Origin of the sequence: Streptomyces minutiscleroticus (assembly GCF_014650875.1) — a bacterium.
Lineage (GTDB): Bacteria > Actinomycetota > Actinomycetes > Streptomycetales > Streptomycetaceae > Streptomyces > Streptomyces minutiscleroticus.
Genome location: NZ_BMVU01000049.1, coordinates 1 through 48316, shown reverse-complemented (window position 1 = coordinate 48316; position 48316 = coordinate 1). Strand labels below are relative to the sequence as shown.

Below are 48316 nucleotides of genomic sequence, written 5' to 3'. Positions count from 1 at the left end.
ATGGCCCGGCTCGCCGGCTGCCGCCGCCTGCACCGCCGCTACGAACGCAAGGCGGAACACTTCCTGGCCTTCACCAGCATCGCCTGCACCCTCATCTACTATCGCCGACTCACCAATTGAGATGACCTCTTAGGACTGGGAACAGAACGAGGTGCTTCCTGCTCGGCAATGAGGGGATGTCAGTTCTCGTTGCCGGGCTGAGGGCGGCTGCGGCCGAAACGCATGGTGGGGGCTACGGGACAGGCGGCTTACTGGGCGGTTCCCAGCCGCGTGTGAGGATGTCGAAGATTGCCTCGACGGCGGCTCGACGGTCTTGCCGACCACGAGCGAGGGCCGGGATGTCGAGTACGAATCGAGCAAGAGCCATACAGGCGAGGTCGTCGTGGTCCACGCCGACCTCGTCGGCGATGGCTGCGCCGAGGCTGTCGGTGTACCGGGTCCACATGCGTTCGGCGTACGCGCGCAGCACCGGCGTGGACTCCACCAGGTTGGTGAACGCGGCCGCCTGAGGATGCGCCTCGATTGAGGGCCAGGTGTCGAGGACGTGCTGTCGGAGGGCGTCGAGGATGCTCTGACCGCAGGGTCGCTCCCGCACCGCGGCGATCAGTTCTGACTCACGGTCCTGGTCCTGGTCGAATACCAGCGCTTCCTTACCGCTGAAGTGCTTGAACACCGTAGCGGTCGACACGTCGGCGGCGTCGGCGATGTCACGGATGCCTACTTGATCGTAGCCATGCTCCAGAAAGAGCTGCAGTGCGGCGTCGGCGATTGCCTGCCGGGTGGCTGCCTTTTTGCGGTCTCGGCGACTGACGGGGGGCACGGTCATGGCTAGAGCCTATCCGATAGTCAAACACACCTCCAAGTAGAATCGTTGCACTTTTAGGCTCGTTCTGATTTTATGAGGTTGTGAGCACCTGAGCGGCACGTCCTTGCCAGCACGGCCATCGCCTGCACCGCACCGCCCGTCAAGAGGATGCGCGGGGCACCTCCATGACCGAGGCGACCTCTGAGTGCCGCCGCCCGCTCTGTTCGCCCGATGACCCCTCTTCGCCGACCGAATGGAACAACCATGAAGTCCCCAGAACCCGCCAACGCCAGCATCAGCATCATCGGCGCCGGACCCGGCGGACTGACCTGCGCACGCATCCTCCAGCAGCGCGGCATCCCGGTCACCGTCTACGACCGCGACCCGGGCCCCGACTCCCGCAACCAGGGCGGCACCCTCGACCTGCACGCTGACAACGGCCAGGTCGCCCTGCGCGAAGCCGGCCTGCTCGACGAGTTCTTCGCCCTCGCCCGTCCCGAAGGGCAGGAAATGCGCCAGATGGACCCGACCGGCGCGATCACGTTCCACCAAGTCCCGGCGGCCGACGAACTCTTCAAGCCGGAAATCGACCGCGGCCAGTTGCGCAACTTGTTGCTCGACTCCCTGGAGACGGGAACTGTGCACTGGGGCCGCTCCCTCGACACGATCAGCGGACCCGCCGATGGGCCGCGGCAATTGCACTTCGCCGACGGTACGAGCATCGAGACCGATCTGGTCATCGGCGCCGACGGCGCCTTCTCCCGGGTACGCCCGGCCGTGTCCCCCGCCGTCCCCGAGTACACCGGGATCAGCTTCCTGGAAGCACGGTTCTCCGACGTCGACGACCGACACACCGAGATTGCCGAGCTGGTCGGTTCGGGCAGCGCGCACGCAGCTGATGGCGAACGCAGCCTGTTCGCCCAGCGCAACAGCGGAAACCACATCCGCGTCTACATCATCCAACGCGTTCCGGTCGACTGGATCAGCGCCAATGGGCTGACCGCCGAGGACACCCATGGCATCCGCGCCGTGCTACGCGACGAGTACGCCCACTGGTCGCCCCGCATGCGCCAGATGATCACTGAAAACGACGGCCCCTACATCCACCGCCCGATCCTCGCCCTCCCTGTCCCGCACACCTGGGACCACAACCCGACAGTGACCCTGCTCGGCGACGCCGCCCACCTCATGCCCCCGCTCGGCGTCGGCGTCAACCTCGCCATGCTCGACGCCAGCGAACTCGCCCTCGCCCTCGCGAACGCGGCCACTGTGGACGACGCCATCCGCGCCTACGAGAAGACCATGCTCCCCCGCTCCACCGAGACGGCCAAGGCCCTCGAACATGGCACCGAACACCTGCTGTCCGCCGGAGTACCCGACTTCGGCCGCGACAACGACGCCCAGCCTTAGAAGTGGAACGGGGTCTTCAGCCGGCGCCAGCAGATGACGGCGCAGCCCAAGGTAACGAAGGCTCGGTGGATGTCGTCGCGGATCTCACAGCGAATGCGCAGGCGCCGGAACCAGTGCAGGAGCGCGATCGCACCCTCCACGACCCAGCGGTAGACCCCGAGGCCCGAACCGTGTTGGGTGTAGCTCCTGGCTCATACAAGATTTTCGTGGGCGTTGATCGTCCACAAGTCTTCGGTGATGTCCTGGGGTGGTGTGCGTCGGGAGTGTGCGACGAGCAGGACGCGCTTGCGTAGGAGGCGGATGCCAGCGCGGCCTGCCATCTGCCTTTTGATCATTTTCAGGTCCGTGATCCTGCCCTCGGCGACGCCCGAGCTGTAGGGCAGGGTCACGGCCGCGGTGACCGCGTCGAGGTCGTCGAGCAGCCCGGCGGCGAAGCTGCGTAGTTGGGGAATGCCGCAGATGCGGGTCCGGCGGATCCAGTCGTCGAGCCGCGCGGGGTGCTGTGTGTCGAAGACGGTCGCGAAGGCCCGGATGAGCTGGTGGACGGTGTGCAGCTCCGGACAACGTTGGAGGAGATCCTTGACGAACACGCGCTGGTCCTCGGTCAGGTGGTCGGGGCGGCGCATCAGCAGCCGGGAGACCTCGAAGGCGCTGCGGGCCGGAGCTGGCGGAGGCAGGCCCGTATCGAGGGCGTCGCGGTGTCTGGTCACGTAAAGGCGGACGGTTGCCTCGCTGCCGCCGAAACCCCGCGCGGCGAGCTCGCGGAACAATGCGGCGACGTTGTGCTCGCCTTCGCTCCACCGGCGGTGGAGATGTCCCTGGTAGGGCGTGAGGATGCCGACGCGTTGAGGCCAGACGGGGGCCGCCTGCTGCCAGGTGTCCGTGCGGGCCAGACGGCGGATCACATTGCGGTCCAGGTCCAGGTCCAGGTGGCGGGCGATGGCGCGCAGTGCCATGCCCTGCGCCAGAAGCCGGTGCACCTCGGTGTGGTTGCGGCGGACCCGGGCGGCTGTGCGGCCGCCGAGGTGACGCGGCGCGGTGGTGTGCGCTGCGGGGTCGGGCAGGCAGCGGCGGTGGGCCGCGACGACTTCGTAGACCTTGCGGCCAAGCCCCTGCCACAGATGGAAGCGGTCGCTGACCTGCACAATCGCTGGGGAGGCGGCGGTGATGGCGCCGCGGTGGACCGCGGAGCCGTCCCGGCAGACGGTACTCACCTGCGGGTGCGCACGCAGCCAGCCGGTCACCGGTTCGCCCTCGCGGCTGTCCCAGGCGTCCAGCGGCAGCCGGCTCTCCACGTCGACCAGGAGCGTGCCGTATCGGTGGGACCGGCGCGGGGCGAAGTCGTCCACGGCAGCCACCTTCACCGGTGGTGGCGTCGGGTCTGGCAGTCTCATCAAGGAGCCGAGCAGGGCCGCCCAGCTCAGCTGCTGATGCAGACAGCGCAAGAGCCGGGCACCAGCCGTGCCGGCCAGGACCGTGACCACGGCGATGACGATTGCCTGCAAGCCGGGGTGCGGCGCTGATGGCGCCTGGTCAGCCCGTCGACCTGCTCGACGAACGTGACCTTCACACACTGGGGGTTTTCGCAGTACAGGCGACGCACCGATAGGTCGATGCGCACCGGCCGCCCGCCAACGGCCTCGTCCGCGACATGCCGCACGTACCGGCTGTGTTCCCAGCCCGCCACCATCCCGCACCCCGGGCAGGCCACCGGGCCGTCCCGCGTGTGCGCAGTGATGACCAGCACGCCATCGATCGCATCGACCGACTCAGCCACAACTGCTACCAGATGAGGCAGCAGCAGTAACAACGTCTCGTCACACAGCCCCAGCGTCCCGCCGAACCCGCCCGGTGTCACCCCTCAGGAACGCGGACGATCAACGCCCACGAAAATCTTGTATGAGCCAGGAGCTACACCCATCTGCATCAGCCATTCCACCGGCGGGATCGCTGGGCCAGGCCGACGATCGGGCCCGCCGGGTGTTCTTGAGCCAGCAGCAACGTCACCGTGCCGAACTGCGGCGGCAAGCTCCAGGTGGTATGCATCCGCTTCACCATGCCCACCGGTTACACCTGGTCACGAATCGGGCAGCGAGCCGTGGTGCCGAAGGAGGACACCCGTAGTCGTCGGGTCGACGTCCTTGGCGCGCAGATCGTCGGCATGGAGCCGGACCTGCTCTGGCAGCGCACCGACGGCAGGATCGACGCCGCCGTGCTGCTGGACTTCGTCTGCGTCCGCCTGGCGGGCCTGAGCGGTGGCGCGGGCGTGCTGGACCTGGCCGCCGACGGCGTCGGGGTCGATTCCATCCCGCTCTGGTGCCGCGGGCGTCCGTGCACCGTCGTCCTGGACAACGCCTCCGCACACGTGGCCAAGGCGTTCAGGGGCCGCCGTCGACAGCTCGCGAAGATCGGAGTGGAGCTGTTCTACCTGCCGTCCTGCAGTCCGGAGTCGAACGACATCGAGCTGGTCCGACGGCAGGCGAAGTACGAGGACTACCCACAACGCACCCAGACCAGCACCGACGACATCGGCCAGGCCGTCGACGAGGCCCTGACCCGCCGACGCAACCGGATCCGCACATCAGCAGAGAACTTCACCCAAGCCGCTTAGCAGTTGCTGGCCAGCGTCCGAGTAGGCAGCCGCCGGGAGCGCTCCGTGCGAGCAACGGGTCGGCCCGTGGATCGGGACCGCCCGCTCGTGAAGACGCTTCTTCGAGTCGTGATAGGAACGGCGTGTGGTCGATGCGCAGATTGACGTGGTGGTCGCGGACGACCAGGAGCTGGTGCGGGCCGGATTCCGCCTGATCCTGGACGCGCAGCCGGACATCACCGTGGTGGGCGAGGCAGCCGACGGCGTCGAGTGCATCGCTCTGGCACGCCGTTTGGGGCCACAGGTGGTGCTGGCCGACATCCGTATGCCTCATCTGGACGGACTGGAGGTGACCCGCCAGTTGGCGGGGCCGGATGCGCGTGACCCGTTTAACGTGGTGGTCATCACGACGTTCGATCAGGACGACTACGTGCGCGACGCGCTGCGCAACGGTGCCTGTGGTTTCCTGCTGAAGGACGCCTCGCCCGCCCTGCTGGTGGAAGCGGTCCGTGCGGCGGCCCGCGGGGACGCGCTGGTGTCGCCGGCGGTGACCGTGCGGCTGCTGAAGCAGATGGATCACGTGACGCGCCAGGATGCGGTCACCGAGCGCGCCGCTTCTTTCGCGTTGAGTGAGCGGGAACTGGAGATCGTGCGGTTGGTCGCGGTGGGGCGTACCAACCAGGAGATCTGCGGTGACCTGTTCCTGTCCCTGTCGTCGGTCAAGACGTATCTGGGGCGGATCCAGGCCAAGCTCGGCGCTCGTAATCGTGTCGAGGTGGCGGCGTGGGCGTGGGAGCACGGAGTGGTCCGGCCCCGTCCCTGAACGGGTCTCGCCGACGGGTGGTCACAGCGGTGCAGTGTCCGGTGTCCGGAGCGGAAGGGGCAGGGCGGCCCTGAGCTGCCAGCCTCCGTGGGTGACAGGGCCGGCGGTGAAGGTCCCGTCCAGGGCCTCGACCCGCTCCTGCAGGCCGATCAGGCCGAACCCGCTCTTCCCGCCCGCGGGCGTGGAGTGATGGCCGGGCGAGGCGGTGTTGATGACCGTGACGTGCAGCCATGTGTCGTCGGCGTCCAGGCGGACGGTCACCTGGGCCCGGGGGGCGTGCCGGCGGGCGTTGGTGAGGGCTTCCTGCACGACCCGGTAGACGGAGATCTCCAGTTCGGGACTGAGTGAGGCGGTGCGGGCGGCGACGGTGGCCTCCAGCCGTGCCTGCTCTTCGGGTGCGCCGGCGACGGCGGTGGCGCAGTAGGTGGTGACGAGCCGGGCGAGTTCGCTCAGCAGGTCACCAGGGCGCAGTGCGGTGTGGTTGTCCTCGCGCAGCACGCGCACGAGCCGGCGCATGGAGTCCAGGGTCTCGGTACCGGAGCGGGCGATGGCCCGCAGGATGGGTTCGACCTTCTCGGGCGCGGTGGCGTGGATGGTCGCGGCCGCGTTGGCCTGGACGATGATCCCGGTCATGTGGTGGGCGATGAGGTCGTGCAGGTCCCGGGCCAGTGCCAGGCGCTCGGCCTGGCGGACGTCCTGGATGGCGCGCCGGCGACGCAGCTCGACGGTCCGGATGACGCAGCCGAGGGCCACGCACACGGTGGCGGTCACGGTGAGGACGTAGCTCCCCACCACGAGGGCATCGGCGGTGCGGGGCCGCAGGGTGGTCAGCAGGGCCGCCAGCCCCAGGCCCGTCGCGCACAGGGCCGCTGTGGCGGTGCGCGGGACCTGGCCGATCACGCGGATCATCGTGAGCAGCAAGGCTGCGCATTCCAGGGCACCGATCGAGGCGTGCTGCTGCGGAGTGATCAAGCACCACACGGTGACGGTCATCGACAGCGTGATCATCACCGGTACGCGGACGAGCAGCGACGGACCCCGTTGCGTGGTGGCCAGCCCGACCACCAGGGCGGGGCCGGTAATTAGAGCCGGTACCCAGTTGGTCACCGGGCGCCAGGGATCGGGGCTTGCGCCGAGCAGACCGAGGTCGGCGAGCCAGTTCAGGGCGAAGACGAGCACGACAGCGCCCGCGACGAGGCGCTTGACAGCCGGAGTAAATGGAATTTCCCAATCCACGGGGTCAGCCTAAGGACGAGCGCCCGCCTGTCGCTGTCGGCCGAATGGCCGACAGCGCTCGCACATCCGAGGCCGAATGGCCGACGCCTGTCGTGAAGGTGGCGCCTGATCATGGATGAGCGGCAGCCGGGACTACCCCCGTACCGGGTGCCGTGCCTCTCCGTCAGTGAGGACGAGGGGGTTGGGCCTCTCCGACCCGGTTGCTCGACCTGACGCCCACGGTGTGCGTGCAGCGAGGCACGCACAGGACGAGAGGTCTCCGGCCGTGTGGGAACGTGCGCGGCCGGGCGCGTGTCACTTGCCCGTGGGGACGAGGCCGGTGCGCGCTGCGGGGTCCTGGGGAGGCTGAGCTGCTCTGCAGGACCCCGCGCTCATCACATGTCCGGCGTCCCTCCTCTGTATCGGAGTCTGCATACCCCATGGCCACTTTCCTGCACAGGGTCGGCCGCTTCGCCTTCGGGCGGCGCTGGCTGGTCCTCCTCCTGTGGGCTGTCGCCCTCGGCGTGGTCGGTGCCGCCGCCAGCAGCAGCAGCGGCACCGCCGACAGCGAAGTCAGCGTGCCCCGGACCGAGTCCCAGAAGGCGTTCGACCTGCTGTCGGAGAAGTTCCCCGCCGCCAACGCCGACGGCGCCAGTGCCCGGGTGGTGCTGCGCGCACCGGACGGGGAGAAGATCACCGCAGCGTCCGCGCGCGAGGACGTCGCCGGCGTGCTGGGGGACCTGAAGGACTCCTCGAGCCGGGTCGCCTTCGTCAGTGATCCGTTCACCGACCGGACCGTGAGCGCCGACGGCACCACCGCCTACGCCCAGGTCACCTACCAGGCCAAGGCCACCGACCTCACCGATGCCGACCACGACCGGTTCGAGGCGGCCCTGGAAGACGGCCGCGGGACGGGCCTGACGGTGGAGGCGTCGGGCAGCGCCCTGGCCCCGACGGAGACGAGCCATGCCGCCGAGGTCATCGGGTTCGCGCTGGCCGCCGTCATCCTGGTCGTCACCTTCGGCTCGCTCGCCGCCGCCGGCATACCGCTGGTGACCGCCGTGCTCGGCGTCGCCATCACCCTGGCCGCCATCACCGCCCTGACGGCGGCCTTCGACCTGAACGGCAACACGTCCGCGCTGGCCACCATGCTGGGCATCGCGGTCGGCATCGACTACGCCCTGTTCATCGTCTCCCGGTACCGCTCCGAACGCGCCGCGGGCCACGGGGCGCGGGAGGCGGCAGCGCGCGCCAACGGCACCGCCGGCTCGGCCGTCGTCTTCGCCGGCATCACCGTCGTCATCGCGCTGGCCGGCCTCGCCGTGGTCGACATGCCGATCCTGACCTCCATGGGCCTGGCCGCCGCAGGAGCCGTGATCATCGCGGTCCTGGTCGCCATCACCGTGGTTCCCGCGCTGCTCGGATTCGCCCCCGAGCGGGTCCTCGGCCGGGCAGGCCGCCGCACAGCCTCCTGCGCGGCCGGTGCGGACAACGCCCAGCACGGCGGTACCGCCACGGGCAAGGCGCCCCTGGGCCGCCGCTGGGTCGAGGCCGTACTGCGCAAGCCGCTCAAGGCAGCGGTCATCTCGGTGGTCGCGCTCGGCGTCGTCGCCCTGCCCGCCACCCAGCTGGAACTCGGCCTGCCCGACGACGGCTCCCAGGCCACCTCGTCCACGCAGCGCAAGGCCTACGACATGCTGGCCGAGTCCTTCGGAGCGGGCTTCAACGGCCCGCTGACCATCGCCGTCACCGACGACGAGGCGGCCACCGCCAAGGACGGCGCCGAGCAGATGCAGTCGTCCCTGGGCGCCCTGGCGGACGTCGCGGCGGTGGCACCCGCCGCGTTCAACCCGGCCGGCGACACCGCCATCATCAACGTCATCCCCAAGAGCGCCCCCACCAGCAGCGCCACCAAGACCCTGGTGACCGACATCCGGCAGCTGGCCGACCGCGTGGAGCAGAAAACCGGCGCGCAGAGCCTGGTCACCGGCCAGACGGCCTCGAACATCGACGTCTCGGACAAGTTCGACGCCGCGCTCGCGCCGTACCTGCTGCTCGTCCTCGGACTGGCCTTCCTGGTCCTGATCCTGGTCTTCCGCTCCATCCTGGTGCCCCTCAAGGCGGCGCTCGGCTTCATCCTGTCGGTGCTCGCCTCGTTCGGCGCCTTGGTGGCCGTCTTCCAGTGGGGCTGGCTGAAGGACCTCTTCGGCCTGGAGCAGACCGGCCCGATCATGAGCCTGATGCCCATCCTCACCGTCGGCATCGTCTTCGGGCTCGCGATGGACTACCAGGTCTTCCTCGTCACCCGCATGCGCGAGGCCTACGTCCACGGCGCCGACCCCCGCACCGCCATCGTCGAGGGCTTCCAGCACAGCGCGCGCGTGGTCACCGTCGCCGCCCTCATCATGATCAGCGTGTTCGCCGGGTTCATCGGCACCCACGACGCCATGATCAAGGCCCTCGGCTTCGGCCTCGCCATCGCCGTCGCCTTCGACGCCTTCGTGGTCCGCATGACCCTCGTCCCGGCGGTCCTCGCGCTGCTCGGGAAGAGGGCGTGGACGCTGCCCCGCTGGATCGACCGCTTCCTGCCCCACGTCGACATCGAAGGCGAGAAGCTCGGCCAGACCGCCCCGACGCTGCCGCCCCAGGCAGCCGCGCCGACCTCCCCCACCCAGTACAGCGACCACCGCTGATTCCCCGGGTCCCGCACCGGCCAGGTGCGGGACCCCTCCCTCATTCCCCGCTCCCGCCCCGGCCGCCGCAGGAGCCTCGTGGTTGGTCCGCCGCCGCCCCTAGGCGCCGCACACATCGCACGGAGGCCCCATGCGTAAAGGCACCTTCCTCGCCATCGCCGCCGTCCTCGGCCTCTCAGAGGGCGTTGCGGCCCAGTTCGGTTTCGTGCCGGGCGTCGAGGCGCGGCGCCCGCCCAGGGGCGTCGGCCGTGGTGCCTGCCCGGCAGATGCCGGACAGGCACCCTTCGTGCTCCGGCTCCCGCGATGCCCAGCGGCGTCGCCCGCCCCAAGTCCCGGCGAATCTCCCGTCACACCCGCCGCAGCCCGAACCGCATGACGTCGATCACCCCCGCCGTACTCACCCTGGAGCGGCACCGCTGAAGGGGCTCCTTACCTTCATGGCGGCCCGCTTCTCCTCCCGCACCGGCAGCGTGGCCAGCACTTCGCGCACGGGAGCGGTCGCGCCGGGGCCGGGCTCGCGCACGGGCGCGGCAGTGGCGTGGCCGGCCGGGACCAGCAGGGCAAGAGCGGCCGCGGTGCTCCTCGGCCGTCTGCGTGACGACGAGGGCGGGTCGGTTCCGGCGGCGGTATCGGATTCCGGTCTCGCGAGCTGGGCCAGCGGCCTGACCTGCGGGTCTGATGGTATCCGGCTTTCCGGCGTGCTGGTCCGCCTCTTCACACCAGTAGATCACCGACCTGTTCGGCGGGTGCAGCACAGGAGTCGGGGCAGGGCCTGTGGGAGTTCCCCGCACGCGCGCCGAGGTGAACGGGTCACTACCGGGGCGTCGTCCGCGCCCGCGTGCGCTTCCAGTGGACAGGCACTGGGGAGCGCACGTGGGCACGGAACCGTGCTGCCGTTCCGGCGGGTGACCGGGCCCGGCGGCCCGGCCCCGGCCGAAACGGCGGCCTACTGCTTTCAGGCCACGGCGGCCTCGGTCCGGCAGGTGGTGTCGTGCCCGTCGGCCATCATCGCGACCAGGTTCAGCCGGGCCCGGGATATGCGGGAGCGCACGGTGCCCACCGGACACCGGGCCACTTCCGCGGCCTCCGCGTACGGCAGTCCGTACAGCTGCGTGAGCACGAACGCCTCACGCCGGTCGCGCGGCAGGGAGTCGACCAACTGCATGAGGGCGACGCCCTCCTCGAAGCCCGGCAGGCCGGTCGGCTGGGCACGCTCGGCGGCGTCCTCCCAGTCGGTGGTGCCGACCGTCCGCGGGCGGCGGGCCGCGAGGCGCAGGCTGTCGGCGACCACCCGGCGGGCGATCGACAGCAGCCAGACGCGAGCCGAGGAATGGCCCTCGAACCGGTGCAGTGCGGTCAGCGCCCGCAGGAACGTGTCCTGGGCGAGGTCGTCGGCGGCCTGCGCGTCGTCCGCGAGGTACGCCACGTAGCGGCGCACGTCCCGTTGGAGTGCGCGGACGAAGCGGTCGACCGCTTCGCTGTCGCCGTCGGCGGCGGCGAGCGCCCAATCGGTGACCGTCTCGTCGGTCACGGTGGGCAGGGCAGTGCTCATCGTCCCGTGGTCCTTCCTCGAAGAACCCGCACGGCGGCACCGAATCGAGGAGAGCGGTTCCGAAAGGTCGTCGGCCGCCGTACGGGTGGGGAGATCCGTCCGCGCGGACGCGCGCACGGGAGACCGCCGCCGCGCGGAGGCGGCAGCGGTGTTCCGGCTGTCAGAGGACAGCGATCTCTCCGGGAGGCCCCCGGGTGGTGAGGGCGTGGACGAGCAGGAGCTGCCGCAGACGCCGCCGGGCCCGCGGGGCGGGCCGGAAGGCGGGCGGACGTGGCAGCGGTACGAAGACGGCGAGTACGAGCCGTAGCGGTACGAACACGCGGTCTGCGCCGGCCCGCACCAGCGCGAAGACCGCGCGTTCTCCCTGGGCCAGCCACAGTCCGCACAGGAGGGCGGCCAGCAGGTGGGCGGCGAGCATGCCCCACGAGGCAGTACCCGTCATATGGACCATGTCGCGCATGCCTGCCATCCATGGCATGTCAGTCATGGCGGTCATGTCATGACCAGAGGAGGTCATGGCGCCGGCGTCGTGCCCGGGTACATGGTGCATGCGCTGCAGCAGACCGGCCTGCACCGCGATGTCGTACGCTCGGGCCGCCTCCGCCGGGGTCGGGTCCGTACCGCAGAGCAGGTACCTGGCCCACTCCTGAACGCTCTGCGTGCTGGAGGCCGTCGACGCGGACGGCCGTTGCCCGCCGGACTGCGCGAGCGTGAAAGCGACGTGGAGAGCCGTCTGTACGGCGACGGTCAGACCGACCACCGTGCGGCGCCGGCGCTCCTGGCCACCGAGGGCCCAGCCGACGACACCGACCACGGCGGCGCCGGCCGAAAGCACCCACCAGGGCACTCCCGCACCGGACATGAGCATGTGACTGGCGGCGGCGAGCACGACACAGACGGCCGCGAACATCGCGGCCCGCAGGACACGCAGCGTTCCGCCGGCAGACATGAATCTCAATCCTGGCATCCGGCGGACGGGGCCAGGCACGCGGGGCGGCCTCGGCCCACTGCCCACCGTCCGGGGCGTACGACAAGCGTGCTGCTCGCTCGGGCCCGTCTTGGCCCGGCTCGGGCACGGCGCGGCCTCGACGGTCGGCACGGCGGCCGCGGTGTGCGTGGCGAGTCCGCTGCTCGCGCCGGCCCTGGGCTTCCTGCCGCGGGCGGCCGCGGGGGCAGCCGACATCGCCGACGGGCTGCCGCCCGGTGATCGTCGGCATCCTGGTCACGGCGGCCGCGGGCCCAGGTCAGGGCGGCGCCGCGCACGCGGCGGCGCTGGTGCAGGAGGTGCGTGCGTCGGCGTTCCTGACCGCCCGGCGGGCCATCGACGCCGCACCGTGCGCAAACACCGCCCTGCTGTCACCGCTCAACACATCGAACGTGGTCGAGGCCACCGCAATGAGACAGAACCGGTCGAGGGCCCCACCCGACACCCGAGCGGGATTCGGCGCGACCGGCCGTCGGTATGCGCCACGCGGAGCGTGTCGGCCGTTCCCGAACGACGCCGTGGGAACTCAACCGCCACGGGGACCGACTACTGCATCGTCGGCATCAACCGAATCCACGCACCACGGCCCTGCCGGGCCAGGTACTCGACGAACTCAGGAGGCACTGCCTTGGAACGCAGAAGTTTTCTCCACCGGACGACAGCGGCGGGCGCGGCCACCCTGGCCGGAGGCACACTGGCCGCAACAGCCACCAGCGGCGGGCGAGCCGTGGCCGCACCTCGGCGTGAGGGAGCGCTGCGCGTCGACATCGTGATGTTCGACGGGGTCGAGGAGTTGGACTGCATCGCTCCCTACGGGGTCTTCTCGAACGCCGGGGACGAGGTCGCGGTCCGCTACGTCACCACGGGACGCCCCGGACTGGTCCGTGCTGCCCACGGCACCGGGTTCCAGGTCGAGCACCGGTGGTCCCCGGAGCAGGCTGACGTGATCGTGGTGCCGGGAGGCGGATACGCACGCCGGGAAGGCGGTGTGTGGGCGGAGATCGAGCGCGGCGTCCTGCCGCGGGCGCTCGCCGCCGCACCCAGGAGGGGGCTGACGATCAGTTCGGTCTGCTCGGGGGCGATGCTGTTGTCCGCAGCAGGGTTGACGAAGGGACGTCCCTGTACCACCCACCACCTGGCGAAGGCGGATCTGGAAGCGCAGGGCGGCATCCTCAAGGACGCCCGCGTCGTCGACGACGGCGATCTCGTCACCGCCGGAGGTATCACCTCGGGGCTCGAGCTGGGCCTGTGGCTGCTCAATCGCGAACTCGGCTCGGACGCCGCCCTGGCGGTGGAGAAGACGCTGGAGTACGAGACTCGCGGGACTGTCCGGACAGGGCGGTAGCCAGCATCCGGACGGTCGGCCGAAAGCCTTGCTCGACGCCGGCCGTCGCCGCACACACCCACCACTAGCACACAGAGAAAGTTGAGACATGTCTACGCAGACGACAGTGCCCTGGAGGGCGAGGAGTCACCGGACGGCGGCCGCATGGCGGCGGATCGCGGCGCTCGCCGCGGCCGTGACGCTCACAGGAGTGCTGGCCGAGCCCGCCGCCGCGACGGCGGACGACTGTGACCGGCAGTGCAGGATCGACCGTGCGCGGGCGGCGGAGCAGGCCAATGCCCTGCCCCTGACGTCCTTCTACGATCTGCCGCCCGACCTGCCCCCCGCGCCGGCGGGGACCCTCGTCCGCGCCGAGGAGGCTCAGGAATACCCGTTCGATTCCGGCATACGCGCGACGCGCATCCTCTACCACTCACGCAGTGCGAAGGACCGGGACGTCGCCGCCACAGGGGTGGTCCTGACCCCCGCGGGCGACCCGCCGCCCGGCGGCTGGCGGGTGATCGCCGACGCGCACGGCGCGAGCGGGGTCGGGCGGAACTGCGCACCGTCGCTGATGAAGGACCTCCAGTACGGGGAGCACCTGCAGTCTCTGGTCCGCGCCGGCTATGCCGTGGTCGCCACCGACTACGCGGGGCTGGGCACCGACGGCCGGCACGAGTTCCTCTCCAAGCGGGCCGAGGCCAACGATGTCGTCAACGCGCTGCCCGCCGCCCGCACGGCCGTGCGCGGACTCGGCAGCGAATGGGTCGCCCTGGGCCACTCGCAGGGCGGGCAGGCGGTACTGGGGGTCGGCGAGCTGATGGCCGAACGCGAACGGCGGGGCAGGCCCGACCACGGCTACCGGGGCCTCGCCGCCATCGCACCCGCCGCCGACCTCACCAGCCTCTTCGCCCGGACCGCAAAAATGCCGGAGGCATCGGGGCTCGTACCGATGATCGTCGCCGGGGCGGCGGCGGGCCTGCCGGGACTTCGCCCGTCGCAGGTACTGACCCCCACGGCGACGGCCCGTCTGAACACACTGAGGACCGACTGCATCGGCGTGGTACAGGCCAGCTACAGCGACCTGACCGGTGACGCGCTCGTCCGCCCCGGCGCCGCGCGCACCATCGAGCCCTACCTGAGGCGGAACAACCCCGGAACGCTCCCCGTCGCCGGACCCGTACTCCTCCAGCAGGGCACCGCCGACGTACTCACCACACCCCCGGACACAGCGGAGCTCGAGGCCAGGCTCTGCCGCAAGGGCGCCACCGTCGAGTACCGGACCTACGAAGGCCTCGACCACAACGGTGTCCTCATCCCCGCCCAGCCCGACACACTGTCCTGGATCGGTGACCGCTTCGCCGGGCACGCCGCACCCGATACGTGCGCACAGTAGCAGGCTCACCCGACACAGGTTCTGTGCGGATCCTTGAGGCGTCCTCGGTGAACGTGGTCTCGCGGACGTGATGGAGCTGGTTCTCGATCTTCCAGTGGCCCCGGATCCAGCCGGCCGGCTCGGTGCCGGTGGCGGCGCCGACGGGGAGGCCGGTGACGAAGCAGAGACGTTGGATCGACAGTTTTCCGCTGGTCAGGTCCTTGCGTCAGCGGACGACCCGAAGGGCCTGGCGGGCGTCGGGACAGTCAAGGTGCCGGAACGCCGCGGTCTTGAGTCGCCGGATCTCGATCCGGTGGTGCCGTGTCGCCTTGTCGTAGTGATCGAGGCGGACGTCCGTCCAGGGCAACCGTTTCAACCGGCCCGGCAGGCCGGGGTGGCTGGCCTTCACCACAGCGATGTAGTGCGCGTTCCGCCTGCGCAGCCAGGCGCAGTTGGCGTGTTGTGTGTGGGCCGCGTCCGCCGTGACCACGGTGTTTCCCAGATCGATGCCGGTCATCAGCGGGACGAACGAGGGGTCTCGTCGCTCTTGTCCGCGATCTGCCGCTGCCCGAGGACGGTGCCGCAGTGGTCCATGGCGGCCAGGAGCCACACGGCCCTCCGGCCGGGAACACGGGATCCGCGCAGGACCTTTCCGTCCACCGCCACAGCCCGCCACTGTGTCCCGGCCTGGCGGGAGTCGTCCCCGGACCGGAGGAACGCGCAGACCGCGGTGTCGAAGGCGTCGCCGTCGAGGCGGCCGAGCAGCCGCATCACCGTGGTGGGACGGGGCACCGTGACCGTCTTGCTGAACGGGTCGGTCTCGAAGCCGACAGCGGTGAGGACCCAGCGGGGCGCGTCCGCGATCCACTCGGCGATCGCGGTCAGGGACCGGGCGCCGGCCAGCACACCGGCGGCGGCCGCCGACACGACGGCGGCCAGCGGGAAACGTCGGCCACGGCGGTCACGCGGATCGGGCAGTCCGGACAGGAAACGGGTCAGGCAGACCGCGTCGGGCAGCGGTTGCGGCGAGCGGGTACGGGCCAGTTGCTCCAGCCCTCGAAGCATGGGAGAAGACAGGGACGCAGGCACGGTCTTCGGTTGTGGTCATACGGATTCGACACCTACATGATCACCGAAGTCGTGCCTGCACCTGCATCCGCCCACCGCACCAGGTGGTCTCGGACTCCGCGGGACGATCCCACCCGAGCCGCGAACACGCAAGGCCCCTGGGCACCACCCAGCAAGTACTCCTCGGAATTCAAGGAAGACGCGGTCCGGATCGTGCTCCAGTCCGGCAAGACCATCTCGGAGACGGCTCGGGAGCTGGGCCTCAACGAGAACACCAACCGGCTGCTGCGGCAGTACCTGCCCAAGGGAGCGGACCTCCGCAGGTTCCGCCAGGCCGACCTGGACGCCATCGCCCACGAGCTCAACCACCGTCCGCGCAAGATCCACGGCTATCGCACTCCGGCAGAGGTCTACGTCGGCCTCCTGAACAGCGGTGATGCGCGGGCATGGACACGGCGGAGGGAGCAGGAAGGGGGACGGCGTGCTTCTTTCGATACGGGCGTGATCGGTTGTGCTGACGGTTCGCTGACGGTTCGCTGACGGGGCAGCAGGTCAGCGGGTCAGCGCGATGACATGGTCGCGTACCGCGGACGCCACCGCCGCGGAGTTCTCCGCCAGGTAGAAGTGTCCCCCGCTGAAGGCGAGCACGTCGAACCCCGCCGATGTCCATGCAGCCCAGTGCCGCATCTCCGCCGGGGACGCCACCGGATCGCTCTCGCCGGCCAGGGCGAGCACGGGACAGGAGAGCTGTGGCCCCTGGGTGTGCCGGTAGGTTTCCACGGCTTGGTAGTCGGCGCGGAGAACCGGCAGGAACAGGGCACGCATGTCCGGACTCTCCAGCACGCGCAGGTCCGTGCCGCCCAGCCTCCTGATCTCGGTCAGGAGACCGGCGTCGTCCCGCAGGTGCACTTCACCCCGTTGCTCGTCACCGGGAGCGCGACGGCCGGAGACGACGAGGGTGACGGGCGGACTGCCGGCCGCGGTCAGCCGTCTGGCCACCTCGTAGGCGACCACTGCCCCCATGCTGTGCCCGAACAGGGAGAGCGGCCGGTTCGTCCACGGCTCCAGTGCCTCCACGCTGTCGTCGACCAGCTGGTCGACGGTGCGGGCGAGCGGCTCTGTCCTGCGGTTCTGGCGCCCGGGGTACTGGACCGCCAGAACGTCCATGTCGGTCCCCAGCGCGGTGGAGAGCGGCCGGTAATAACTAGCGGCGCCACCGGCGTGCGGAAAGCACACCAGGACTGCTTCCGCGCCGGGGGACGAAGAGAACTGCTGTATTCCCTTGCTCGTGACGCGGGCGGTGTGGCTCACCATGGTTGCTCCTCGACGGTGGGTCCGTGACGGCTGAAGACCCGCCCGAGGGAGATCTCCGGCGGGAGGATCGTCGGGGTGCTGCGTCCGTTCTCCTTGGCACGGGCGTGCGTCGGACGACAGCGACACCGACGGTGAATCGCGACGAACCCAGCTTGCGCTTCGACGAATGCGGACAGGAAGACGGGCCGCGGGCGCCGACTCGGCCGGACAGCGCTGTCCGGCCCGAATTGCCGGCGCCTCTGAGTGGCCGACAGTGTCCGGTGACGCGGGGACCGGGTCATTGTTCACACGGCTCCGCCGGTCTGTCCAGTTGTCCGGGACGGCCGGGCGTCATTCCCGCGGACGACGTGAGAAGTACTTGGCGCCTCGTCCACGCACCTCCACAACACCGAGGCCGGGGGGCGGGTGACACCACCCAGCGGTGTAGGGAGAGCCCCTTGATGACGTATCGCCGGCATGTCTAACGTTGATCACGCACGCACCGGAAAGCCGTTCGGCCCGCACGACACCTGAAGGGGGAAGCTCACCTCTCGGGTGATGCCTCGCTGTGATGCGTTGATCGCTCGAAATACGCGGTTCTTCTCACGGCACGGCAATGGGCCATGTGCGCGTGAAATCCGTGTCTGTTTCCTGGATGACGTCGGTGCGAGTGAACGAAAAACGATACGCCGATCCGTCCCTTCGTCCCACCGTCCCCTTTTCCCACGACGAAACGGGCCACCTCCTTTCGCGCCCTCCTTCGCGCCGGGCTTCTTCACACCGTGGGTCATCGACCCACCAGCATTTCGTCACTGCCGCAAGATGGGAACAGTGCAATGAGCGCGTCTCCGGACCCCCTTGGCCCCAGCGATGACATCGCGGTCATCGGACTCTCGTGCCGCCTGCCCGGCGCGAAGGATCCCTCAGCTTTCTGGCGCCTGCTCAGCGCCGGTGAGACCGCTGTCACCGAGACCCCCGACGAGCGGTGGGACACGTCGTCGCTCCGCGCTTCCGACTCCGTCCGTCCGGACGGCATTTCTTCGCGTCGGGGCGGTTTCCTGGAGGACGTCGGCCACTTCGACGCGGAGTTCTTCGGCATCTCCCCCCGTGAGGCCGCTGCCATGGACCCGCAGCAGCGGCTCATGCTCGAACTCGGCTGGGAGGCCCTGGAGAACGCCGGTGTGGTGCCCGGTACGCTGCGCGGAGCGCACGTGGGCGTGTTCGCCGGCGCGATCGGCGCCGACTACGCGACGCTCAGCGGGCAGCAGGGACCGGAGGGCGTCGACCACCACACCATGGCCGGCCTGAGCCGCGGCCTGATAGCGAACCGCGTGTCCTACGCGCTGGGACTGCGGGGTCCCAGCTTCGTCGTGGACTCCGCCCAGTCCTCCTCGCTCGTCGCCGTGCACCTGGCCTGCGAGAGCCTGCGGTCGGGCGAATCCGAACTGGCGCTGGCCGGCGGTGTGCACCTGAACGTCGCGCCCGACAGCACCCTCGCCGCCTCGAAGTTCGGCGGGCTGTCGCCCGACGGGCGCTGTCACACCTTCGACGAGCGGGCCAATGGGTACGTCAGGGGCGAGGGCGGCGGCCTGGTCGTCCTGAAGCCCTTGCGGAAGGCACTGGCCGACGGCGACACGGTGCACTGCGTGATCCGCGGCAGCGCGGTGAACAACGACGGGGCGAGCGACGGCCTCACCACCCCCGACGCCTCGGCGCAGGAGTCCGTCCTGCGGACGGCGTACGAGCGGGCGGGCGTCGAGCCGAGCAGGGTGCAGTACGTCGAACTGCACGGCACCGGCACCAAGGTCGGCGACCCGATCGAGGCCGCCGCACTGGGCGCGGTGACCGCCCCCGGGCGGGCGGACGACGCACCGCTCGCCGTGGGGTCGGCCAAGACGAACGTCGGCCACCTGGAGGGCGCCGCAGGCATCACCGGGCTGCTCAAGGCGGTGCTGGCGATCCGGTACGGTCAGCTTCCGCCGAGCCTGAACTTCGAGCGGCCTAATCCGCGCATCCCCTTCGCGGAGCTCGGGCTGCGCGTCCAGACGGAGCTCGCCGACTGGGGCCACCCGGCCCACGAGCGGCTGGCCGGCGTGAGTTCCTTCGGCATGGGCGGGGTCAACTGCCACGTCGTCCTGGCCGGTGCGCCCCGGACGACGCCCCCGCCCGCGGCCGAGGTGCCTGCCGCCCCGGCGGCCGCCGGTGAAGTGCCGGTGCCCTATGTGCTCAGCGCCACGAGCGCGGCGGCCGTGCGCGGCCAGGCCGCGCGACTGCACGAGTTCCTGACACGGCAGTCCGGCGTCGACCCCGTCGGTGCCGCTTCCCCGCTGCTCTCCTCCCGTACCCTCTTCGACCACCGGGCCGTCGTCCTGGCCCCGGACCGGGACGCGCTGCTGGCGGACCTCGACCGGATGGCGCGCGGCGTCCCGAGTGCGGGTGCCGTCGTGGGGCGCGCGGACTCCTCTCGTGACACCCGCCACGTCTTCGTCTTCCCCGGCCAGGGCGCCCAGTGGGCGGGCATGGGCAGGGAACTCCTGGCCTCCTCCCCCGTGTTCGCCGACTGCGTGGCACGCTGCGAGCGGGCACTCGGCGCCCACGTGGACTGGTCGCTGCACGATGTGCTGCGCAGCGGGGAGGGACTGGAGCGGGTCGACATCGTCCAGCCCGTCTCGTGGGCCGTCATGGTGTCCCTCGCGGCCATGTGGGAGGCGGCAGGCGTGTCACCCGACGCCGTGGTCGGCCACTCCCAGGGGGAGATCGCGGCTGCCGTCGTCGCCGGCGCGCTGTCCCTGGAGGACGCGGCGAAGGTGGTGGTGCTGCGCAGCAGGCTGATCTCCGGCCGGCTGTCCGGGAAGGGAGCCATGACGTCGGTCGGTCTGCCGGCCGACGAGGTGCGTGCGCGGATCGAGTCCCACCCGGGTGTCTCGGTGGCCGTGGTCAACGGCCCCAGGTCGACCGTGCTCTCCGGCGATCCGGAGGTCCTCGGGGTCCTCGAGGCCGAATGGGAGCGGACCGGTACCAAGGTCCGGCGCATCGCCGTGGACTACGCCTCGCACAGCCCGCACGTGGACCTCCTGCGGGACGAACTCCTCGGCGGCCTGGCCGACATCGCGCCGGTCGCCGGGCGGGTGCCCCTGATGTCGACGGTGGAGTGCGCCTGGCTGGACGGTTCCACCCTGGACGCCGCGTACTGGGTGCGCAACCTGCGCGAACCGGTGCGCTTCAGCGCGGCGGTCCGAGAACTGCTGGCCGCGGGTCACACGAACTTCGTCGAGTGCAGTTCGCACCCCGTGCTGACGGCGGCCGTCGCCGACATCGCCGACGAGGCAGCCGTACCGGACGTCTTCACGACCGGTTCGCTGCGGCGCGACGACGGGGGGCTGGAGCGGTTCCTCACCTGCCTCGCGGAGACGTACGTCCGAGGCGCGCCCGTCCGCTGGGCGGAGTTCCTTCCCGCCGGCGTCGAGCCGTTGCCGGCGCACGAGCTTCCGACGTACGCGTTCCAGCGGCGGCGGCACTGGATCACCGCCGGGCCCGCGGGCCCCGGCGGTCCCGCGCCGGCCGCCGCCGCACCGCAGGAGCACGGCGCTGGGCCGGAGCGGCAGGAAACCGACACGAAGGTCTCCGCGCTGGAACTCGTCCGCGCGCAGGCCGCTCTGGTTCTGCGCACGGATCCGGCGGACGTCCGGGTCGACCGGTCGTTCAAGGCCCAGGGTTTCGACTCGGTCATGGCCGTGGAGCTGCGCAACCGGCTCAACGCCGCCACCGAACTCACGCTGCCGTCCGGCGTCGTCTTCGACCACCCCACCCCCGAGCGCCTGGCCGGGGAGATAGCGGCCCGTCGCGGTGCGGGCGGCGCTTCCGCGGCGGTGGCCGAGGCCGTACGGGCCCCGGCGGCAGGGGGCGAGGACGACCCCGTCGTCATCGTCGGCATGAGCTGCCGCTTCCCGGGGGGTGTCCGCTCCCCGGAGGATCTGTGGCGGCTGGTGCGTGACGCGGGAGAAGCCCTGGGCGACTATCCCGACGACCGCCATTGGGACGTGCTGGACCCCCTCGCCGGGAGTCCGGCCGGCGAGCGAGGGCCCCGCAAGGGCGCCTTCCTGTACGACGCTGCCGGGTTCGACGCCGAGTTCTTCGGCATCTCGCCGCGCGAGGCGCTCGCCATGGACCCCCAGCAGCGACTGCTGCTGGAGGCGTCGTGGGAGGCGCTGGAGGCGGCCGGCATCGTGCCGGACACCCTCCGGGGCAGCCGGACGGGAGTGTTCGCCGGGGCCATGGCGGGGGACTACGGGACACGTCTGCACGAAGGCCCGGACCACGTCGCGGGACATCTGCTGACCGGCCTGGCGACCAGCGTGGTGTCGGGCCGGGTGGCGTACTGCCTCGGACTGGAGGGACCCGCCCTCACGGTGGACACGGCGTGCTCGTCGTCCCTTGTGGCACTCCATCTCGCCGCCCAGGCGCTGCGTCAGGGCGACTGCTCCCTGGCGCTGGCCGCCGGTGTGACGGTGATGAGCACGCCCGGGATGTTCACCGAGTTCGGACGTCAGCGGGCCCTCGCCGCGGACGGCCGCTGCAAGGCGTTCTCGGAGGCGGCGGACGGCACCGGGTGGGCGGAGGGCGTCGGTGTCCTGGTGGTCGAGAGGCTGTCCGACGCCCGGCGCAACGGTCACCGCGTCCTCGCGGTGCTGCGGGGGTCCGCGGTCAACCAGGACGGTGCCTCCAACGGCCTGACCGCGCCGAACGGTCCCTCGCAGCAGCGGGTGATCCGGCAGGCGCTGGCCGACGCCGGCCTGTCGGCGGCCGAGGTCGACGCGGTGGAGGCGCACGGCACCGGTACGGCGCTGGGCGACCCGATCGAGGCGCAGGCGCTGCTGGAGACCTACGGACAGGGACGCGACGCCGGGCACCCCCTGTGGCTGGGTTCGCTGAAGTCGAACATCGGTCACACCCAGGCCGCGGCAGGCGTCGCGGGCGTGATCAAGATGGTCATGGCGCTGCGGCACGGCGTACTGCCCCGGACGCTGCACGTGCGCGAACCCTCGCGGAAGGTCGACTGGAGTGCGGGCGCCGTCGCGCTGCTGACCCGGGCGCAGCCCTGGCCCGAGGCCGAGCGGGCCCGGCGTGCGGCGGTCTCCTCCTTCGGCATCAGCGGCACGAACGCCCACGTCATCATCGAGCAGGCGCCGTCGGACGAGCCGGCCTGCGACCTCGGGGCGCAGCCCCCGACGGCGGCGCGGGCGGCCCTTCCGTGGGTGATCAGCGGGAAGTCCCCGGCCGCCGTGGCGGCCCAGGCCGAGCGGTTGCGCGCCTTCGTCGCGGCGCGGCCCGGACTGCGGCCGTCGGACATCGCGTACTCACTGGCCACCACGCGCACTGCCTTCCCGCACCGCGCCGTGGTGGCCGGCCGCGGCCACGAGGAGCTGCTGTCCGGGCTGGAGGCCCTGGCGGACGGCCGCAGCGCCCCGGGCGTGGGTGAGGGACGCGTCCTGCCGGACGGCGGACTGGCCTTCATGTTCACCGGCCAGGGTGCCCAGCGCCTGGGCATGGGCCAGGAACTGCACGCCGCGTACCCGGTGTTCGCCGCCGCGTTCGACGCCGTGGTGGACGAGCTGGACAACCACCTGGACCGTTCGCTGCGCGAGGTGGTCTGGGGTACGGACCGGGAGCTGCTGGACCGCACGGTCTACACCCAGGCGGCGCTGTTCGCCGTCGAGGTGGCGCTGTACCGGCTGCTGGAGGCCTGGGGAATCCGGCCGGACTACGTCACCGGCCACTCGGTCGGAGAACTGGCGGCCGCGCACGTGGCCGGCGTGCTGTCCCTGCCGGACGCAGCCCTGCTGGTCGCCGAGCGCGGCCGCCTGATGCAGCGGCTGCCCGCGGCCGGAGCCATGGTCGCCGTCCAGGCCCGGGAGGAGGAGTTGCTCCCGTACCTCGGCGACCGGGTCGGCATCGCGGCCGTCAACGGCCCGGAGTCGGTCGTCCTGTCCGGCGACGAGGAAGCGGTTCTCGCGCTGGCCGCCGAGTGGGCGCGGCGCGGTCGCAGAACACGCAGGCTGGCGGTGAGCCACGCCTTCCACTCGCCCCTGATGGAACCCATGCTGGAACGTTTCCGCGCCGTTGCGGAGAGCCTCACCTACGCCGCCCCGGACATCCCCCTCGTGTCCAACCTCACCGGACGCGAGGCGTCCGCGCGGGAACTGGGCGACGCGGGGCACTGGGTCGCGCACGTGAGAGACACGGTGCGCTTCGCAGACGGCGTCCGCCACCTCAGGGAGCGGGGCGTCACCCGCTTCCTGGAGCTCGGCCCGGACGGCGTGCTCAGCGTGATGGCACAAGGCTGCCTGGACGACACCGACCGGCTGATCGTGCCGGTGCTCCGCAGGGACAGGCCCGAGCGGACGGCGCTGGCCCTCGCCGTCGGACAGCTGCACGCGTCGGGCACGGAGATCGACTGGACCGCCTGCTTCGCGGGCACGGGCGCCCGCGTGGTGGAACTGCCGACGTACGCGTTCCAGCACGAGCGGTACTGGCTGGAGCCGCCCGCCGGGGAGGCGGACCTCGCGTCCGCCGGTCTGGTCCCGGTGGGACACCCGCTGCTGGCGGCGGCCGTGCAGGTGGACGACGGGGCGGTGCTCACCGGCCGGTTCTGCACCCGGCGCCTGCCCTGGCTCGCCGACCACCGGGTGGGCGGCGCCGTCGTGGTGCCGGGTACGGCGCTGCTGGAGACGGCGGCGCGGGCGGCCGCACAGACCGGCCACGGCGGGGTCGCGGAACTGCTCCTGCACACTCCGCTGGTCGTCCCCGACGGCGGGGCGGCCGACGTCCAGGTGCGCATCGAGGCGACGGACACCCCCGGCGTGTCCGCGCTCCGCCTGCTCGCCCGGTGCGCCGCTACCGACGAGTGGACCACGCACGCCACGGGCACGCTGGGCGGGGAACCGGCCGCCGGGCCCGAGGGCGCGGAAGCCCTGACCGCGTGGCCTCCGGCGGGCGCCGTGGCGCTGGACGTCGCGCACTACTACGACGACCTGGCGGCGCGCGGCCTCACCTACGGTCCGGCCTTCCGCGGTGTGCGGGCGGTCTGGCGCGCCGAGGACGAGCTGTTCGCCGAGGTGCGGCTGCCGGACGCCGGTGCGGCGCGGTGCGGCGCCTACCTGCTGCACCCCGCCCTGCTGGACGCGGTGCTGCACCCGCTCGCCGCGGGCGAGCTGCTGCCCGACGAGCAGGGCGCGCGGCTGCCGTTCTCCTGGTCCGGCGTACGCCACCACGCCCCCGGAGCCCCGGCCCTGCGGGTGCGGATGCGGAGGGAGGGTTCCGACACGGTTCACCTGACGGCCTGGGACACGCAGGGCGCTCCCGTGGCCGAGGCCGGCGTGGTGCTGCGGCCGGTGTCGGCGGCGAAGCTGCGGTCGGCGGTGTCCGCCGGCCGGCAGGAGCCGCTGTACCGGATGGTGTGGGGACCGCCCGGGGCGGCGGCGAGCGGTGGGCGGACTCCGTCGGCGCAACGGTGCCTGGTGGTCGGCGACGGCCCCGTCGCCGAGGCGGTACTCGGCCACCTGGCCGGTACTGCCACGGTGACCGACCGTGTCGGCGGTTTCGCGGGCACGGCACCGGAGCGGGTGCGTGCCGGGCTGGCCGCGGTGCTGGAGCGGGTCCAGTCGTGGCTCGCCGGGCCGCGGCCCGAGGACGAGTGTCTGGTGGTGATCACCCGGCAGGCGTGCCCGGCCGGTACCGACGCGGCGGTCGATCCGCTGCACGCCGCCGTCTGGGGGCTGGTCCGGACGGTGCAGACCGAGCACCCCGGGCTGGTGCGGCTCGTCGACGTGGACGGGACACAGGGCGTGCCCGAAGGGCTCTCCGCGGCCGTGGGCGCCACGGCACCGCAGCTCGCCGTGCGCGGCGGCGAGCTTCTCGTTCCGCGGCTGGAGCACGTCGAGGCATCGGCCGGCGCCCCGCGCGGTGACGCCGGAGTCGAGCGGGCGAACGCCTCGGTGCTGGTGACCGGCGCGGGAGGCGTGGTGGGCTCGGCACTCACCCGTCATGTCGTGGCCACCCGGGGGATCGGCCATGTGGTCCTCGTGAGCCGGCGCGGCGCGGCGGGACCGGGTGTGGCCGAACTCGCGGACGACATCCGGGAGATGGGGGCCACGGTCACCGTCGCCGCCTGCGACGCGGCCGACCGCGAGCAGGTCGCCGCGGTCCTGGCGGACCTTCCCGCCACGCACCCGCTGCGGGGTGTCATCCACGCCGCGGGAACGCTGGCGGACACCATCTTCGACTCGCTGACCGTCGACCGGCTGAACGCCGTGCTCGACGCCAAGGTGGACGCGGTGCACGTGCTCGACGCGGCCACCCGGGACCTGGAGCTGGACTGGTTCGTGGCGTGCTCGTCCGTGGCCGGCTGGTGGGGAACGGCCGGCCAGGCGAACTACGCGGCGGCGAACGCGTGTGTGGACGCGCTGATCGAGAACCGGCACCGCGCCGGCCACCCCGCGCTGTCGCTCGCCTGGGGGCTGTGGGAGGACAGGAGCGAACTCTCCGGGCACCTGAGCGACGTCGACATCCGCAGGATGGCACGCGTGGGTATCGAGCCGCTGTCCACGGCGGACGCGCTGCGGGCGTTCGACCGTGCGCTGGCGCGGCCGGAACCGGTCCTCGCGCCGGTCCGGCTGGGCGCGGCCGGCCTTCAGGGAGCCGTCCCGGGCTCCCTTCCGCCCTTCCTCGCAACACCCGCCGCCGGTGCGCACGTCCCGGCCCGTACGCAGGCGGCACAGGTGCGGTCGACGCGCCCTGTGGCCGCCCCGGCCGGTCCTTCACCCACGGCACCGCCTGCCTCGGGAGAGCAGCGGCGTCAGGCCCTGACGGATCTCGTCCGCACCGGCACCGCCGCCGTCCTCGGACGCCAGGACCTGCGTGAGGACCAGCTGGACGCGGCGTTCTCGGAGCTGGGCGTGGACTCGCTGATGGCGCTCGAACTGCGCGAGCACCTGAACAACGCCACGGGGCTCCGGCTGCCGCCCACCCTCCTGTTCGACCACCCGACGCTTCCGTCGCTGACCGATCACCTCGTGCGGACCCTCGGTGGAGAGGAGGAACCGGAGGAACCGGCTGCGGCCCGGGTGCCACGGGCCGAGGCCGCCACGGCCGAGGAGGACGATCCGATCGTCATCGTGGGCATGGCGTGCCGCTACCCCGGAGGCGTCGAGTCCCCCGACGACCTGTGGGACCTGGTGGCGAGCGGTTCCGACGGCGTGACGCCGTTCCCCACGGACCGCGGCTGGGACTTCGAGACGCTGTTCGCCGACGATCCGGACCTGCCGGGCACCAGCCACGCACGGACCGGTGGCTTCCTGCACGACGCCGCGTGGTTCGACGCCAAGTTCTTCGGAGTCTCCCCGCGCGAGGCGCTCGCCACCGACCCCCAGCAGCGACTCCTCCTGGAGACGTCCTGGGAGGCGTTGGAGCACGCGGGTATCAATCCGCAGACGCTCAAGGGCTCACCGACCGGCGTGTTCGCCGGCATCATGTACCACGACTACGGCTCCCGCCTCCACGAGACCCCGGACGGCATGGAGGGCTATCTGATCAACGGCAGCCTGGGCAGCGTGGCGTCGGGCCGGGTCTCGTACGTCATGGGGTTCGAGGGGCCGGCGGTGACGGTGGACACAGCGTGCTCGTCCTCTCTGGTCGCCCTGCACCTGGCGGGTCAGGCACTGCGGCGGGAGGAGTGCACGCTGGCCCTCGTGGGCGGGGTGACCGTGATGTCCGTCCCCAGCACGTTCGTCGACTTCAGCCGGCAGCGGGCACTCGCCCCGGACGGGCGCTGCAAGGCCTTCTCGAGCGACGCGAACGGCACCGGATGGGCCGAGGGCGTGGGTGTGCTCGTCGTCGAGAGGCTGTCGGAGGCCCGGCGCAACGGCCACCGGATCATGGCCGTCGTGCGTGGCTCCGCGGTGAACCAGGACGGTTCCTCCAACGGACTGACCGCCCCGAGCGGTGCCGCGCAGCAGCGCGTCATCCGGCGGGCCCTCGCCGACGCGGCACTGTCCCCCGAGGACATCGACGTGGTCGAGGCGCACGGCACGGGCACCGCCCTGGGCGACCCGATCGAGGCGCAGGCGCTGCTGTCGACGTACGGACGCGACCGTGAACGGCCCCTGTGGCTGGGCACGCTGAAGTCCAACATCGGGCACAGTCAGGCGGCCGCCGGGGTGGGCGGCATCATCAAGACGGTCATGGCGATGCAGCACGGTGTCATGCCGCGCACGCTGCACGTGGGCGAGCCCACGCCGCACGTCGACTGGAGCTCCGGGGCGGTCCGGCTGCTGACCGAGGAGCGGGAGTGGCCGGCGGAGCACGGTCCGCGGCGGGCGGCCGTCTCCTCCTTCGGCATCAGCGGAACCAACGCCCACGTGATCCTGGAGCATCCGGCGGACACCGCCCCCGCGGACCCCGCGCCGAAGGCGCCCGCGACGAGCGTGCTCCCGTGGGTGCTCAGCGGCACGACGCGCGACGCCCTCGCGGCCCAGGCGGCCCGTCTGCTCGACTTCGCCGACGGGCGGAGCGAAGCGGACGACCACGCGGTCGCCGCGACGCTGGCCTCGGGGCGCGCGGTCTTCAGGCACCGCGCCGTCGTGCTCGGCGCAGGTCACGAGGAGCTTCTCAGCGGGCTGTCCGCCGCCGCGCGCGGGGACCGGCATCCCCACGCCGTTCTCCCCGACGACACCCGGGAGGCCGGCAAGACCGCGTTCCTGTTCTCCGGTCAGGGAAGTCAGCGGCCGGCGATGGGCCGCGAGCTGTACCGGGCGTTCCCCGCGTACGCCGAGGCGTTCGACGCGGTGAGTGCGGCCCTGGAGGTCCACCTGGACCGCCGGCTGTCGGACGTCGTGTTCGCGGACGCCGACGACGCCGAGGCGGCCGCGCTGTTGAACCGCACCGAGTACGCGCAGCCGTGTCTGTTCGCCCTGCAGGTCGCCCTCTTCCGGTTGATCACCTCCTGGGGGGTGCGTCCGGCGTACCTGGCCGGCCACTCCGTCGGCGAGATCGCGGCGGCGCACGTGGCCGGCGTCCTGTCGCTGCCGGACGCCGCCGAACTGGTCACGGCGCGCGGCCGTCTGATGCAGGAGCTGCCCGGCGGCGGCGCCATGGTCGCGGTCCAGGCTCCGGAGGACGAGGTCAGGGCCCTGCTGGCGGGTCATGATGCCGTCGGCGTCGCGGCGGTCAACGGGCCCGCCGCCACGGTCGTGTCGGGCGACAGCGGGCAGGTCGCGGACATCGTCGGACAACTGGAGCGGCGCGGCCGCAGGACCCGGGCGCTGCGTGTGAGCCACGCGTTCCACTCACCGCTCATGGAGCCCATGCTCGACGGCTTCCGCGCCGTCGTGTCCCGGATCGACTTCGGCGTGCCGCGGATCCCGCTGGTCTCCACCCTCACCGGCGCGCCCGCCGGGACCGGGGATCTCACCTCGGCCGAGTACTGGGTGGCGCACGTGCGTGAGCCCGTCAGGTTCCACGACGGCGTGCGTGCGCTGGAGGCGCAGGGAGTGCGGACGCTCGTGGAGCTGGGGCCGGACGGAACGCTGTCCGCCCTGGCCGCCGGGTGCCTGCGGGAGCCGTCCACGGCCACGCTGGTCCCTGCGCTGCGCAAGGACCGGCCCGAGGACAGGGCGCTGCTCGAGGCGGTGGCCCGGCTGTTCGTGCAGGGCGCCCCCGTGCAGTGGAGTTCGGTGCTCGGTGAGGCGACCGGGGCTCAGCCGCCGCTGCAACTGCCCACCTACGCCTTCCAGCGAGAGCGGTACTGGCTCGACCCCTCCCCCGCCCCGGCCGCCCGCCGCGCCGCGGACCTGCCCGGTGAGCTGGGACATCCGATACTGGGCACGGCGATCCACCTCGCGGGCGGCGCAGTGGCTCTGACCGGTCGGCTGTCCACCGCCGACGCGACATGGCTGCCGGACCACCAGGTGGGCGATGCCGTCGTCGCGCCGAGCACCGCGATCCTGGAGATGCTGGCCGCGGCAGGCCGGCAGGCCGGTGCGCCACGCGTCGCCGAACTGGTCCTGCGCGCGCCGATGGTGATCCCCCCGGAGGGCGACCTGGACGTCCAGCTGTTCGTGTCGCCGTCCGACGGTCAGGGGCTGCGTGACGTGAGCGTGCACTCCCGGCCCGCCGCGGCCGGGGACGACGTGCCGTGGATCGACAACGCGACGGCCCGGCTCACGACACAGGAGAACGGGACGGCTCCGGAGGCCGGCCCGATGCCGGCCTGGCCGCCCGCCGGAACGCGGAGCCTCGACCTGGAGGGGGCGCTCGCCGATCTCGCATGGCAGGGCCTGCGCTACGGGCCCGCCTTCCGGGGCGCCGGCGCCGTCCTGGGCGGTGACGGGGAGGTCTTCGCCGAGGTCGAACTGCCGGAGGACGTGAGGCGGGAAGCGCACACGTATCTGCTGCACCCGGCCCTGCTCGACGCGGCACTTCATCCGCTGGCTGTGCCGGGAGTGCTGCCGGACGCCGAGGGACTGCGGCTGCCGTTCTCCTGGACGGGTGTGGAGATCCACCGGCACGGCGCCGCACGCCTGCGCGTCAGGCTCGTTCGCACCGGTGACGACACCGTGGCGTTCACCGCGTGGGATCCGGACGGCAATCCGGTGATGACGGCCGAGGGCCTGACCCTTCGGGTGATGGGGCCGGATGAACTCCGGGCGCTACGGAGCACGCCTCAGCAGTGCCTCTACGAAGTCACGTGGGCGCCGGTCCCGGCGGCGCCGCGGACGGCCGACGGTCCGGCACACCGGTACCTCGTGCTGGCCGGGGACGCCGAGGCGGACACGGTTGCCACCCGTATCGCGCGGGACAGCAGGGACGTGCGCGTCCTGAGGTGCCTCGACGGTGACGCTCCGGTCCCCGCCCGTGTGCGTGCCGCGCTGGCCGCCGTCCTGACGGAGACGCAGGCGTGGCTGGCCGAGGAGCGGGATCCGCGGGAGCGTCTGGTCGTCGTCACCCGGGACGCGGTCATGACGGACGGGCAGTCACGCGGTGCCGACCCCGCGCAGGCCGCGGTCTGGGGCCTGCTCCGCACGGCGCAGACCGAGCACCCGGGGCGGCTGCTGCTGGCCGACGTCGACGCGGACCCCGCGTCGGCCGACGGGCTCACGGCACTCCTGGCGGACGACGAGCCGCAGATCGCTCTCCGGGCCGGCGAGGCGTACGTTCCCCGGCTGGTCACGGTGGCGGACGCGCCCGGACAGGCGACGGCCGGCGCCCTCGCGGCGACCCCCGGCACCGACTGGGCTACCGCTTCCTTGCTGGTGACGGGCGCGGGCGGGGTGGTGGGCTCGGCGCTCGCGCGGCACGCGGTCCGCGCGCACGGTGTGGGACACGTCGTCCTGCTCAGCCGGCGCGGCGAGCGGGCTCCCGGCATGGCGGAGCTGGCGGACGAACTGCGTGGCCTCGGTGCCACGGTGTCGGTCGAGGCGGGTGACGTCGGTGACCGCGGCCGGCTCGCGAGGGTCCTGTCGGACATACCGGCGGACCGTCCGCTGCGCGGTGTCGTCCACGCGGCCGGCACGACGCGGGACGGCACCTTCCGCCACCTGGTGTGGGAGGGTGTGGAGCACCTGCTGCCGTCGAAGGTGGACGCCGTGCACCACCTCGACGAGCTGACCCGGCATCTCCCGCTGGACTGGTTCGTGGTGTGCTCGTCGGCCGCGGGCTGGTGGGGCAGCGCGGGACAGGCGAACTACGCGGCGAGCAACGCATGCGTCGACGCCATCGTGCAGCGACGCCGTGCGGCGGGACACGCGGGACTGTCCCTGGCCTGGGGGCTGTGGGAGGACCGCAGCGAACTGAGCGGGCATCTCGACAGCGGCGACCTGCGCCGGCTCGCCCGGCTGGGCATCGCTCCCCTCGCCACCGCCGACGCGCTGACGGCCTTCGACACGGCGCTGGAAGCGGACAACCCGGTTCTGCTGCCGCTGCGGCTGGACACCCGGAACCTGTCGGACACCGAGGCGTCGCCCCTCACGCCGCTGCTGCGTGACCACCTGCGTCGGACGGCGGAGGCCGCGAAGCCGTCGGGCCGAGCGGAAGCCGTGCGGCCGCTCGGGGAGTTGCTGGCCCCGCTGGACGAGGACGGGCGGGCGAAGCTGCTGGAGTCGGTGGTGGCGGAGGAGGTCGCGGCGGTCCTCGGGTTCACCACCACGGAGGACGTCGAGGCGGACCGCAACTTCTTCGAGATCGGGTTCGACTCGCTGACCGCTCTCGAACTCAGGAACCGGGTCGAGAAGCTGATGGGACAGCCTCTCGCAGCCACCGTGGTCTTCGACCACCCCACGGCGGACGCCCTGGCACGGTACCTGCACACGCAGATCGCCGTGCCGGCCGAGACGCCGAGGCCTGCGGTGAGCGTCGTCGAGCGCGTGCACGAGGCACCCGCGGTGCCCGAGCCGGTACTCCCCCTGAAGGGACGGACCGTCCTGCTGACGGGGGCCACCGGAGCACTGGGGCAGCTCTTCGCGACGGCGATGGCGGAAGCCGGGGCGAACCTCGTGGTCACCGGGCGGGACGTGGGCACGCTCGACCGCCTCGCGCACGAGCTGCGGGAGCAACGGGCCGAAGTCCTCGCGCTGCCGACGGATCTGAGTGACCGCGACGCGATGCCGCGACTGCTGGCGGCGGTCGGCGAACGGTTCGACGCGGTCGACGTCCTGGTGAACAACGCGGGAGTGACCGGTCCGGCAGGCCCCCTGTGGGAGACGGACGACGACGCGTGGTGGCACGCCATGGAGGTCAACCTCCGCGGCAGCACCCGCGCTTGCCGTGCCGTCCTGCCGGGCATGATCGAGCAGCGCGGTGGCCGTGTCATCAACGTCGTCAGCTCGGCGGGGAAGCACCGGTGGCCTCTCGTCTCCGGGTACTCCGTGTCGAAGGCCGCGTTGATCAAGCTGGGTGAGAACCTCGCGCCCGAGCTGGAGGGGACGGGAGTGACGGTCTTCAGTTACCACCCCGGCCTGGTCGACCTCGGCATCACCCAGCGCCAGATCGAGGGCGGGGTGACCGGGGAGCGGTGGAGCGACGAGGTCAGGGCATGGCTGCTGGCCCAGCGCGAGAACCGGCGCCTCGTCGACCCCGGTCGCTCGGCGCGGATGCTCGTCCGCCTGGCCGCTGGTGAAGCCGATCCGCTGTCCGGCCAGTACCTCACCGTGGACGACGACATCGCCACCCTGCTGAGGACACGGCGACCGGGCAGGTGAACGACGCGAACGGACAGCACGCGCCGGTCCCGCACGGCCGGCACCCCGGCCGATGACGCGGTTGCTCCCGCCAGGAGTTCCGCGTCACCGGCCGGGCGTGTGCCTCAGTGGGCCCCTGTCAGCGGCCTCTCTCATGGGGCTCGCTCACACCGTTTCCGTGGTGGATCCTGGACAGCTCGAAGGCGAAACGGAAGGCGAAGTCACCGGCGTGCAAGGGCCGGTCCACGATCTCCGCAGCCCGGTTGAGGCGCTTGACGAGGGTGTTGACGTGAACATTGAGGCGCCGGGCGGCCCGGGTCGGGCTGCCGAGTTCCTCGAACCAGACACGCAGCGTCTCGCGCAGGACCGAGTGGCGCGGCTCGACGAGGCTGCCGAGCTGACAGCGGACGAAGTGCGAAGCGAGTTCCACATCACGGCTGGCGAAAACCAGCGCGACGACGTCGCGGAAAGAAACGATACTGCAGGCTTCGGCGGGTGCGCCGGGACGTGTGGGCTGCGGCATGGCCCGATCGGCGAGGGACTGGGTCTCCAGCGCCTCACGATGGGTGATGCGGAAGCCGTTGCCGCCGTGGTGGGGCATACCCAGACTGATGCGGATGCCCTCGGGCACGGACAGGCGGGCCCGCAGTACGTCCACACCGGGGGCGTTGTCCGGGAGGCTGAGCCACCCGTGCAGAGCATGCCCGTCCGACGGCACCGTCAGGTCCGCCCCCGCACGCAGTTGGGAACACAACCGCGCCGCGACCTGCCTCAGAGCGGCTTCGGGGGCTCCGGAGCCCCACACCACGAATCCGACGTGCCGTGTGTCCATCCGGTAGCCCAGTCGCCGTTCCGCCTCGGCTTCGCCCAGCTCGCCCGTCAGCGCCTGCCGGACGGTTTCCCGTATGTCGGGGATCTCGCAGCGCCGCAGCAGTTCCTGTTCCTGGCGGTAGACCGCCATCGCCTGGGACAGCGCGGCCTGGCGGAACCGGAACAGCCGGCCCATCACCACCGACAGCATGTCGGCGCGGTCGCAGCCCTCCGGCCGCCAGGAGCCGGCGCGCAGTTCCTTGCCGAAGGCGTCGAGCAGCTCGTTGCCCGCCACGTCGTAGGTGAGTACGAGATCGACGAGCTTGATCCCCGCCGCGGGAAGCCGGCGCGTCAAATGCTCCGCCTCCGGGGGAAGCACGGCTCCGTGGGTGATTTCGCCCGTGGAAACGGCCCTGCTGACGAATGACAGGAACGAGGAGCACGCCCTACGGAACGCACGCTCGACCTCAGGGCCGTTGATCACGAAGGAGGGCACGGCCTCGACGCAGGCTCTGAACACCTTGTCAGCGACTTCCTCCAGACTGCTATCGATCCAGTCGGCGAAGGCGGTGACGCGGCAACTGTCAGGCGAGGTGGTACTCATGTGTATGCAACCTACTACCGTGTGCATACGGACCGACTGTTGAGTACGTAACATTGAAGTGAATCTTGTTGCGTCTGCAACTACGCGGAAACCCTGCGGAGATGCTGGGAGTGCCCGGCGCGGCCGGCCGTTCACGCCCCAGCCGTCGCAGCCGTCCGGGACGGGGCCATCGACCCGGTCGGCCACGATCCGCGCCGCATCCGGCTCAGAGAGCCGGCCCCATGCACGCTGCCCCGATCGCACTTCCTGTTCCGTTCCGGAACCCGGCAGCCGGGTCGAGACGGTGCGGGCCCTGCTGATGCGCCTCGGTGATGCAGTCGTCCATCCGGTCACGCACTGTCGCAGGTCCGCCATCTGCCGATCCAGGCGGTCACGTTCGGCCCGAGCAGCTCCAGCAGTCGCGGTGACACCTCACCGGAGCCGGCGAACGGCAACACCTCGCGCACGATTCTGCTGGGCAGCCCCGCCGCGCAGAGCTGCTGGATCAGCCCGACCCGTTCGACGGCACCGGCCGGATCCTGGCGCCGGCCGCCCGGACTCCGGATGGAGTGCAGCAAGTCCTGCTGCTCGTAGGAGCGCAACACCCTGACACCGACGCCTGCCTTCGCGGCGACCTCCCCGATCCGCACCCGGCCTCCTCAGTCGATTCCACGTCCGGCTTGCACCTGACGTCGACGTCAGGTGCAAGCCAGAGGGCATTTGATCTAGGCGAATTGATCTTTCTGCCCCAGCAGGCCCCACGCCAGGTTGATGTCGTCTCGTCCGTTATGCGCTTGGCAAGGTTGTCGATCGAGGCGACGTGGATCATGGCCTCGGAGCTGGCGAGCAGGGTCTCGTAAGTGCGAGAAATGCGCCGGTGCAACATAGGAGCGTATCTCACGTGGCGCCAACGGTGCGCCATGATGTCTTTCCATGAGTGGTGGTCCGTCGAAGCGGTTGGTGCCGGATGAGTTGTGGGCGCTGGTGGCTCCGCTGCTTCCCGCGTTCGCGGCGCGTCCGCAGGGCGGGGGCACGGCCCCGCGGGATGAGCGGGATGTGTTCACCGCGGTGGTGTACGTACTGACCAGCGGGTGCGCCTGGCGGCACCTGCCCGAGAGCTTCGGTGTCTCTTCGGCCACTGCGCACCGGCGGTTTGCGATGTGGACCCGGGCGGGGGTGTGACGGCGCCTGCATCAGGCCGTGCTGGACCGGCCGGGAGCCCGGGGCGAGTTGGACTGGACGTCGGTGATCGTGGATGCGGTCGCGGTCCGGCGAAGAAGATGACATGCAGGAGGGGCCTCCTCAGCTCATGGGCTGATTGCTCCGAGGGGAGCACGATGCTCGGTGAGCGATTGTCTTCGGGAACGTGAGGAGGCCCCGTGATGGCCATCGTAGGCGGACTGGACGTCCATCGCGGGCAGATCACCTTCGACTGCCTTGACAGTGACAGCGGCCAGGTCCAGCGGGGACGGATCGTTCCCGCGACGCGCGACCGGTTCCGGGCCTGGCTGCGGGAGCTGCCGCGGCCGGCGGTGCCGGCGGTGGAGGGCTGCACTGGCTGGCGGTTCATTGTCGAGGAGTGCCGGGCGGCCGGGGTGGAGGTGCAGCTGGCTGAGCCGCCCGACACCGCCGCTGCGGACGGGCCCAAGCATCGGGCCAGGACCGACCGCGCCGATGCGGCCAAGATCCGCCATCTGCCGGCCGAGGACCGGCTCCCGCATCGACCGCGTCCTCGCGTTCCTCGGAGCCACCCCGGATCGCTCCTTCACCCCGAGCGAACTCGCACAGACCCTCGGTATCACCAATGTCAGCAGCTTCAGCGTCCAGCTGGCCGCCTGGGCTCGTCGTGGACTGCTCGGCAAACCCGCCCGCGGCCGATGCACGATCCCTGACAATTGCCCTTCACCAGCCCCTTGACCTGCGTTGGCAAGCCTTAACTACGCGGCCTTGGACCAAACCCGGAGCGGTTCAGAACTCCCGATTCACGGTTCCTCAGCTGTTCGCGGACGTCCAGCGCCGCCCAGACCTCGCGGCCCGGGACACGCCCGCCATCAGGTCGGTATTGTGCCGCGCGTGGGCGAAGTCGGGTGCGGACCGGCCGCCCGTCCGCAGGTCACGAATCAGACATGCGTAGAGCTCGGCGACGTTCAGTGCGGGGCTTGCGGCGGTGGCAGGTGCCGCGGGCTTGTCGGGAGCGTCGAAGGAGATGCTGGAGGCCAGGCTGAGGTCCCCGCCTTGCACTCCGTAGAGGGAACCGCCGGTGAGCGAGAGCCATCCGTCGGTGCCGCGTAGTTCGAACCGGAAGTCCGCGTCCTCGGGCGGCACACCGCCGACGACGTCGACGGTCACGACCGCCCCTGTCGCGGTCCAGGCCAAGACGTCGACATGGTCGGGTACTTCCCTGCGTGCCTGTCCACCTGTGTCGAGAAGTTCGGGGTGCGGCCACAGGATCTCGGTGCGGGCGTCCACCTCGGTGATCTCACCGAGCATTGCCTCGACGAGGTCGAGGGTGTGGCCGGCGGTGATCGTCAGCAGGGAGGCGCCGGACTCCTCCTTCTCGAAGTACTCGTACGCTGAGGTGCTCGCTGCTCCGAAGGCGGACGAGGTCGACACGACCCGCGCGTTGAGCGGTCGTCCGATGCGGCCCTCGGCGATGATCTGGGCTGCGCGCCGCACCGAAGGGTTGTAGCGGCCCTGCAGACCGATGACACTGTGTCCTGACCGGGCTGCCGCCGCGAGCATCTGTGTCTCGGCGGGGGAGCTTCCCAGTGGCGCTTCGCAGTAGACGGCTTTGCCGGCTTCGAGTGCTGCGAGAACGAGGTCGCGGTGATCTGGGACCTTGACCGCCACGGTGACGATGTCGATCCCAGGGTCCTGGATCATGGCGAGCGGGTCGGTGTGCCATGTCCGTGCTCCGAAGGCTGCCGCTGCCTCGCGTGCGCTCTCTTCCCGCCGGGTAGCGACCGCTTCCAGCGTGATGCCGTCGAGCGCCTGGATTGCCGGGACGTGCGACACCTGCGCCCAGCCCGTCCGGGCGCTCGCCCCGATGATTCCTACACGCAACTGCGTGGGGGACATGTATGACCTCCTGATGGTGTCGATCTTGTTGGCCGTACGGCGACGGCATTGTGGTATCCCGAGCGTGGGGCTGCGGAACGGACCGGTGGGATCAGCCCTCGCGGGTCACGTTCCGATGTGGCGCGCCACCCACGCGTTTCGTGTTGCGGTCATGGCCTGCGCGAGCGCCGTATGGGATGCCAGCACGTCGAATCCGTGGAAGCCTCCGGGCCAGACATGCAGCTCTGCCTGAACGCCGGCTTCCCAGAGCGCCGACGCGTAGGCGACGTCTTCGTCGCGGAACACCTCGGCGGACCCGCAGTCGATGAAGGCGGGCGGCAGGCCGGACAGGTCCGTCGCCCGGGCGGGGGCGGCGTAGACGGACACGTCCGTCGTGCCGCGGCGGTCGCCGAGCAGGGCGGTCCAGCCGGTCAGATTGCTCACCCGGTCCCAGGCACCGATGCCGTCGATCTGCGCCGTCGAGATGGTCTGGTCGCGGTCGTCGAGCATCGGGTAGATCAGGACCTGTCCCGCGAGGCGCGGACCCTGCCGGTCGCGCGCAAGCAGTGCTGTTCCGGCAGCGAGTCCTCCGCCGGCGCTCGCACCCGCGATGATGAACCGTTCGGGGTCGATACCGAGCTCCTCGGCGTGCTCCGCGGTCCAGAGAAGCCCGGCGTAGCAGTCCTCCACCGGATACGGGTCGGGGTACTCGGGGGCGAGCCGGTACTCGACGGTGACCGCCACGGAGTCGTGCTCCACGATCCACGGCAGGATCTGTGGCAGTCCGAGGAACCGATCGCCGAGTATCATGCCGCCGCCGTGTGTGTGGAAGATTCCCGGTCCGAGGCCCGTGTGGTCCTCCCGGGCGAGGACCGATACGACGATGTCGGCCCCCTCGTACCCGGGGATCGTGACATCGCGTCGCGAGACGCTCGCTTCCGCGAGGACATCGTCGACGGAGGCGTCGGCCCTCGCGGCCTGCCGGGCGAGCGGGATCATCTCGGCAGTGAACCCGACCGGCAGCTGATCCCTGAGGAGGTCGAGGACGGCCTGGAGCTCGGGATCGAAGGGTGGGCGGGCAGGAGTGTCGGTCATGGGACTTCCTGTGGTGTTGCGGGATTGCGGTATCCGGAGCGGGTTTCGCCGGACAGCCACTATGACGGGTACGGGCGGCAGGTGTCCGGACGTGTGCCCGGGACCACCGGCCCTCGGCACGGTCGTGCGGAGCTGATGCCGCCGTCGAAGGAGATCTCGCCGCCGTGGACGGCGCCTGCTGCGTGGGAGACGAGCCGGCTGACGGTGGCGGCGGCCTCTCCGGGGTCGCTGGCACGCTCGGCGGGGATACCGGCGGCCCGCAGCGGCGAGAGCGCACGCCACCGCCGCACCGGTACCGCAGTGGAGCCGGTGACCAGCGCCGTGCTCGAAGTGCTCATGCCGGCGACGCTACGTCCGTCCCCGCGGAGCAACCAGACCGAGCCGTGCCTGGTCTTCGCATGACCAGGCACAACGCGCAGCGGTCTGATCGAATGAAGTGATGCACGACCAGCACCCGACGACAGACCGACGGACCAGGCCCAACCCGGCCCTGGGAGCCTTTCTCCGCTCCCGCCGGGACCGGCTCACTCCCGCACAGGCCGGGATCCGCCCCGTGCCCGGCCTCCGGCGTGTGCCGGGGCTGCGCAAGGAGGAGGTCGCCGGCCTGGCAAGCATCAGCCCGGACCACTACAGCCGTCTGGAACAGGGGCGCCAGCGCACTTTGAGCGACGACCTGTGCGAGGCACTGGCGCGGGCCCTGAACCTCACCGACGTCGAGCGCAAACACCTGCGATCCCTGGCCGGCCTCAGATCCCCCCGCGGCGGCTGGGACCGCCCGCAGCAGCCGGAACCGGGACTCCTGCGCGTGATGACCGCACTGGACCACCTGCCGACGCTCCTGCTGGGACGGCGCTTGGACGTACTGGCCACCAACGCACTGCTCGCGGAAACCCTGGGTGGGACGTTCGAACCAGGAACGTCCTTTGCGCGGTGGCTCCTGCTTGACGGAGCCGCCCGTGCGCGTATCGTCAACTGGGCCGACTACGCGAGCGCCGCCGTGGGCGCGCTGCGCTACGAGCTCGGCCGGCACCCGCACGACCGTGCGCTCGCTGCGCTGATCGAAGACCTGCGCGCCCAAGAACCCCACGTCGACCGGTGGTGGCACGACCAGGGAGTCACCGACCGCACATCGGTCACCAAGCGCATCGCGCACCCGACAGGGGGGCCGCTCGAGTTCGGTGTCGAAGCGGTGACGCTTCCCCAGAACTCCGACCAACAACTGGTGATCTACACGGTCGAGCCCGACTCACCCACTGCGCGCGTCCTCCCCCTGCTCAGCAGCTGCGCGCTGCAAGCCGCCCGTGTATGAGGCCGTCCCGATGGACTGGAGAAAACAGGCCGCCAGACGTCGCGACGCGGGCTGGGTGTGCCAATTCGACGGGTCCGGCGCACATCCGGTGGTAACCGAGCGTGACGAGCATCGTGAAGATCATGTTGCTCGTGAACTCCTTTGCCAGCATGGCGTTTTCAGGGCTGTCTGCGCTGGTCATCGAGTCGGTGGAGGCGGAGTGCGACGGCATCGTGGTGCGGGCGCGTACGTCCGGTCTGCCGGTTGGCTGCCCGGACCGCGTTCGGTCGACGGCGCAGGTGCACGGCTGTCACGTGCGTCGTCCGGCGGAAGTGCCGGTGGATGCGCGAAGCGTGGTGATCGAGGTCCGCATACGCCGGCTCGCCTGCGCGTCCATGGTGTGTCCCGGCGGACGTTTCGTGAGCAGGTGCCCGGTCTCATCGAGCGTTACCAGCGCCGCACCTCACGGCTGACGGCACAGGTGCGAGTGCTGGTCAAAGAGGCGGCCGGGCGGCGGTGCGGGTGCTGACGGCGCTGCCCGTAAGGATGTCGCGGCACACGGCCCTGCGCGTGCTGATGAACATACCCCTGCCGAAGAGGGAGGTCCCCGAGGCCGTGGGGGTGGACGACTTCGCTCCGGCGCGCAGGCACCGTTGACGTCGGTCGTGACAAGCGGCTCATCCAAGATTTCCGTGAAGCCGGTCGATGCTCCCGTGCGCCCGTGACGCTCCGTGAATGGAGCGAGGACACTCGAGGCGTGTGGGGATGTGCTGAAGTCCCTGCTGCCGCACCTGGCCGGGGTACTGATGGAGCAAGTGAGCATGGAGAGCGGGGTGTTGCGCATCCTGGCGCGTACCCGCAGCGAGGCGGCGGTGACGTGCCCGGACTGCGGGGCACGATCCAGACGCCGCCACAGCGGATACGGGCGGACGTTGGCCGGCGGGGCGGTCGGCGGGCGCATGGTCGTGATCGATCTGGAGGTGCGGCGCCTGTTCCGCGACAACTCCCGTTGTGAGCGTGTGACGTTCGCCGAGCAGGTCGAGGAGCTGACCCAGCGATACCAAGGGCGCACGCCACTTCTCCACCGGCTGCTCCCGGCGATCGGCATCGTGGTTCTACGCCTGGCAGGCCGGCGAACAGGAACGCCGGGCGAGGCGGGCCGCCGACGACGCCCTGGCCCACGAGATCACCGTGCTGCACATCGCCTCCCGGCACACCTACGGAGTGCCGCGCATCCACGCCGAACTGCGCCGCCTCGGCCACCGGGTCAACCACTGGGGGTGCCCCCGCGTGCGGGGCAGGGGGAACGGGTCATGCGCGAGCGTGGCATCGCCGGGGTCACCCGGCGCAGGCGCCGGGGCCTGACCCGACCGGCGAAGAAGGCGGTGCCCGCGGCCGATCTGCTCGGCCGGGACTTCACCGCCCCCGCTCCCGGTCTGCGGCTGGTCGGCGACATGACCTTCATCCCCATCGATGAGGCCCGGCTGTATCCGGCGACCTGGCTGGACCTGGCCACCCGCGAGATCGTCGGCTATTCGATGGCCGACCAGCACCGGGCGTCCCTGGTCGTCGACGCGCTGGTGATGGCCGCCGGCCGCGGCCGCCTCCAGCCCGGCTGCATCACATATTCCGACAGCGGGTCGGAGTACACCTCCGGTGAACTCCGCCGTGCGATACGCCGGTTGGGGCTGTGACGGGGCATGGGACGACCCGGCTCATGCTTTGACTGTCAGACTCTACGTACCGGATCCCGCAAGGATCAACGCCGCCGCCGAGTCCTTCTTCGCGGTGCTGAAAGAAGAGATCGGCACCCGCCGCCGGCCCGACCGGGCCACCGCCCGCGCCGAGATCCTCGCCTTCATCGAAACCTTCTACAACCGCAGACGCCCGCGGGAACACCCGGCTCGGGGCTACCTCTGACCCCACTGGAGATCCGGCAGCGGCACGAACAAGGACACATCCTCACGGCGTAAGCATCAAGTGTCCGGCATCACGGGGAAAGTTCATCCCACCGCTGCACCACCACAGGGGACATGACCCGACACGGACGCACTCGGCGGCGGCCTGGGTACCGTCGACGACGAGCAGCGGGCCGTTGAAGCCCGGGCCGAAACCGTCCGCAAGCAGATCGAGGGCGCGGCAATGGGTGGTGGAGGTCGGCTGCGGGCCAGCACTCCGTCAGAGCGGTTGGGCCCCTTGTGGGCACGCGCGCACCGGCATGCACAGCCTGCTGACGTCGGCGTGCGGAACCGTGCCAGTGCGGGATGCCGCCGAAGCTGTCTCGGTATCTGGCGATCTCAGGATGTCTTCGGTTGCTGGATTCCGAGGAGGAGCAGATCGATCAGCCGACGCGGGTCATAGCGGGGGTCTTGGTCGGGCGCGATGCAGAGGTTGCCGATGCCACGCATGAGTTCGTAAGGCTGGATGTCGGTACGGCTCTCTCCTGCCTCAACCGCAGCGTCGAGCAGTTCTTCGGCCACGGGCAGCAGGCGGTCGAGAAAGAACGTGTGCAGTGCGCTGAAGCCACTGCTGTCGGGCTGCACGGCATGAGCCAGTCCGTGCTTGGTGACCAGGAAGTCGACGAAGAGGTCGATCCACTGCCGCAGTGCCGCGAACGGAGAGTCGGTGTTCGCGAGCAGCTGCGGGCCCGCGTTGGCACACTCCTCGACCTGATGGCGGAAGACGGCGACGATGAGGTCCGCCCGCGTCGGGAAGTGGCGGTAGAGGGTCCCCATGCCGACGCCAGCTCTGGCCGCGATCTCACGGACAGGCGCGTCGACGCCTGACTCCACGAACACCTCCCCAGCGGCGGCAAGCAGCTTCTGCCGGCTGCGGACCGCATCAGCCCGCGTGCTCTGGGCCGCATCCGATCGGGGCTTACCCGTAGTGGTCACCGCATTGTCCTTCCGTATACCTCCGATGCGGAGCGACACTTCGCTTGCGATGCGGAGCGGCGTTCCGTATTGTGAAATGGAGCAAGGTTCCGTTTCGGTCCCAGCTTAGCCGACCCGGACACCCCTGACTGCTTTCATGTCGCGTACCGCTCGGTGTGCGGCGACTCTCCGAAGGAGCTTGTGCCATGCCTGAGTGGACTTCCGTCGCCGACACCTACCTGCACCTGTCCTCGCCGCCCGTGATGTCGGTCAGCCCCATCACGCTGTCCGTGCCCGGGCGCCCCCTGGACCTCGAAGTCCGGGTCTCCGCGCCTCTGACCGGTACTGATCTGCCGATCGTCCTCCTCTCGCACGGCCACGGAGGGGCCTACGGACTGTCCTCGCTCGACGGCTACCTGCCCCTCGCCAAGGTCTGGGCGGCCCGCGGCTTCGTCGTGATCCAGCCCAACCACCTCAGTGCGCCCAGGCTGAGCCACCAGGTCGGCGACCGGCCCGAAGCGCCGCTGTTCTGGCGCTCACGCGCCGAGGACATGACCAGCATCCTCGACCGGCTCGATGAGATCGAGCGGGCCGTGCCGCAGCTTGCCGGGCGCATGGACCGCAGCAAGGTCGCTGTGGCCGGTCACTCTCTCGGCGGCTTCACCGCCGAACTCCTCCTCGGCGCCCGGATCACCGACCTCGACACGCAGGAGGAGGTGAACCTGCTGGAGCCGCGGATCACGCAGGGCGTGCTGATCGGCGCGGCCGGCCGGGGCGGCGACACCTTCAACGGGTTCGCGGCCGACCGGGTGCCGGTCTTCCGCACTATGGACCTCACCACGATGACCACGCCCGCGCTGGTCGTCGCCGGCGACAAGGACGACTCCCAGCACTGGACGACCATGGGTCCGGACTGGCATGCCGACCCGTACCACCTCGCCCCCGGCCCGAAGAGCCTGCTGACCGTCTTCAACGGTGAGCACCTCTTCGGCGGGATCCAGGGCCACGACAGCGTCGAGACCACGGACGAGAGCCCCGACCGGGTCGCCGCGGTCGCCGAACTCACCGCCGCCTACCTCCGCACCGCCTTCGACTCCGGCGACACCGCCTGGCAGACGGCGCAGGCCGCTCTGACCACAGGCCCTGACGCCTTCGGCCGCGTCGAATCCAAGTAGGACCACGCAGACCGTCTCTGCGGCAGACCTGCGGTAACGAAATGGCCGTTCCCGAATGCGGCACCGGGATGAGCCTGTGCCCCTGGCCGAAATGCCGAACGAGACAGCCGAGCCATCGCGGTGAGGGGTGCGGTGCCGCAGCCCCACCGCATCCCTCCGAGGAAGCACGCAACGTCCAGCACAGCAGGAAGGCCAGCCGCATGACACAACTACAGCACCCCATCGGGTCAGGATTCACCGCCGCATCCACGGCCGACGACGTCCTCGCCGGCGTCGACCTGACGGGCAAGAACGTCATCATCACAGGGGGCCATGCCGGCATCGGCCTGGAGGCCACGCGCGCTCTGAGCAAAGCCGGTGCGTCCGTCACGGTGGGCGCCCGCACCCCTGACCGCGCCCGCGCGGCACTGGACGCATCCGGCCTCGACGGCGTCGAGGTCAGCCAGCTGGACCTGATCGACCCCGCGTCGATCGACGCCTTCGCGGACCGCTGGCTGGCCTCCGAGCGCCCCCTGCACATCCTGCTCAACTCCGCAGGCGCACCAGCTCCCGCAGAGCTCGTACAAGACGCCCGGGGCTATGAAGTCCAGTTCGCGACCAACCATCTGGGTCACTTCCAGCTCACCCTCGGTCTGCTGCCCGCTCTGCGCGCCGCCCACGGCGCCCGCGTCGTCAACGTCACCTCCGGCGCCCAGCGGTTCGGCGACATCCACTGGGACGACCCGCATTTCGCAGGCGGCTACCACCCCGGCGCAGCCTACGCACAGTCCAAGGTCGCCAACGTGCTCTTCGCCGTCGAACTGGACCGCCGCTGGGCCAAGGACCAGATCCGCGGCTACGCCACGCACCCGGGCGTCGTCGTCGGTACCGCCCTGAACAGTGCGGTGGGCCCGGACGCGCTGCGCGAGCAAGGGCTCGTCGACGAGTCCGGTCACCCGATCATCGACCCCGAGGCGGGCAAGAAGACCCCGCAGCAGGGCGCCGCCACCCTCGTGTTCGGGGCCGCCAGCCCTCTCCTGGACGAGATCGGCGGCGTCTACCTCAAGGACAGCGACATCTCGCCCCTCGACGATGAGGACAAGCTGGTCACGGCGGACAGCATCCCGGCCGACGTGGCGTCGCACTCCATCGATCCGGACTCCGCCCAGCGCCTGTGGGAGCTGAGCCTTCAACTGCTCAAGCACTGAACCCTCTGTGCAACTGGTGGAGCCCACTGGGACCTTCACCGACGTCAACGGCCCCGCTCCCTGGGGACCGCGAACTCATCGGCCGGATTTTCAACTATCGCGAGGAAACAATGCACATTCTTGTCACCGGTGCCACCGGCTGGATCGGCTCGGCTCTCGTCCCCCCACTCATCGCCGCAGGCCATCGAGTCACCGCAACGACGCGGTCCGACACTGCCGCAGACGTAGTGCGAGCACTCGGCGCTGAGCCTGTCCGGGGAGACCTCCAGGACCCCGAATCGCTGCGCCGTGCCGCTGACGCAAGCGGCGGGGTGATCCACCTCGCATACCGCCACGACGTTGCGTTCACCACGGACCCAGCCGGTGCGGCCGAGACGGAGTACAAGGCCGTGACGGCAATGGGTGAAGCCCTGGCCGGGACCCAGCGGCCTTTCGTCATGGCCGTCGGCCTCGCAGGTCTCCCCGAGGGTCAGGTAGCAGCAGAAACCGACCAAGCAGTCGCACACGGGCCTGCGGGTAAGCGCATCGAGGCAGTCGATCATATCCTCGGTCTCGCCGAGCACGGGGTACGCTCGTCCGTTGTCCGCCTTCCCCCGACGGTCCACGGCACAGGCGATACCGGGTTCATCCCCCAGCTCATCACGCTCGCCCGTCGAACCGGACAGTCGGCCTACGTGGGAGCGGGGGACAATCGCTGGCCCGCGGTGCACCGCAATGACGCCGCGGCCCTCTTCCGGCTCGCCTTCGAAAAAGCAACCGCTGGCACAGTCCTGCACGGAGTCGCCGAAGAGGGTGTGGCCTTCCGTGACATCGCCGAAGGAATCGCAACCATCCTCGGCGTCCCCACCAGGTCACTCGACGCAGACGCGGCATCCGACCACTTCGGCGGGTTCGCACGACTCACCGGCGGGGACTTCCCCGCATCCAGCACGCTCACGCGTGAGCGCCTCGGCTGGGCCCCGTCCGAACCAGGCCTGCTCGCCGAGCTCGCCGCGGGTAACTACCCGTCCTGACACCACCGAAAGTCGTACCGCGGCGACCACCGCGGCCCTGGTCGAGACGTACACCGGCCGCCCCGCCCGCCAGTTCGCGGCACCCCGCACGGTCAGGAGCGGCTGACCGGCGGCCGCGGTTTCAGGGCATGAGGCGCTTGAGGTCGTCGCTGGCGATCTGGCCGTACCGGTCGACGTCCAGCTCGTGAAGGCGCCGGGTGAGAATGTCCGCGTCCTGGACGTCGGCGGTGAACTGGCCCAGCACGGTGCCGTCCGGCTGCGCGATGGTGAGCACGGCGGCGCCGGGCGCCTGAGTTACTTTCCTGGAGACCTCGTTCAGGGCGTGGCGGCGCAGCTCCGGGCTGGCGAGGTAGTCGCAGGCGAAGACGGTGCGGACCGCGCGACCGAGTTCTTCGAGCGCGGCGTAGGTGGGGTGTTTGGGTCCGCCTCGGGTGAAGCGACGCAGCACCTGCTCGGCCTCCGCTGTGCCCGGGCGGAGCGCGGTGGCGTACTTGACCATCTGGTCGTACTGCTGGGCGATCAGGTCCCACTTGACCGGCCGGGTCAGGGAAGCGCCGAGGGCCGGCCAGCCGGGCGGAGTGTCGTCCGGGCGGTACAGGCGGATGCTGCCGATGTTCTTCAGCCGGGGCAGCAGCCGGAAGTTCAGCAGCTCGGTGAAGGCGAGGCCGACCACGCTGACGCCGTGGGTGTCGACGTAGTTCGACTCGATCTCGGCGTCGGTTCTTGTCGGCCAAAGCGTTCCCAGGCGCGGCGGGCGTTCAGGCGCATCCGTGCCGGGAGAGAGTGCGCGTGTGTCGGTCTACTGCCAGATGCACTCGTCGATGATGATCTGGGGGTCGGCCGTGCGGGGTGTGAAGAGGTAGCGCAGCCATCCGCGGCCGTGGTCGAAGTAGATGACGTGGGCTCCGCCGGGGCGGGTGGACTGAACGGGTTCGACGCTCATGCCGGTGGGAAGGTCTGCGGCGGTGTCGATGCCCCGGAAGTAGGGGTCCTTGGCGGTGACGAGTTCGGCGCGGGCGGCGTCGACCAGGGCGCGGGCCGGTGCGGGAAGGGCGTTTCTGTTGTCTTCCGCCTCCTTGGTCCAGTCGGCCTGCCAGGGAGGGCCCATGAAGGGGAATGTCACTGGCCGGGTTCCGCCTTGCTCGCCTCGCGGCGCAGCCGTCCGGCCTCCTCGATGCAGTTTTTGGCGTGTGCGTTGTCCGTGGCCCGGGCGGCCTCGTCCTCGAGGCGGTGGACTTCGGCCTCCAGCCGGGGGTCGCGGGCGAGGGCGAACTCGGCCCACCAGCGGGTCATGAAGGCGGGGACGGGGGCCAGGTCGTAGGCGTCGGCGATCTTCTCGCGCCAGTTGCGGTCGAAGTCGGGCAGAAGTTTGGGGGTGTGCCGTGCGATGGCGGCGCGCAGCGCCTTGGGGGTGCGTTCGGGCATGGGAGGCACGGATCCCCGCATGCCGACGGTGGAGGCGGTCATCGAGCGGACTCCTTCGTGGTGGCCACAGAGGTCATGCGGCTGCGGGCAGGGACGGGCCGGGTGTGGCGCCGTCGGGTGTGGACGGCGCGGCGAGGGCGTCGCGCTGGGCGGTGGTGACCATACGGGCGTAGGGGTGGATCTCGCCGCGGGCGTAGGCGTCCAGAAGGATCTCGCAGAGTGCGGACATGGACCGGATCCGGTCCTTCGCCCGCTGCTCGTCGGCACCGGACCACACCGCGTCGGTCGCGAAGATGCTGCGGCCACGCCGACTGCCCGCCCGCGCCCCGGTGGCAGTACGAGACAGGGAAAGAGTGCCGGCGGCGTACTCTGCCAAGGCGCGGCTCATGATCCAGATCAGGGGCAGCCCCTCCGACTTGGCGCGGATCCCGGCGGCATCCCACACATCCTTGGCAATGTTGGGAGCGCGCTCACTTTCACCTGCTGCCGGCATCCCGGGCTCCTGTCGTCACGATGCACTACTACCTATAGAAACGGTACTACGGATTCCATCGGTATATTATTGCGCGTGCGGCAGGAGTGGGAGACCCCGCTCCCCCGCCTCCTCACGAACCAGGTGGGCAGCCACCCAGAAGGGCCCCTGACGACCGCGGGGAACAGTCACCTGACCAAGGACGAAAGCAGGAACAACAGTAGATCTGATCGCACGGCGACGACGCCTCCGAGCCTGCCCGTATAACAGTGGCGGGCCGGGTGATGCAGCCGTAACAGTCGGACATCGCCTGCCGGTAAAGGCATCCACCAGGTCTGGTTCGCACAGTCCGGTCGGGCCCGCACCATGTGCAGGAGTTTGGTCTACCTCTTCCAGTTCCTGCGCACGGCACAGACGCGATCGCCTGCTCTGGGCATGCCGTGCACGAGGGCGGCGTCTGCTGCGGGGCGGTCCGGATGCCGTAGCCGACACGGTCACGTCCATCGAGTGGTGTTCACAGCCGCGCGGCGGGAGCGTGAAGGCGGTGAGGTCGCCTCGGCCGGCCTTCGCCACTCGCTTTGCGGCTCGCGGGAGGGCAGACGTCTCGGGCCGAAGGTGCAGATCCGGCCCCTTGCGACGGCACGGACTGGACCCACGGTGGTTATCTCCCTGCCCAACGCTCTGTGCCTGGGTGCGGCGGCCGGGCAGGCGCTCCCACTCTTTTCCAGACCCGGGGTGATCGCCGTCAGCCAGGGTCCCCTGTGGTGGGGCATACCTGGTGCAGCTCATCGTGCCCCGCAGGGCGGTCGCTACGCCCCTCGTGTACGTCACAGGCCGTGCAGAGCGGCATCAGCGGGCAGGTCGCGACCAGGGCGCGTTGGAGTTGGCGGTTGACGGTGCGGTGGTGGTCCAGGGATGCCTGCTGGACCAGGGAGATGGCGGTGGCGTCGGCCAGCGCCCTCGACAGGTGCCGGT

36 protein-coding genes and 7 pseudogenes are annotated in these 48316 nt (G+C 70.9%); 20 read left to right on the top strand and 23 right to left on the bottom strand.

Annotated elements, in window-relative coordinates:
• Positions 1-120, top strand: a pseudogene (locus tag IE271_RS32235) (IS5/IS1182 family transposase); the annotation flags it as partial.
• Between the two features lie 112 nt (positions 121-232).
• On the opposite strand, the gene IE271_RS32230 reads toward IE271_RS32235, so the two are convergent.
• Positions 233-826 carry a TetR/AcrR family transcriptional regulator gene (locus IE271_RS32230; protein WP_190194033.1) on the bottom strand — a complete coding sequence of 198 codons (594 nt, stop codon included), beginning with the start codon at positions 824-826 and terminating at the stop codon, positions 233-235.
• Positions 827-1069: 243 nt separating this feature from the next.
• On the opposite strand from IE271_RS32230, the gene IE271_RS32225 reads away from it, so the two are divergent.
• The gene (locus tag IE271_RS32225) at positions 1070-2215 is read left to right on the top strand and encodes an FAD-dependent oxidoreductase (RefSeq protein WP_190194032.1); all 1146 of its coding nucleotides are present in this window, start codon (positions 1070-1072) and stop codon (positions 2213-2215) included.
• Here IE271_RS32225 and IE271_RS42480 read toward each other — a convergent pair.
• From IE271_RS42480 to IE271_RS32210, 4 genes and pseudogenes are all read right to left on the bottom strand, one after another.
• Positions 2212-2406: pseudogene (locus tag IE271_RS42480) on the bottom strand (IS5/IS1182 family transposase); the annotation flags it as partial. The gene IE271_RS32225 and the pseudogene IE271_RS42480 sit on opposite strands and share 4 nt — an antisense overlap.
• Positions 2407-3699: an ISL3 family transposase gene (locus IE271_RS32220; protein WP_190194031.1), complete on the bottom strand. Its 1293-nt coding sequence runs from the start codon at positions 3697-3699 to the stop codon at positions 2407-2409.
• Complete coding sequence (locus IE271_RS32215; protein WP_190194030.1) at positions 3636-3992, bottom strand: transposase family protein; 357 nt, start codon at positions 3990-3992, stop codon at positions 3636-3638. The genes IE271_RS32220 and IE271_RS32215 overlap by 64 nt, the downstream gene beginning before the upstream one ends.
• Positions 3993-4141: 149 nt before the next feature.
• A complete protein-coding gene (locus IE271_RS32210; RefSeq protein ID WP_229919689.1) occupies positions 4142-4279 on the bottom strand; it encodes a hypothetical protein in 138 nt (45 codons plus the stop codon).
• Between IE271_RS32210 and IE271_RS32205 the strand changes: the two genes are divergently transcribed.
• Both IE271_RS32205 and IE271_RS32200 read left to right on the top strand, forming a co-directional pair.
• Complete coding sequence (locus IE271_RS32205; RefSeq protein WP_190194029.1) at positions 4272-4826, top strand: transposase; 555 nt, start codon at positions 4272-4274, stop codon at positions 4824-4826. The genes IE271_RS32210 and IE271_RS32205 overlap by 8 nt on opposite strands.
• A 124-nt stretch (positions 4827-4950) precedes the next feature.
• Positions 4951-5628 (top strand): response regulator, encoded by a 678-nt coding sequence (locus IE271_RS32200; protein WP_190194028.1) that lies wholly within the window; start codon positions 4951-4953, stop codon positions 5626-5628.
• Between the two features lie 21 nt (positions 5629-5649).
• Here IE271_RS32200 and IE271_RS32195 read toward each other — a convergent pair whose 3' ends face one another.
• Entirely contained in the window at positions 5650-6864 is a 1215-nt protein-coding gene (locus tag IE271_RS32195; protein ID WP_190194027.1) for a sensor histidine kinase, read from the bottom strand.
• Between the two features lie 419 nt (positions 6865-7283).
• Between IE271_RS32195 and IE271_RS32190 the strand changes: the two genes are divergently transcribed.
• Positions 7284-9536, top strand: coding sequence for an MMPL family transporter (locus tag IE271_RS32190; RefSeq protein ID WP_190194026.1), 2253 nt, complete (start codon positions 7284-7286; stop codon positions 9534-9536).
• 955 nt (positions 9537-10491) lie between these two features.
• On the opposite strand, the gene IE271_RS32180 is transcribed toward IE271_RS32190, so the two are convergent.
• Both IE271_RS32180 and IE271_RS32175 read right to left on the bottom strand, forming a co-directional pair.
• Complete coding sequence (locus tag IE271_RS32180) at positions 10492-11088, bottom strand: sigma-70 family RNA polymerase sigma factor (protein WP_190194025.1); 597 nt, start codon at positions 11086-11088, stop codon at positions 10492-10494.
• Positions 11089-11248: 160 nt separating this feature from the next.
• Positions 11249-12037: a hypothetical protein gene (locus tag IE271_RS32175; protein WP_190194024.1), complete on the bottom strand. Its 789-nt coding sequence runs from the start codon at positions 12035-12037 to the stop codon at positions 11249-11251.
• A 664-nt stretch (positions 12038-12701) separates the two neighbouring features.
• Between IE271_RS32175 and IE271_RS32170 the strand changes: the two genes are divergently transcribed.
• Positions 12702-13418: a DJ-1/PfpI family protein gene (locus tag IE271_RS32170; RefSeq protein WP_190194023.1), complete on the top strand. Its 717-nt coding sequence runs from the start codon at positions 12702-12704 to the stop codon at positions 13416-13418.
• Positions 13419-13506: 88 nt separating this feature from the next.
• Entirely contained in the window at positions 13507-14793 is a 1287-nt protein-coding gene (locus IE271_RS32165) for a lipase family protein (RefSeq protein ID WP_190194022.1), read from the top strand.
• Between the two features lie 205 nt (positions 14794-14998).
• On the opposite strand, the gene IE271_RS32160 is transcribed toward IE271_RS32165, so the two are convergent.
• Together IE271_RS32160 and IE271_RS32155 are read right to left on the bottom strand one after the other, a co-directional pair.
• Positions 14999-15289, bottom strand: a complete 291-nt coding sequence (locus IE271_RS32160; protein WP_190194021.1) for a hypothetical protein — start codon at positions 15287-15289, stop codon at positions 14999-15001.
• A complete protein-coding gene (locus IE271_RS32155) occupies positions 15289-15837 on the bottom strand; it encodes a transposase family protein (RefSeq protein WP_190194020.1) in 549 nt (182 codons plus the stop codon). Before IE271_RS32155 ends, IE271_RS32160 begins: the two co-directional genes overlap by 1 nt.
• Before the next feature lie 60 nt (positions 15838-15897).
• Here IE271_RS32155 and IE271_RS32150 point away from each other — a divergent pair.
• Positions 15898-16281: pseudogene (locus IE271_RS32150) on the top strand (transposase); the annotation flags it as partial.
• A gap of 111 nt (positions 16282-16392) precedes the next feature.
• On the opposite strand, the gene IE271_RS32145 reads toward IE271_RS32150, so the two are convergent.
• The gene (locus IE271_RS32145) at positions 16393-17154 is read right to left on the bottom strand and encodes a thioesterase II family protein (protein ID WP_190194018.1); all 762 of its coding nucleotides are present in this window, start codon (positions 17152-17154) and stop codon (positions 16393-16395) included.
• A gap of 815 nt (positions 17155-17969) precedes the next feature.
• On the opposite strand from IE271_RS32145, the gene IE271_RS32140 reads away from it, so the two are divergent.
• Entirely contained in the window at positions 17970-32384 is a 14415-nt protein-coding gene (locus tag IE271_RS32140) for a type I polyketide synthase (protein ID WP_190194017.1), read from the top strand.
• A 118-nt stretch (positions 32385-32502) separates the two neighbouring features.
• Here the strand turns inward: IE271_RS32140 and IE271_RS32135 are convergent, their stop codons facing one another.
• The 3 genes and pseudogenes from IE271_RS32135 to IE271_RS32125 form a co-directional block, all read right to left on the bottom strand.
• Positions 32503-33777: a PucR family transcriptional regulator gene (locus IE271_RS32135; protein ID WP_229919688.1), complete on the bottom strand. Its 1275-nt coding sequence runs from the start codon at positions 33775-33777 to the stop codon at positions 32503-32505.
• A 329-nt stretch (positions 33778-34106) separates the two neighbouring features.
• On the bottom strand, positions 34107-34406 hold the full coding sequence (locus IE271_RS32130; RefSeq protein WP_229919687.1) for a MerR family transcriptional regulator: 300 nt from the start codon (positions 34404-34406) through the stop codon (positions 34107-34109).
• Positions 34407-34513: 107 nt separating this feature from the next.
• Positions 34514-34642, bottom strand: a pseudogene (locus tag IE271_RS32125) (IS5/IS1182 family transposase); the annotation flags it as partial.
• A 47-nt stretch (positions 34643-34689) separates the two neighbouring features.
• Here IE271_RS32125 and IE271_RS44060 point away from each other — a divergent pair.
• Positions 34690-34938, top strand: coding sequence for a transposase (locus IE271_RS44060; RefSeq protein ID WP_190194015.1), 249 nt, complete (start codon positions 34690-34692; stop codon positions 34936-34938).
• Positions 34939-35138: 200 nt separating this feature from the next.
• Complete coding sequence (locus IE271_RS32115) at positions 35139-35648, top strand: hypothetical protein (RefSeq protein ID WP_229919686.1); 510 nt, start codon at positions 35139-35141, stop codon at positions 35646-35648.
• Between the two features lie 100 nt (positions 35649-35748).
• Here the strand turns inward: IE271_RS32115 and IE271_RS32110 are convergent, their stop codons facing one another.
• The 3 genes from IE271_RS32110 to IE271_RS32100 all read right to left on the bottom strand — a co-directional run bounded on the left by IE271_RS32110 (position 35749) and on the right by IE271_RS32100 (position 38246).
• Positions 35749-36834, bottom strand: coding sequence for a Gfo/Idh/MocA family protein (locus tag IE271_RS32110; RefSeq protein WP_190194013.1), 1086 nt, complete (start codon positions 36832-36834; stop codon positions 35749-35751).
• A gap of 105 nt (positions 36835-36939) precedes the next feature.
• Positions 36940-37908, bottom strand: coding sequence for an alpha/beta hydrolase (locus IE271_RS32105; protein ID WP_190194012.1), 969 nt, complete (start codon positions 37906-37908; stop codon positions 36940-36942).
• Positions 37909-37967: 59 nt separating this feature from the next.
• The gene (locus IE271_RS32100) at positions 37968-38246 is read right to left on the bottom strand and encodes a hypothetical protein (protein WP_190194011.1); all 279 of its coding nucleotides are present in this window, start codon (positions 38244-38246) and stop codon (positions 37968-37970) included.
• Between the two features lie 101 nt (positions 38247-38347).
• Between IE271_RS32100 and IE271_RS32095 the strand changes: the two genes are divergently transcribed.
• The 6 genes and pseudogenes from IE271_RS32095 (at position 38348) to IE271_RS32075 (ending at position 41116) form a co-directional block, all read left to right on the top strand.
• On the top strand, positions 38348-39217 hold the full coding sequence (locus tag IE271_RS32095) for a helix-turn-helix transcriptional regulator (protein WP_190194010.1): 870 nt from the start codon (positions 38348-38350) through the stop codon (positions 39215-39217).
• A 101-nt stretch (positions 39218-39318) separates the two neighbouring features.
• Entirely contained in the window at positions 39319-39669 is a 351-nt protein-coding gene (locus tag IE271_RS32090) for a hypothetical protein (protein WP_190194009.1), read from the top strand.
• Positions 39603-39850: pseudogene (locus tag IE271_RS44385) on the top strand (ISL3 family transposase); the annotation flags it as partial. The gene IE271_RS32090 and the pseudogene IE271_RS44385, both read left to right, overlap by 67 nt.
• 519 nt (positions 39851-40369) lie before the next feature.
• On the top strand, positions 40370-40561 hold the full coding sequence (locus IE271_RS44055) for an IS3 family transposase (protein ID WP_373308874.1): 192 nt from the start codon (positions 40370-40372) through the stop codon (positions 40559-40561).
• Positions 40510-40890, top strand: a complete 381-nt coding sequence (locus tag IE271_RS32080; protein ID WP_190194007.1) for a DDE-type integrase/transposase/recombinase — start codon at positions 40510-40512, stop codon at positions 40888-40890. The genes IE271_RS44055 and IE271_RS32080 overlap by 52 nt, the downstream gene beginning before the upstream one ends.
• Positions 40891-40918: 28 nt before the next feature.
• Positions 40919-41116 (top strand): hypothetical protein, encoded by a 198-nt coding sequence (locus tag IE271_RS32075; protein WP_190194006.1) that lies wholly within the window; start codon positions 40919-40921, stop codon positions 41114-41116.
• Between the two features lie 377 nt (positions 41117-41493).
• Here the strand turns inward: IE271_RS32075 and IE271_RS32070 are convergent, their stop codons facing one another.
• Positions 41494-42090, bottom strand: coding sequence for a TetR/AcrR family transcriptional regulator (locus tag IE271_RS32070; protein WP_190194005.1), 597 nt, complete (start codon positions 42088-42090; stop codon positions 41494-41496).
• 185 nt (positions 42091-42275) lie between these two features.
• Here IE271_RS32070 and IE271_RS32065 point away from each other — a divergent pair, with 185 nt between their 5' ends.
• The 3 genes from IE271_RS32065 to IE271_RS32055 all read left to right on the top strand — a co-directional run bounded on the left by IE271_RS32065 (position 42276) and on the right by IE271_RS32055 (position 45444).
• The gene (locus IE271_RS32065; protein ID WP_190194004.1) at positions 42276-43244 is read left to right on the top strand and encodes an alpha/beta hydrolase family protein; all 969 of its coding nucleotides are present in this window, start codon (positions 42276-42278) and stop codon (positions 43242-43244) included.
• Between the two features lie 200 nt (positions 43245-43444).
• On the top strand, positions 43445-44431 hold the full coding sequence (locus IE271_RS32060; RefSeq protein WP_190194003.1) for an SDR family NAD(P)-dependent oxidoreductase: 987 nt from the start codon (positions 43445-43447) through the stop codon (positions 44429-44431).
• Positions 44432-44541: 110 nt separating this feature from the next.
• Positions 44542-45444, top strand: coding sequence for an SDR family oxidoreductase (locus tag IE271_RS32055; protein WP_190194002.1), 903 nt, complete (start codon positions 44542-44544; stop codon positions 45442-45444).
• 121 nt (positions 45445-45565) lie between these two features.
• On the opposite strand, the pseudogene IE271_RS42470 reads toward IE271_RS32055, so the two are convergent.
• The 5 genes and pseudogenes from IE271_RS42470 to IE271_RS42465 all read right to left on the bottom strand — a co-directional run.
• Positions 45566-46165 (bottom strand): annotated as a pseudogene (locus IE271_RS42470) (Tn3 family transposase); the annotation flags it as partial.
• Between the two features lie 78 nt (positions 46166-46243).
• Positions 46244-46552, bottom strand: coding sequence for a hypothetical protein (locus IE271_RS32045; protein WP_190194001.1), 309 nt, complete (start codon positions 46550-46552; stop codon positions 46244-46246).
• A gap of 11 nt (positions 46553-46563) precedes the next feature.
• Complete coding sequence (locus tag IE271_RS32040; RefSeq protein ID WP_229919684.1) at positions 46564-46911, bottom strand: DUF6247 family protein; 348 nt, start codon at positions 46909-46911, stop codon at positions 46564-46566.
• A 31-nt stretch (positions 46912-46942) separates the two neighbouring features.
• Positions 46943-47362: a hypothetical protein gene (locus IE271_RS32035; protein WP_190194000.1), complete on the bottom strand. Its 420-nt coding sequence runs from the start codon at positions 47360-47362 to the stop codon at positions 46943-46945.
• Positions 47363-48086: 724 nt separating this feature from the next.
• Positions 48087-48316: pseudogene (locus IE271_RS42465) on the bottom strand (hypothetical protein); the annotation flags it as partial.

Coding starts and splice junctions, on each gene's coding strand:
- IE271_RS32230 (WP_190194033.1), bottom strand. CDS start 826: ATGACCGTGCCCCCCGTCAGTCGCCGAGACCGCAAAAAGGCAGCCACC.
- IE271_RS32225 (WP_190194032.1), top strand. CDS start 1,070: ATGAAGTCCCCAGAACCCGCCAACGCCAGCATCAGCATCATCGGCGCC.
- IE271_RS32205 (WP_190194029.1), top strand. CDS start 4,272: ATGCCCACCGGTTACACCTGGTCACGAATCGGGCAGCGAGCCGTGGTG.
- IE271_RS32190 (WP_190194026.1), top strand. CDS start 7,284: ATGGCCACTTTCCTGCACAGGGTCGGCCGCTTCGCCTTCGGGCGGCGC.
- IE271_RS32180 (WP_190194025.1), bottom strand. CDS start 11,088: ATGAGCACTGCCCTGCCCACCGTGACCGACGAGACGGTCACCGATTGG.
- IE271_RS32175 (WP_190194024.1), bottom strand. CDS start 12,037: ATGTCTGCCGGCGGAACGCTGCGTGTCCTGCGGGCCGCGATGTTCGCG.
- IE271_RS32165 (WP_190194022.1), top strand. CDS start 13,507: ATGTCTACGCAGACGACAGTGCCCTGGAGGGCGAGGAGTCACCGGACG.
- IE271_RS32160 (WP_190194021.1), bottom strand. CDS start 15,289: ATGACCGGCATCGATCTGGGAAACACCGTGGTCACGGCGGACGCGGCC.
- IE271_RS32155 (WP_190194020.1), bottom strand. CDS start 15,837: ATGCTTCGAGGGCTGGAGCAACTGGCCCGTACCCGCTCGCCGCAACCG.
- IE271_RS32145 (WP_190194018.1), bottom strand. CDS start 17,154: ATGGTGAGCCACACCGCCCGCGTCACGAGCAAGGGAATACAGCAGTTC.
- IE271_RS32140 (WP_190194017.1), top strand. CDS start 17,970: ATGAGCGCGTCTCCGGACCCCCTTGGCCCCAGCGATGACATCGCGGTC.
- IE271_RS32135 (WP_229919688.1), bottom strand. CDS start 33,777: ATGAGTACCACCTCGCCTGACAGTTGCCGCGTCACCGCCTTCGCCGAC.
- IE271_RS44060 (WP_190194015.1), top strand. CDS start 34,690: ATGAGTGGTGGTCCGTCGAAGCGGTTGGTGCCGGATGAGTTGTGGGCG.
- IE271_RS32115 (WP_229919686.1), top strand. CDS start 35,139: ATGGCCATCGTAGGCGGACTGGACGTCCATCGCGGGCAGATCACCTTC.
- IE271_RS32110 (WP_190194013.1), bottom strand. CDS start 36,834: ATGTCCCCCACGCAGTTGCGTGTAGGAATCATCGGGGCGAGCGCCCGG.
- IE271_RS32105 (WP_190194012.1), bottom strand. CDS start 37,908: ATGACCGACACTCCTGCCCGCCCACCCTTCGATCCCGAGCTCCAGGCC.
- IE271_RS32100 (WP_190194011.1), bottom strand. CDS start 38,246: ATGAGCACTTCGAGCACGGCGCTGGTCACCGGCTCCACTGCGGTACCG.
- IE271_RS32095 (WP_190194010.1), top strand. CDS start 38,348: ATGCACGACCAGCACCCGACGACAGACCGACGGACCAGGCCCAACCCG.
- IE271_RS32080 (WP_190194007.1), top strand. CDS start 40,510: ATGCGCGAGCGTGGCATCGCCGGGGTCACCCGGCGCAGGCGCCGGGGC.
- IE271_RS32065 (WP_190194004.1), top strand. CDS start 42,276: ATGCCTGAGTGGACTTCCGTCGCCGACACCTACCTGCACCTGTCCTCG.
- IE271_RS32060 (WP_190194003.1), top strand. CDS start 43,445: ATGACACAACTACAGCACCCCATCGGGTCAGGATTCACCGCCGCATCC.
- IE271_RS32055 (WP_190194002.1), top strand. CDS start 44,542: ATGCACATTCTTGTCACCGGTGCCACCGGCTGGATCGGCTCGGCTCTC.
- IE271_RS32045 (WP_190194001.1), bottom strand. CDS start 46,552: ATGGGCCCTCCCTGGCAGGCCGACTGGACCAAGGAGGCGGAAGACAAC.
- IE271_RS32040 (WP_229919684.1), bottom strand. CDS start 46,911: ATGACCGCCTCCACCGTCGGCATGCGGGGATCCGTGCCTCCCATGCCC.
- IE271_RS32035 (WP_190194000.1), bottom strand. CDS start 47,362: ATGCCGGCAGCAGGTGAAAGTGAGCGCGCTCCCAACATTGCCAAGGAT.